Genomic DNA, 53594 nt, shown 5'->3' on the forward strand with positions numbered 1-53594 from the left:
CATCAGGCGATCTGCGACAAGTGCGTTTCGTTCGGTGTCGCGCGCCTGAATGGCGAGCCGGCCCATGACGACATCCCCGGCCGGCTGGCAAAGTGGCGGCGCGCTGCGCCGCCGACCACCACTCTCCATCCGCTCGCGGAGGCCTCAAGTGACGGGCTTGAGAGAGCCGATAAGTTGCTCTGCGTATGCTACGGCAGCAGCTCGGACCCGCTCGATCTGGGCAGCTTGCGCGGGATCTGTCTGGCCGAAAAGGTCCGGCCGGCGCAGTTCCATGATAACCGCATCTTGGATGCGCTGAACGTTGATCCGAGTCTGAGCGTCGTCTGGCGCGGACACGGATCTCTGCAAGAGAATGCGGACCATGTGGCCCAGCGCCACCTGTTGCCCGAATTCTTTGTCGAGCCGCTGTCCAAGTTTACTCGTGGCATCGTCGACCATGTTGGTGACTCCGTGCGCGTGCTCCGCGCGGGGTTGAAGGGGCGCGACCGGGTTGCATCTGGCCGCGCCCACCACTCTAACGCGGACGGGGATACCGGCAATGGGGCGCGGCGCATGAGCGAGTGCGCGCGATGAGCACGGCACTCGCCCCGCTTCGAGAGGTGATGACCCATGTTCTGCCAGACGGCTCTTTGGCTATTGGCGCTTGCAGCCCTTCAACTCGCCGGCATCTTTATGGCCCTGTTGATGGCAATTCGACTGGAGCGGGTTTCGCGCATTCTCTGCTCGACGCTGACGACCATGCGGACCTTGATGGTCGTGCCCGGCGCCGAGGACTCTCGGGGACCAAGCGAGAGCTCCAGATAGGTCACATCGGCCGCTCTTTGCTCTCGGGTGGAGAGGCTGGCAATTCGTGTCGCCCCAAATGGCGCGATGGTGGCATTGAGCTCCACGCGCGCCGGATTTGCCTCGTCCACTCCGCTGCCGCTTGCCTGGAGGGTACATCCACGGGGGCTGGTCAGCCTGGAGGCAGCATGATGCCGGTAGCATTGGCGGGCGTCGAGGCCCAGCCATGAACGCGCGCATCTTCACCTCGGCGGACTATGCCGCGATCAAGAATGCCGTGCGGCGCGCGCTGCGGCAGGCGGGCGGCTGCCTGCGCGAACTGGCCGGCATGACCCGGCTTTCCGCCGCGCAGCTCTCGCGCTTCGGCGACCTGAATTCCGACCAATGGGTGCCGCTGGACGTGGCGCTGGATCTCGACAGCCTGGCGGGCGAGCCGGTGATCACGCGGGCGCTGGCCGGACTGCTGGGCTACGACCTCGTGCCCTCCACCGTCATTGTGGCGCAGGGCCGGCTGGTGGAGCACCTGGCCGGGCTGGCCCGCGAGAGCGGGGATGTGATGGCCGGCATTTCCGAAGCGCTGGCGGACGGGCGGCTGACGCTGAACGAACTCGCAAGGATCGAGAACGATCTCGGCGATCTCGACGCGCATGTGCAGGCCACGAAGGCGACGGTGCGCGCCAAGATCATGGCCTTGCGTGGGGAGGCGTGACCGATGCTCGCGCGCACGCCCCTCATCGTCATTCACCGGCGGCCGTGGCGGCGGGTGGTGCCTGTTGCCCGCCGCATGCACGCGCTTGGCCGGCCGGGCTGGGAGATCGCCCAGCGGCTGCGCATCAGCCGGGGCTATGTGGCGCGGGCCTTGTCGAGCGGCGGCGGCATCTGGTCGCCGGAGGAATGGGCGCGGCTGAGCGCGGCGCTGGCACAGGGGGTGGAGCGATGATGGAGCCGGTCAAGGGGATCGAGCGCTACACGCGCCGGCCCGGCCCAGGCGGCGAGACTGGCGGCTCCTATTACCGCATTCGCTGCCGCCATTGCTCGTCCGTGTTCGAGCGCAAGGCACGCAAATATTCCGGCCCGCCGCCCGACCTTGAGGGCGAGGTGCTGCCGGAGGCGAAAAAGGCCGGTTGGGACGTGCTGCACGGCGCGCGGCGGGCGATGTGCCCCGGCTGCCGGGGAGTTCTGGCGCAGGCCAAGGCGAAGAAAGAGGCCAAGATCATGGTGACGAAGCCGACGCCGACCCCAAAGCCCCGCACCGAGCCGGGCGAGGTGGTGCCCCTCAAGCCTGCCGTGGCGGGCAAGGCGGAGGCGCCGCCTTCGATGGATATCGATGCGGCCTTCCTGATCCGCGACAAGCTGGGCGAGGTGTATCTCGACGCGCAGCGCGGCTATGGCGAGGGCTGGACCGACAAGAAGGTGGCGGAATCGCTGACCGTGCCGCGCGACTGGGTGCGGCAGGTGCGCTGCAAGGTCTATGGCGCCAGCAGCGCCGGCGGGGCGGAGGATTTCGCCCCGGTGCTGAATGAGGCGCGCGCCGTGCTGGCCGCCGCGAAGGACCTGACCGAGCAGGGCCTGAAGGTGCAGCAGGAAGTGGCCGTGTTCGAGCGGGCGCGCGGCGAGGTGCTGGCGCAGGTGGGGCGGCTGGAGCGCCGGCTGGCCGATATCGAGAAGGCGGTCGGGTGATGGGCTGGCCTTTCGAGCCCTTGCGCATGTTTGCCTATGACCTCGTCGAGCTCGACCCGCCGTGGCACTTCGACCTGTATTCGGCGAAGGGCGAGGCGAAGTCGCCGCAGGCGCAATACGCCACCATGTCGCTGGCCGACATCGCCGCGCTGCCGGTGGGCGACCTGCTAGCGCCGGGCGCCGTGTGCGTGATGTGGACGACGTGGCCGCTGGTGGCGACCGGCGCGCATGTCGAGATCATCCGCGGGTGGGGGCTGAAGCCCGTGACCGGCGGCGGCTGGGCCAAGCGCACCGTGAACGGCAAGCTGCAATGGGGGCCGGGCTATGTCGCCCGCTCGCTGCACGAGCCTTACATCATCGCCGGCCTGCCCGGCGGAGACTGGAGCGGGGCGAGCTTTCCCAACCTTGTGGAGACGCTGGAAGCGGATTCGCTGGACGGGTTGGCGCGCGAGCATTCCCGCAAGCCCGATGAATTCTATGCCCGTTGCGAGGCGGCGTGGCCGCAGGCGCGGCGGGCCAGCCTGTTCTCACGCCAGAGCCGGCCGGGTTGGGAAGTTTGGGGCAATGAGGCGGGCAAGTTCGATCAGGTGGGGTTGGTGGGGTGAGGATAAAGCAACAAACGCATACTTGGATGCAATCAGAGTCAGAACTACTGTTCAATCGTGTAGTTCGTAACCTTGAGAATGAGGTGCGAAATATCGATATCGCTACCCTTCGCAATATGGTCTTTGTATTGCTCAACGCGGACCATCTGACGTCGGGACAAATCCGCGATTTCATTTCTTTCATTCAAAAGACGCATCCTACTTCCGATTGCAAACCTAAGTTCGTGTTTCATTTTAGAAACCACTTCATTAAATCGCTTTTCAATATTATCCGCACTTCCATCAATACTTTTCAACGCCGAGGTAATGTAAATTTCAATACCGCTATTCTCACCCCTAAGCAAAACATCGCTCCTGAGCCTAAATACTTCTTCCGAGTCAATGTACGCGACGAGAGGCTCGACAAGTTTACCAGTGTCAACAGTGGGTTTGGATCGCCTTTTATAGGCCCGACTCTGCAGTTCGGCGATCTTCATAACCGTCACTGTATGAGCCATAAGGCGTTCTTCGATCTTATCGCGCTTCTGCTGCTCAGCTACATTCGTGGTCGCTATCCACGCGATCACCGCGCCGGCCAGCGCGATAAGCGCGCCGATAAAACCGCCAAGGTCCTTCAGGATGCCGAACGCCCCAACGCTTCTCGCTGCTTCAGCGACCGTGCCGTCGCCGAAAACGACGCCAACAGCCAAGATGAAGGCAACGATGACCACCCCAATCATCGCCGGATGTTTCATCATATCCTGACGCTGCCTGCGCTCTCTCCAGTTGTCGAGAGGGCTCCGGCATGACTGCACCGTTTTTCCTAGCGCGCCATGCGTTCTTTCGCGGCCTCCGCCAAGTAGGCGGACCGATTCTCGCCGGCCGCGCGCGCCGCCGCGTCGATGCGCGACAGCAGGCGCTCGTCCAGCGTGATGTTTACCCGCACCGAGCGGGCGGGAAGCTCCGCCGGCACCAGCACGGGGAGCGCGCCTTCCAGCGCCTCGGGCGCTTCCTGCCGCAGCTCGGCGAGGGTGCGCAGGCGGGGGAACTCCTCGCCGTCTTCGACCATGCCTTCGACGTGCAAAGCGAGGGCCTGCTCGCCCTTGCGCACCGCCTCGTCCAGCGTGGTGCCGGTGGAGATGGCGCCGGGGAAATCCGGGAAGGAAATGCCGAAGGCGCCGTCTTCCTCGTGAATGATGCCGATTGCGTGTGCCAGGTGACCCTCCTTGGTCGTGCGGCGGATGTCAGGCTTCAAGTCCGCCATGGCGGCGCAATGCGCCACGTGACGCCCTGCCCCGTCCCGTTCGCGGGTTCAAATGCCCTATGCGGCGGCCTGGTGCGGCTGGATTTCCGCCAAATCTGGCGTCGCGGCCTCGGTGGTGGCGAGATCGAAGCCAGCCTGCAGGTTCATCCAGAATTCCGGGCCAGTGCCGAAATAGCGGCCGAGCCGCAGGGCCGTGTCGGCCGTGACTGGGACTTCCTCGCGCGACAAGCGCTCGATGCGGGTGCGCTGCACATGCAGCGCCTTGGCAAGGGAATAGGGCTTGATGCCGAGGGGGAGGAGAAACTCCTCCCGCAGGATTTCGCCGGGATGCACGGCGGGGTGGGGGCCGATCATGGGGCTCTCTCCTCAGTGATAGTCGACGATTTCGACATCGACGGCGTGACCGTCGCGCCAGATGAAGCAGATGCGGAACTGGTCGTTCACGCGGATGGAGTGCTGGCCGGCGCGGTCGCCCTTGAGGGCTTCCAGCCGGTTCGCCGGGGGCACGCGGAGCGCTTCGAGCGAGACGGCGGCGTTGACCATGGCCAGCTTGCGCTGTGCGGGGCGAACCAGATCGGCCGGGAACCCCTTGCCAACCGTGCCATTCCAAACCGCTTCGGCCAGCTTGTTCTTGAAACTAAGGATCATCGCCCCGCCCTTTTCTATGCTGACAACGTAGCGCGTGACGCTACGCGCGTCAAGCGCAACGTAGCGCGTTGCGATACGATTTTTTGTGCGGGGAGTGGGCTGTGATCTCGGAAACCTGCCTGGCAGATAGGGCCCGCCCGGCCTCGCCCCCCGACTTGCTCGCCGCTGCCCTCGCCTATGCGGCGCGGGGCTGGCGCGTATTTCCCTGCGACCCGCGCGCCGAAAAGCCCTGGTCGAAGCGCCCGCTCGTCGCCGCCGACAAGGGCGAGGATGGCAAAGCGATTGAGGGCACCGGCTGGCCCAAGAAGGCGACCACCGACCCGGCGACGATCCGGGAGTGGTGGCGGCGCTGGCCGAATGCCCTGATCGGCATGGCGCCGGGCTGGGCGGGGGCGTTCGTGGTTGACCTCGACCCCAAGGGCGAAAGCGTGGAGAGCGTGGAGGCGCGGCTGGCCGAGGCGTTGGGCCACCCTTTGCCGTCCGGCCCGCGCACAGTGACGCAATCAGGTGGGCGGCATGTGTGGTTCGCCCGTCCGGAGGGGGCGCATTTCGGCAATGACACCACGGGCCTGAAGAACATCGATATACGCTGCGACGCGGGCTATGTGATCCTGCCGCCGTCGCAGCTTGCCAATGGCAACACCTATTCGTGGGAAGCCGCGCCCTATGAGGGCGAAGCCCCGGCGCTACCGGCCGGGCTGCTCGACCTGATCGCGACCCGGCGGCAGCGGGCGAGCGCGGGTGATGCCGCCCCGCCCCTGGTGGTGGGGCCGGCGCCGGCGCTCACCTCCCACACCCCCGGCGAGGAGGCCAAGCGGCGTTACGCGCGGGTGGCGCTTGACCGTATCGTCGCCGATGCGGCCGGCGCGCCGCAGGGCCACCGCGGCACCGAGCTTTTCGCTGCCGCCTGCCAGCTGGGGCGCTTCATCACCGCCGGCGCGATATCGGAACGCGAGGCTTTGGCGGCGTTGCAGGATGCGGCTGACGCGAACGGGCTTACGCGCGAGGATGGCGCTGCGCGGGTGCAGCGCGAGATTCGGCGCGGGCTCGATGCCGGACGGATCGATGCCTCCGATGTGGTCGCGCGGCTTGACGCTATTGCCCGTGAGGCTGGTGAGCGCCGCCGGCGCGACTTCCGGCCCGAACCGGAGGGCTATCCCGAACCGCGCGGCGAAGCGGTCCCCTTCCCCGCACCCCATTCCTCCGACGCCCGGCCTGACCCTTCATCCTCCCATATGGGCGGTTCGTCGGCCGCGAAAGCGGGGGGTGCGGGGGGCGGCGCTGCCGAGGGGCAGGACACGCTGCATGATGAGCTAGCCTTTCTGCCATGCACGGATCTCGGCAATGCGGAGCGGTTCCTGCGCCGTTTCGGCGATGAGTTCCTTTTTGTGCGTGATTGGGGCTGGCTGGCCTGGGATGGCCGCCGCTGGTCGCGCCGGGAGGCGGAGCGGGCGCTGGAAGGCCGCATCAAGGAAGCCATCCGGCTGATTGCCGACGAGGCCGACTGGTTGGCGGCGAGCGGCGCGGACCCGGAGGTGCCGAAGGCCGGCAAGCGCAAGCCGGCGAACCTTTCCGACGAGTTGCGCGAATGGGCGATGACCAGCCAGGCGGCCGGGCATGTGAACTGCCTGCGCGGGCTGGTGCAGAGCGACCGCGAGCGCTCCCCTGACGTATTCGACGCCGACCCGATGGTGATCAATGTGCGGAACGGCACGCTGGAGGTGCGCAAGCGCCCGGGCGATGAGCTCTATGTGCAGATGCGCCCGCACCGGCGGGAAGACTGCATCACCAAGATGGCTGAGGTGGATTATGACCCCGAGGCCGCGTGCCCGCTCTTCGACGCCTTCTTCGGTGAGGTGCAGCCCGATGGCACCGTGCGGCGCTTCCTCGACCAGTGGGGCGGGCTCTCGCTGACCGGCGATATCGGCGAGCAGAAGCTCGTGTTCTTCTATGGCAAGGGCCGCAACGGCAAGGGCGTGTATGTCGAGACGCTGAAATTCATCGCCGGCAGCTATACCGAGACCGTGCCTGTCGAGACCTTCCTCGACAGCGGGCGGGCGCGGCGAGGCGGCGAGGCGAATCCCGATATCGCCATTCTGCCGGGCGTGCGCTACCTCACGACCTCCGAGCCGGAGAAGGGCGCCAAGCTCGCCGAGGGCCTGATCAAGCTCGCCACCGGCGGCGACACGATGAAGGCGCGGCACCTCAACCGCGATTTCTTCAGCTTCGTGCCGCAGTTCAAGCTGACGATGCAGGGCAATTATCGCCCCAAGATCACCGGCACGGATGACGGCATATGGGGGCGGCTGCTGCTGATCCCCTGGCCGGTGTTCATCCCGCCCGAGCGGCGCGACCCTCGCCTGACGCTGAAACTGCGGGCGGAGGCGAGCGGCATTCTCAACCGACTGCTGAACGGACTGTGCGACTGGCTGGACAATGGCCTGATGCTGCCGGGCGTTGTGGTCGAGGCGACGCAGCAATATCGCGAGGATTCCGACCCGCTGGGCCGCTTCCTCGCCGAATGCACGGTGTCGGCGCTGGGGCAGCGCGTGCAGTCTTCTGCGCTTCACCGGGTGTTCTGTGCCTGGGCTGGGCAGGCGGATGAAAAGGCGTGGTCGGCCAAGGGGCTGGCGAACGCGATGAAAGACCGCGGGATGCATCAGACGAAGTCCAGCAACAGCTATTGGCTCGACATCGCCCTGATTAAGACCGAGCACGATTTCGAGCCCGTGGCTTCGCCGCCGGCGGGAGATGACGACAACCCTTATGAACGCTGATCCTCCCATCCTCCCAGAATTGGGAGGATGGGCGCTGATCTAACACATTGATATTGCTTGCATTGGGAGGATCAGGGAGGATTGGGAGCTTTTTGTGCCGCCGCCACGTAAGGCGCACAGGCGCGCAGGCATGAGGGATAGTGTTGAAATATCCTCCCTATCCTCCCTGATCCTCCCAAACTCAATGCAATCAAGCACTTATAGCCGGGAAGATGCCGCGAGAGCCGGGAGGATGGGAAGATGTCCGTGAAAGTGAGCACCGATATCGAGGATTTGCTGATCTGGGCGTACCGGGTGGAACTGCCCAAGGTGCCGCACATGCCGGCGGGCCCGGCGCGGCACGCCAAGGGCTGGGCGCCGATGTCCGCCTTTGGCGACCTGCTGGCGAAGATCGACGACCAGGACGTGCGCAATGTCTATGGCGTCACGCCCGACCGGCTGGCGACGGGCGGGCCGCATGCCGACGCACTCGCCATCGACCGGGCCGTGGCGGAACTGGACGGGCTGCACCTCGATGTGCCGGCGGGCTGGTGGCCCTTCGCCGACATGGCGCCCGCCGATGGCTGGGGCGAGGCCGGGGCGAAGGTGATCTCCGATGCGCTCGACCGGCTGGCGGTGCCGGGCGAGGATGGCGGCCTGCGGTTCAAGACATCGCCCGGCTGGCTGGTGCGCAAGCACGCGATGATGGGCACGGTGCCGGACTGGGAGGCGGAGCCTATCGAGTACCGGCAGGTGCGGGGTGCCAACGGCAAGGCCCGGTGGTTCGTCATGCACAAGGTGGCGCAGCAGGTGAACGGCGAGATCATCGGCTATGTCGAGCACGAGGTCGAAGGCTGGTGCGCCTCGCGCCGGCGGCCCTTCCCTGGCGCCTATCACAAGATGGAACTTGTACCTTCGCCCGTTTACGCCGCGTGCGACCGTGCCGAATATGAGGTGTGGCACGCCGCGCTGTCCGCTCTGGCGGGGATGCTGGGCGAATCGCTCGACGCGCACCGCGTCACCGGCCCCACGCGCGCGGCGCGACCGTGGGAGCCTGATGGGCGGCAAACCCGCATTCTCCCGTCACTGCGTGGATTGGCGATGACGGGGGCTTGACGTGCGCCTGGATTTTGGTGCTCACTGTGCACGGATAAAGAGGCCCGGGCGGAAGCGCTTCGGGCCTTTTCCTTTGGGCCGAGCAGGCATCACCACCCTGACATGGTGATCGAGCCCTGCCATTCGGCCGGTTAGACCACAACACTTGGCAGGCCCCCACCCCCAACGGGTCCTCCCGCCCCTATCCCCGTATGCGGGCGGCGAGAGCGCGGTTCTTTGCCAGTCTGGCCGGTTTGGCGAAGCCTAAAGAGCTAAAGAGCCCTAAAGAGCGGGCCTAAAGAGGTTACGGAATGGACGCGGACGTGGTCAGTAAAGGCCAGTTCGCGCAGCTGGCGAATGTCAGCGCCGGCCGGGTGTCTCAGTGGATTGCCGAGGGCAAGCTGTCGGGCGGCGCGCTGGTGGGCGAAGGCCGAGCGGCGCGCATCAGGGTCAGTGTCGCCCAGTCGCAATTGCGCGCGCGGATCGATGTCGGCCAGCGGTTCGGCAATGGCATCAACACGAAGCTGACAGCTACGGCGGAAACGTCGCCTGCGGTGCCGAGCGCTCCTGCGATCGACCCGATCGAGGAGCGCATCAAGCAGGCCAAGCTGCGCGAGATCGAGTTCAAGAACCGCGAGTCGGCGGAGAAGGAATTCGCCCGCAAGGGGCTGTTCATCCTGGCAAAGGATGCATCGGACCAGATGGCGGCCATCGTCGGCGCCATGCTGAACGTGTTCGAGGGAGCGCTTCCGGATCTGGCAGCGGCCATCGCGAGCCAGTTTCACATACCGCAGCGCGATGTGCTGCATCTGCTGCGTCGCGAAGTGAGAGCCATACGCGAAAGGGCGGCCCTAGCGGCACGCAAGAAAATGGAATCGCTGCCGGGCGACCTGCAGGTGGAAATCCCCGAAACCGAGCATCGCCCCGAGACTGTGGACTGAGCCCCGCATGCACGTTCATCTTGCCCACGCCGAGCATCTTGCCGCGTGGGCGATGGCTGATGTCCTCATGCCGCCGCCTCCCGTCGATTATGTTCGGTGGGCCGAGGAGAACATCGTGTTCTCCGAGAGGGAGAGCCAGTTCGCTGGCCCCTACAACCGAACCTTGTTCGGCTATTTCGATGAGATATTGCGGGCATTCAGCCCCGATGATCCTTGCCGGTTCGTGTCGCTCGCCAAGTCGGCGCAGCTTGGCGGCACGGTGCTCGCCAACGTGTTCGTCGGCGGCTCTTTGTCGATGGACCCCGGCGATATCCTTTATGTCCATCCGACCACAGACAACGCCGCCCGCTGGTCCAAGATGAAGCTGGCCCCGTTCATTCGGGGCACCAAGGCGCTGGCCGTCCTTTTCGACTCGCGGTCCCGCGATGGCGCCGATTCGGTGCTGTACAAGGAGCGCCGCGATGGCCGCGGCGCCATCCTGATATCGGGCGCGAATTCGCCCGCCTCGCTGTCGCAGGTGACCATGCGCCGCCAGGTGCAGGACGACCTGGTGAAGTGGGAGACCAACACGGCGGGCGACCCCGAGGGGCAGGCCGACAGCCGATCGCGAGCCCACGAGTTCGCGAAGATATTCAAGGTGTCGACGCCCAAGATTCTGCCGGGCTGTCGCATCACCCGGAACTTCGACGCCGGCAGTCAGGAGCGGCCTTACGTCCCCTGCCCGCACTGCTCGCACATGCAGGTGCTGGAATGGGAGAACATGCTGGCGAACCTCGACGAGGCGAAGCCGGAGGACGCGCATTTCGTCTGCTCCGACCCCGAATGCGGGGGCGTGATCGAGGAGCATCACCGTCCGAAGATGCTGGCCGGCCTCGAATGGCGGGCCGCAAACCCGGCAGCGAAGCGCGAGCATCGATCATTCTGGATCTGGAGCGCCTACAGCTACCTGCAGAGTTGGGAACGGATTGCCCGCGAATGGCTGAAAGCCAAGGGCGACCCGGCGTCCGAACAGACGTTTATGAACGACACTGTCGGCCTTGCGTATCGCGGCGCCGGCGAGGCGGTGCCGTGGGAGGAAATACGGGACCGGGCGGCCGAATCCCACTACGCGAACGGCACGATCCCCCTGGGCGCGCTCTACCTGACCCTCGGCATCGACTGCCAGGTCGATCGCGTCGAATGGCAGCTGGTGGGCTGGGGACGGGATCGCCGACGCTGGGTGATCTCCTATGGCGTCATTCCCGGCCATGTCTCGGAGGTGGGGTGCCGGGCGGCGCTCGATGCCCTGCTCGGCCAGCAATGGGCGAACACCTTCGGGCGCCGGATCGGCGTCGATCTTGCCGCCATCGACGGCAATGCCTGGACAGAAGACGTCTGGGGATGGGCGAAGCGGCACCCGTCGACAAAGGTCATGATGGTGCGCGGGCGGCACGAGGAACATGTGCCGCTGCTGGAGCGTGTCCGCAAGGAACGGCGGCGCGACGGCACGCTGCTGCGGTACTCGCGGCGGTTCTACAATTTCGGCACATCCATCCTGAAGATGGCCCTGTACCGCAACCTGTCGAAGACCGATCCGCTTGAGCGCGGCTTTATCGGCCTACCTCGGGGGCTTGAAGATGAGTATTTCCGCCAGTTGACGGCCGAGCGTCGCAAGCCGGTACGGCGTCGTGACGGGTTCACAGACTACAAGTGGGAAAAGGACCCCGGGCAGGCCAACGAGGCGCTGGATACGCATCTGCAGGCCGAGGCGGCGGCGATACGCCTGGGCATTCGTGACCTTCCCGACGCGCTTTGGGACAATCTGGAAGCGGAACGCGAGAGCGCGCCGCCCGAAGTGCAGGGCGACCTCGAAGACCTGCTGTTGCAGCCGGGACCAGCGGCCCCCACGCCGGTGACAGCCGAGCCGAGCGTAGCGCTGACCCCGATAGCCACTTTCCTTCAGCGCGAGCCCGAAGCTCGCAGCTGGCATGACAGGGATTAAGCCAATGGCGTTTACGCAGGCCGATGTCGACAAGCTCAAGAAGGCCATGGCCACTGGCGTGAAGAGCCTGACGTATTCCGATGGAAAGAAGGCCGAGTATCACTCGCTTTCCGAGATGACCGCATGGCTTCGCCAGATGGAAGCCGAGGTGGCGAAGGCGAGCGGCGTCCGTGCACCGCGCAGCGTCCTGCTCGAACAGTCCCGGGACTGGTGACCCATGAATCCGATTGACCGGGTGATCGGCTGGATCGCGCCGGCGGCGGGGTTGCGCCGCCTGCAGGCGCGTGCGGCGATCGACATCGTTACCGCCTCGCGCGGCTATGACGGCGCGAAGCGCGGCCGCCGGGGCAATGGCCGGTCGCCCTCGACCTCCGCCAATGCCGAGGTCGGACCCGCGCAGGTGATGCTGCGGAATCGCGCCCGTGACCTTGTGCGCAACAACCCGCACGCGGCACGCATCGTCGACGTGCTGACCGCGAATCTCGTCGGGGCAGGCATCCAGCCGGTCTCGAAGACGGGCAGGAAGTCGGTCGACAAGAAGGTGAACGCGCTCTGGAGCCAGTTTGCCGCGACCGCCGACGCTGACGGACAGCTTGATATCTACGGCCTGCAGGCGCTCGCCGTGCGCGAGATGGTGCAGTCGGGCGAGTCCGTTTCGCGCTTCCGGATGCGGCGTCCCGAGGATGGCCTCGCCGTCCCACTCCAGATTCAGGTGATGGAGCCCGATCATATCGACAGTTCAAAGGATGCGTTCGCCAATGGCGAGCGCACCTTGCTGGGCGTGGCCTTCAACAAGATCGGCGCCCGTCGCGGCTACTGGCTGTTCCGTGAACATCCCGGCGAGCAGCGCCAGTTGCAGCCCCTGGAGAGCGTGTTTGTGCCTGCGGACGAGGTGATGCACCTGTTCCGCAAACAGCGCCCCGGGCAGGTGCGCGGCGTGACGGTTTTCGCGCCCATCATGATGATGACGCGTGATCACGCCGACTTTCACGAGGCTGCGGTCACCAAAGGCCGCATCGAAGCCTGCTTTGCCGGCTTCGTGAAGAATACCGAGGGCGAGCCGATTCAGGTCGGGTCCGACGGCAAGGCCAGTCCCTCGACCGGCCTGCCCGTGCAGACGATCGAGCCGGGCATGCTTCACCGGCTCAACCCCGGCGAGGACGTGGTGTTCTCACAGCCGACGAGCTCGCCGATATTCGACAGCTTCATGGTTCACACCCTGATGGCCATCGCCATTGGCGCCGGCGTTACCTATGACCAGCTGACCGGGGACCTGCGCCAGGCCAATTATTCAAGCCTGCGCGCCGGCAAGATCGAGTTCCGTCGCCTTGTCGAGCAGATCCAGTACCACGTCATCATTCCGATGCTGTGCATGCCGACGTGGCGGAAATTTATTGAGACCGCCATTCTGACCGGCGCGTTGCCGCGGCGGCCGGAGGGTTATCCTGTCGACTGGATCACCCCAGCAAACGAGCCGATCGACCCGGTGAAGGACATGACTGCCGACATTCTGGCGGTGCGTTCCGGCCGGATGACCGTCGCGCAGTTCTTCGCGTCCTGGGGCAATGACCCGATGACGCAGCTCGACGAGATCCAGAAGTACAACAAGCTGCTCGACGACATGAGCATCGTCCTCGACATCGACCCGCGAAAAGTCGCGCGCGCCGGCTCGGCGCAGCCGACCACCCCCGCCCCGGAAGCCGAGCCCGCTGACCAGGCGTAGGACTTCCCCCCTTTGGAGATAACAGAATGAAGCGCTCGGCGACCGTACCGCGGTCGACGCCCGATGGCTTTGAGCCCGGCGCGTCGGTGAACCGGCAGGCTACCGATGACATGCTCGCGCGCCTGGCGCCGGGTTCGTACAACTCGACGGCCCGCTCCGTCGAGGCGATCTTCTCGACCGGGGCGCGGGTCCGGCGCTGGGGCATTTACGAGGAACTGGCAGTCTCACCAGAGTCGGTCGACCTCGGCCGGGTCGCGCAGGGGCAGGTTCGCCTGCTCGACACGCACGACTCGTCGTCCATCGACAAGGTGCTGGGTGTCGTCGTTTCGGCCCGTGCCGCCGATGGACATCTCACCGGCGTGATCCGTTTCGCCGATACCGAGCCGGGGCGTCGCGCCGAGGCGATGGTGCAGTCGGGCGACCTCGTCGGCATCTCGGTGGGGTATCGCGTCACGACGTGGACGCTGACCTCGACCGAGAACGATCAAGAAGTCTGGCGGGCGGATCGTTGGGAGCTTCTGGAAGTCTCCCTCGTCGCTGTTCCTGCCGACCCGGGCGCCATGGTGCGCTCCGAACCTGCCAATCCCACCCTTACCCGGGCCGATGCCCACAATGAGGAGAACGACGAGATGCGTCGTAACCTGTCTCCGGCGGGCGCGGCGCCCGTCGCGCCGCCCCTTGCCGCCCCCACCCCTGTGCCGGACACGCGCGCCGCTCCCCCGACCGGCAATGCCCCGGCCGCTGTGACGTCGCCCGACGACATCCTGCGCAATGAGCGCGCTCGCACTGCCGAGATCATCGAGCTCGGGCGCACCCACGGCATCGACGATGTTGTGGTGCGCTCTGCCATCGACCGCGGCGCTCCGATCGACGAGTTCCGCCGGATCACCCTCGAAGCGCTCGCCGCCCGGTCCGAGCGGGACACGATCAGCAACGCCAGCGTAGGCTATCAGCACGATGCGCCCAATGCGCAGCGTGCGGCCCTGACCGAGGCGCTGACCCTGCGACTTCAGGAATCCAGCGGCGCGCGCGTGACCCCGAGTGAGCATGCGCGTTCGTTCATGGGCCACTCGCTCGCGGAGATGGCGGCGGTTTCCATTGGCGCACGCACCATGCCGCGTACCGCCCGGGAGCGGCTGGAAACCTTCGAGCGGGCGTTCCACACCACGTCCGACTTCCCCATCATCCTGTCGGCGGCCCTCAACACCCGGCTGGAGGCCTCCTACCTCGCGGCCCAGCCGGTCTATCGCCGCATCGCCCGCCAGCAGAACTTTTCGGATTTCCGTCCGCACGACGTGATCCGCCCGGGCGATTTCCCGATGCTGCAGCCGGTAGGGCAGGCTGGCGAGATCAAGTACGGCAGCTTCGGCGAGAAGAAGGAAACCATTGTGGTCGCCCCCTATGCGATCGCCGTGGCTTTCAGCCGCCAGACGATGGTCAACGATCATCTCGGCGCGATCGACCAGGTGCTGGCCAACCAGGGCACCACCATCGCGCTGTTCGAGGAGATTACCTTCTTCAAGATGAAAGGCACGATCGGGCCGGTGCTGAAGGAAGACAACAAGGCTGTCTATCACGCTGATCACGGCAACCTCGGTGCCGCGGCGGCGATCACCGTGGCCTCCCTTGGCCTCGCCCGGGCCGCGTTCCGCAAGCAGAAGCGCCTCGATGGCAATGTGATGGGCCTCGCCCCGCGCATCCTGCTGGTGTCGCCCGACAAGGAGACGGAGGCCGAGATCATCACCACGCAGGTGCAGCCTCACGCGAATGCCGACGTCAACCCGTTCTCCGGTCGGTTGGAGACCGTGGTCGCGCCTCAACTGACCGGCAATGCGTGGGAACTCTACTCCGACATGGCCCTCGGCTCGAACTGGCAGTGGGGCCTGCTCGACGGCTACACCGCGCCGCGCATGCGTACCGACGAGCCGTTCGGCCAGCAGGGTGTCGCGTTCAGCCTGGAGCACGACTTCGGCTGCGGCGCCGTGGACTTCCGCTTCGGCTACCGCAACCCCGGCAGCTGACCGGGCCTGAATGAGGGGGCGCCGGTAACACCGACGCCTCGACGCCTCCCCATTTCCCATCTCATTCCCGAACGGGAGAACTTCGATGAAGAATTTTGTTCAGCCGGGCAAGGTGCTCGACTTCGTGGCGCCGGCGGGTGGCGTGGTCAGCGGCAATGGCTACCTCATCGGCGCGGTGTTCGTGGTGGCAAACGTCAGCGCGGCCGAAGGCGAGATGTTCGCCGGCGAGCGCATGGGCGTCTTCACTCTGCCGAAGACGACCTCGCAGTCCTGGGCGCAGGGTGCGGCGCTCTATTGGGACGACACCACCAAGAAGCTGACAACCACGGTGGGCAGCAACACCAAGGTCGGGGCCGTCGCTGTCGCCGGTCTCGCCGCCGACGCAGTCGGCACCGCTCTTATCGCCGGCATCGTCTGACGCCGCGATGGGCCTATTCGAAGACGGCAACGACCTATTCTTCGATGCCGAGCTTTTCGACGTCGATGCCGTCTTTCGGGTCGGTGGCGTGGGCGCGGCGGTGCCGTGCCGCGTGATCCTGCGCCAGCCGGATGAAATGACCGGCTTCGGCGAGACGCAGATCGTCCGCGGGTCGACCCTCGTCGATGTGCGCATCGCCGAGGTGGCCTCCCCCCGCGAGGGCGACAGCTTCACTATAGGCGCGGCGATCTATGACGTGCTTGGGGCGCCGCGCCGGGACGCGGGTCGGCTGGTATGGACCTGCGGCTGTCGGGAATCGGCGCCCACATGACACGTCTCGGCATCACGATCGAAGGTGACCTGCGCACGATCATGGCGGAGGAAGTCTCCGACATGGAGAAGGCCGCCACGCGCGGGGTCGGCAAGGGCGCGGAGGGCCTGAAAACGGATCTCCGGCAGCAGGTGACCGGCGCGGGAATGGGCCAACGCCTCGCCAATACCTGGCGCGCCGAAGTCTATCCGGGGCGCGCCGGCGTGTTCTCGCTGCGCGCCGCGGGCCTCGTCTTCTCCCGGGCGCCGGATATCGTCGACGCCTTCAGCAAGGGCGTGCCGATCCGCTCGCCGCGTGGCTTCTACCTCGCCATCCCCACGCCAGCGGCCGGGAAGTTCGGCCTTACGCGTGCGACCGGCGAAGGACAGGGCAAGGAGAGGCTCACACCGGGCGGGTGGGAGCGACGCACCGGGATCCGGCTCCGGCATGTATGGCGGCCCGGCAAGAAGGTGTCCTATCTGGTCGCCGATGACGTGAAGGTCAATGCCGCCGGAATTGCCAGAGGGCGGCGGAAACGCAACGGCGAGGTGTCGACGCGCCGTGTGCGCGTCGGCGCCACCACCACGGTCATCTTCCTGCTGGTGCCGCAGGTCCGCGTCGGCAAGCGCTTCGACCTGGCGGGCGCCTCTCAGAAGTGGTCGGCCCGCCTGCCCGATCTCATCGTCCAGTCCTGGCCGGAGCCCCGCCGATGAGCACGCGCGAATCCGCACTTGCGGCGCTGAAGGCCCTGCTCGCGGCCGCCCTGCCCGGCGCCGACGTGAAGCGCAATGTGGACGTGCCGCAGTCCGTCGGCCCGGGCGGGTTGGCGGTGCTGCGCGACGGTGAGCCCGGCGAGCCCGAGGTGAGCCTGTCGCCGCCGCTCTATGCCTTCGACCATCGGGCCGAACTGGAACTCTATATCGAGCGGCGCGATGACACCGAGATGGTGCTCGACGCCCTGCTGGCCGATATCGGCGACGCCCTCGCCGCTGACCGAACGCTGGGCGGGCGGGTCGACCATTGCGAGCCGACGGCCCCGACGCTGGAGCCGCTTTCCGGCGATGGCGGCGACCCGCTGCGGGTCGCGCGGCTTTCGATCCTGCTCATTTACGTGACCGCCTCGCCGCTCGGCTGAGCGGCCCTTGCTTTCAGGAGACACCCATGGGACGCGCCGCGGGCATCAACGCCCTGATGTCGCTCGCCTTCGAGGCGACATATGGCACCGCACCGGCAAGCGGCTATCGCCGCGTGCCTTTCATCTCGACCACGCTCGGCGCCGAGCGGGGCCTGCTGCCGGACGATCTGCTCGGCTATGGCCGCGACCCCCTCGCCCCCTCGCGCGACGTGGTGAACGCGGGCGGCGACGTCGTGGTGCCGGTGGACCTGCGCAATTTCGGGCTCTGGCTGAAGCTGCTGCTCGGTGCCCCGACGACGACGACAGCCTCGACGGTGAGCACGCATGTCTTCACCTCGGCCAAGCTCGCCTTGCCGAGCGCCAGCGTGGAGATCAGCCACCCCGAGGTGCCCAGCCACGCCATGAACAAGGGAGTGATGGCCAATTCGCTCGCCATCCGCATGCAGCGTTCCGGCCAGGCGCAGGCGACAATCGGGCTGATCGGGCAGTCCGAGGTCGTGGCCGGCACCAGCGGCGCCGGCACACCCACGGCTCTGGATGTGTCGCGGTTCAGCCAGTTCCACGGCGCGGTGAAGCGCCTGGGGTCGGCGCTCGGCAATGTCGTATCCGCCGACCTGACGTTCTCGAACAATTACGAGTCGATCGAGGTGCTGCGAAATGACGGGCTGATCGCCGGCGGCGACCCGGGCAAGGCCACGTTCAACGCCAGCCTCACGGTGCGCTTCGACAGCCTCGACCTCTACAACCTCGCCCTCGCCGGCACGCCGAGCGACCTCGAATTCTCCTACACGATCGACGCCAGCAACAAGCTCACCCTGGCGCTGCCGGCGGTCCATCTGCCGGTGCCCAAGCGCCCGGTCACCGGCCCGACCGGTGTGCAGGCCACTTTCACGGTACAGGGCGCGCGCCCGACCCCGGGCACGGCCATGCTGACCGCCACCCTCGTCAATGACGTCGCCAGCTATTGAGGCCCCGATGTTCCGTCTCGAAATGAAAAGCGAACCGTTCTGGCTCAATCTCGGCCTCGGCGTCCGTGTGGAAGTGCTGCCCTTCGGCACTGAAGTGGAAAGCCGCGCCCAGGACATGCCGGAGGATATCCGACAGGGCCTCAGCGGCGACAAGGCGGCCAAGGAAATGGCACTGATCAAGGCGTTCGGCCGGGCCGCCATCATCGGCTGGGCCGGCATCGAGGTGGCGGGCCGCACCGAAAAGGGGCCGTGGCCTGAGGGAGTCGATGCGCTGCTCGCGCTGTCGCCCTTCGGCCGGTCCTTTGCCGACCAATATCTCTATCCCGCGCTGCTGGCGGTAGCGGAAAAAAACGCCTTCGCGCCGCCGCCAAATGGCACTTCGGCGACGGCGGAGACTACTGCGTCCACTGCCCCGGACGCTGTGCCGAATGCCCCGGCCGCGAGCATGCGCCACTGAGCCGGGAAGGGTTCGCCTTCTGGGGTGCCTTCCTGACCGGTCGGCACCAGCTGCGCTTCGCCGCCGCCATGCCCATCGGCTTCGACTTCTGCGCCATCGCCGGCATTGCGGCGGCCCTGGGCTGCCCGCCGCCGGTGACGGCGTATTTCTTCGACGCCGCCGAGCCCGCCGCGCTGGGCGCCATCCATGACAGACTGAGGGACCGCGACAATGGCTGAGCGCAATGTGAATGTGCGCCTGCAAGTGCTCGAAGGCGGCAAGGCCAAGGCCGAGTTCGCCTCGGTGGGCGATGCCGGCGCCGCGGCACTGGATGCGCTGCAGAAGAAATCGCAGCAGGCCGCCGCGGCGATGAACCAGCTGCGCACCCATGAGGTCTCGAACCTCTCCGCGCAGCTGACCGATCTCGGCGTGCAGGTGCTTTCCGGCCAGTCCTTTACGACGGCGATGATCCAGCAGGGGCCGCAGATCGCCGCCGTGCTGGGTGATCGCGGCGTGAAGGCCTCGCTGGTCGGCGTCGGCACGGCGCTCGCCTCGCTCATCACGCCGACCACGGCGGTTCTGGCCGGTATTGCCGCGCTTGGCATTGGTGCGTCCTACGTGTTCGACGCGATGGCCGGCGATGCCGACGACGCGGCGGAAAGTCTGAGCAAGCACGAAGAGATCGTCCGCCGCATCGCCCAACGCTATGGCGAGGCGACGGACAAGGCCGCCGAGTACAACGAGCAGCAGCGGCAGGTCGATATCGCCGAGAGCCGTTCAAACGCCGAGGCGCAGGCAAAAATCTATGCCGAGGAGGTGGAACGGCTTCTTTCCGAGATCAGCAAACGGTCGGTGATTATCGGCTCCGGCGGCGATATCGCGCAGAGCCCTCTCTTCGAGGCTTTCGCGGGAGCGGTTCAACGGCTTTCCGACGGCGCTCGCGCCGGTGCGCCCGATATCGCGACCTTTCGCGGCGAGGTCGCCCGGCTGATCAACGCTTCCGACGACCCTGCCGTCGCCAAGTTCGGCAAGGATCTGCTCGACGCCGCGAGCGCGGCGCAGGTGATGCAGGCGACGATGGATGCGGCGCGTGCCAGCGCCGAGCGCGTCGGTGACACCGTCATCATCACCGCCGAGCAGATCAAGGTCTTCAAGAAGACCGTCGAAGATTGGGCGAAAGACGAAAGGCTCATCTCTGATCTCGGCAGCCGCGCCGACACGGCCAGCGATCCCCGCCAGCGGGCGGTGAACACAGCCGTCGGACGCCTGAGCGAGAGCGCGACGGATAACCAACGCAAGCGTGCCGCCGAGGCCGCTGCCCGGGAATTCGATCAGCAACAGGCGCAGCGGGCGCAGGAACGCCAGTCCCGCGAGGCGCTTTCCGAGGCGCGCCAGAAGCAGAACGCGCTGGAGAATGAGGCCGAACGGCTTTATCGCCGCACGCGCTCCGCCGGCGAGGCCTATGCCGACACCATCGAGAAGCTCAACGAGCATCTGGCGGCCGGACGGATCGACCAGGAAACCTATTCCCGCGCGGTGGCGCAGGCCGACGAGGTGATGCGCCAGGCCGAGCGCGCGGTGCTGGAGCGCGCGATCGACGGCGTCTCAGGCTACAAGCGCGCCGTCGAGGATTATGTCGCCGCCGCGCAGGACATGGCGACCGCGACCGAGGACCTGGTGCTGAATGCGCTCGGGGCGGGCGAGGATGCCTTCGTCGACTTCGTCACCACGGGCAAGGCGAGCTTTGCCGATCTCATAGATTCCATGATCGCCGACCTCGCCCGGCTGGCCTACCGGCAGGCCATGGCGAGCCTGCTGTCGTCCGGCGGCGGCGATTGGCTCGGCTCGCTGGTCAACGGCGCGGTCGGCGCGCTGGCGGGTGGCTTCGGCAATGCCGGCGGCGGCAATGTGGCCGGCTACATGGCGTCGGGCTACACCAACACGAACAGCTTTGGTGGACCGCGCGCCATGGGCGGGGCGGTGCAGGAAGGCATCGACTATTGGGTCGGCGAGCACGGGCCGGAGAAGTTCCGGGCGCCGCGCGACGGCCAGATCATCCCGAGCCATGCGCTCAAGGCGACGAACGCGCCGTCAGTCACCGTCGTCATTCACAACGCCCCGGCCGGGCTTTCGGCGGAGCCGCAGGTTTCGACCGGCGCCGACGGGCAGGCACAGATCGAACTGATGTTCGAGCAGATCGAGGGCCGGCTGGCGGACAACGTCGCCAAGCGTCGAGGCCCTCTCGGGGCGGCCATGGAAAGCAGCTATGCGCTCAACCCGATGAAGGGTCGCGGGCGGTGAGCATGATCGAATGGCCCGCCGGCCTGCCCCACCATACCGAGGCCTCCGCCGGCGACATGCGCCCCTCCCGGCCGCAGCCGGAAACGGAAATGGAAGGCGGCGATGTGCGCCTGCGCGACCGGCCCGGGGACCGGCTGCGCACGGTGCCATGGTCGCGGCGGTTTCTGCCGGAACAGTATGCGCAGTGGTGCGCCTTCCTCGCGGACACGCTCAAGCATGGCACGCAGCGCTTCCTGCTCCCGGTATGGACGGGCACAGCGGAGGGCGACGGCTATGCGCTTCGCCTGGTACAGATCGTCGGTGGTGCCGGTGGGGTGAGCGAGACCCCGACCGGGCGCGGGCTGCACATGCGGGTCAGCTTCTCGCTGCTCGTCTTCCCGGCCGAGATGGTGCCGACTCCCACCTTGACCGTCGTCGACACACTGATCATCGGCCGCGCCGATCTCGATCCCAACGGGACGATCCTTGTCGACATCGACGGGACGGAGCGCAGCGCCGCGGCCGTGGACGGCGTGTTCCTGCTGGATGCGTCCGATCTTGCCGCGGGCACCCACGCCATCCGTGTGCGCTATTCGGGGGGCGCCTACTCCGCCCCGGTCACGCGGGTGGTGGCGTCCGCCTTTGCTGGCCCCTTCGATGGCTTCTCGGCGTCGCTTTATGATCTCTATGCCCTCGTGCGCGGGCTGACCTCCTGGCTTGGCCCGGTCATCCGGGCGCGGCGCTTCGACGGCGCCGAGAGGGATTTCTACGCCATCACGGCCTCGCCCTGGCTGGTCGGCGTGGACGGCATGGGCATTGCCGAATGGAGCGGCATCGGCGCGTCCTATGTGATGGCGTGGTACGGCCAGAAGGGCGCCGCTCGAAACGCCGTGCAGGCCACGACGGCCGCGCAGCCGCGTATCGTCAATGCCGGGGTGCTCGATGTCGGCCCGAACGGCCGGCCCGCCCTCGTGTTCGATGGTTCGAACGACTGCCTCAGGATCCAGGACGCGACGGGCTTCTCGCAGAGCGTGGACCAGACCACGGTGGCGCTGATGGCTGATGTGACCAATCCGGCCGTCTCGCCATGGCCGTTCTGCGATGTATTCGCGGGCACCAGCGTTCGCTCCGGCATCAGCCTCGTCTCCGCCACCGCCCGGGTATCGGGCCGCCGCACGGGGGCATCCCCGCTCACCCATATTGGCGGGAGCTGGACCAGTGGCTGGCGGGGCCTCATCGGCCGGATCGATTACCTCGCCGCGACGGCAGACATCACGGTCGACGGGGTGACGACGCCGGCGGCCTTTCTGCCGCCGGGCGGGCAGAGCTTTGCCGGGGCATCGGTCGATCCGCCGACCATCGGCGCCGCCAACGTCATCGGCTTCATGGCGGGGCAGATGAGCGCGGTCCTGCTGGCGCGTTCCGCGCTCGATCCGTCCGCGCTCGATGCGGCGCTCAATCAGGTGCGGCCATGATGTATCTGCCTTTCCCGACGGAAGCGGGCGCGATGGCGCGCTCGCGCGCCGCACTTCTGGCCGCCTATCCGAACATGAGCCCGGACAGCGCAAACCAGTATCTCTGGTCGTGGCGGGTCCACCCGGGCGACGGGCGCGGCGCGATCGAGATTCCCGCCACGCCGGAGGAAGCGGGGCTCGGCCTCGCGCAGGACGCCTATGACGGGCTCCTGACGGGCGCCGAGCGCACGGCGCTGGTGCCGGAGATTTCCGCCGACTGGACGCCGGAGCTGACCTGATGCCCGCCACCTATACCGATGCCTGGGCCGAGGGCGAGGCGAACTGCGTGACCGATGGCGCCCAGTTCATCACCGTCGAGCTCCAGCATCCCGGCTTTGTCGACGAGGCCGACCAGCCGATCCCGCTGCGCTATGTGCTCGACGTGATGGAACGGGCCTTCGCACTCGAGGAGGATGCGGCCTTCGATACCGGCGAAACGGTGACCTTCGAGCCTGCCGGCTTCGAATGCGAACATCCGACCATGGCCGAGGGACGGCCGCCGGTGGCGCGGCTGCGGCTTGACGATGTGAGCGGGGCGCTTGTCGTCCATCTCGACAAGGCGAAGACCTTTCGCGCCGACCTGAAGGTGATCATTCGCGGCTACCGCGCCGACTATCCCGCCGCGCCGAGCTATGGGCCGATCGAGCTGGTGCTGACCGACATCACCAAGGATTCCACCGGGGTCGAGGGCACCGCGACCATTGTCGATTTCGGCGACCGCAAGGTGCCGTCGAGGGTGTACACGCTGGAAGACTATCCGGGGCTGGTGCCATGAGCGGGCGCACCGCTTTTCTCACCTCGTTGCTCGGCCAGCGCTGGGCGCGCGAGCGCACCTGCTGGCATGTCGCGGCGCTGGTGGAGCTGCGGCTGTTCGGCCGCGTGCTGCCGCATGTCGAGGTGCCGCCTGACCCGTCCTGGGACTGGATGATCTCGACCATCGCCAGCCATCCCGAGCGCGAGAACTGGAACGACGTTCCGCCCCGCCATGCGGGTCTGGTGACGGCGGCCGATGGCGCGCTCGCCTGCCTCGGCAGCCTGAAGCGTGCCGCGCATATCGGCGTCTGGCTCGCGCCAGAGCGCCGGGTGATCCACTGCGACCCGCAGCTCGGCGTGGTGGCGGAGGATGTCGCCACGCTGCGCGCCCGCGGCTGGGCCCGCATGCAGTTCTTCGAGCCGCGAGACTGACGATGACCGCGAACATCATGAACCCGGTGCTGCATGTGATGCTGCCGGGCGGCGAAGTCGCGCGCCTCGCGCCGAAGCCACGCGAGAGCCTCGCCCGCTTCATCGCGCGCGCCGGCTGGCCGATCAACGAATGGGCGACGATCTGCGTGCGTACGCGCGGCAGCGAGACCGGGCCGGTGATGCGGGCGCAGTGGCGCGAGCGCATCCGCAAGGGCGATCGGATCGTGTTCCTCTCCCGCCCGCGTGGCGGCGCCGGCGGGACGCGCAACCTGATCGCCCTGCTGGGCATGGTCGCCATCTCGGCGCTGGCGCCGGGAATTGGAACGGCGGTTGCCGGCAGCGTGTTCGGCCTGACCGCCGGAACGGCCGCCGCCGGTGTCGTCGCCTCCGTTGCCGGCGTCGCGGTCGCGGCGGGCGCCGGCGCGGCGTTGCAGACATTGATGCGCAGCGCGCCTGGCGGGCAGACGGACGGCGCGCAGGACCCGATCTATGCCTGGGGGCGTGGCATCAACAGCGCCCGGCCGCTGCAGACGGTGCCCGCCGCCTATGGGCGCCGCAAGCGCACGCTGGACTATGCGACCGCGCCCTGGAACTCCTTCGAAGGCCAGGCGGAATATCGCCATGTCGTGCTCTCGCTCGGCGAGGGCCGCCACCAGGTCGAGCAGATCCTGATCGACGACACGGTGCTGTGGACGGCCGAGGATGGCGTGAGCCCCGGCTTCACCGGGATCGACATCGCCTTCCATGAGCCGGGCGCCACCATCACGAACTTCCCGCTCAATGTGCAGACCTCCTCGGAGGTGTCCGGGCAGGAATTGCAGTTTGGAACCTGGGCCGGCGGCTTCATCGTCAACTCGGCCGGCAGCACGGCGACACAGATCGCGCTCGATTTCCTCATGCCGAATGGCTGCTACGCCCTCAATGACGAGGGCAAGATGACGATCCGCGCCGCCGGCGTGCAGGCGGAATATCAGCCGGTCGACGATTCCGGGGTGGCAACAGGGCCGTGGGCGCCTTTGCTGACGGCGCCGGTGCTTCTGGCCATCCCCTCGCCCGTGCGGTTCACCCGCATGATCGAGGTGCCGCCGGGCCGGCATGCGGTGCGGGCGCGGCGCACCACGGTGAAGCTGTCCGACCCGAAGATCGTCGACCAGGTGAACTGGTATGGGCTGCGCGCCATCATCACCGGGCCGCAGAGCTTCCCGGCAGCGACGATTACCCTGCGGGCAAAGGCGACCAACCAGCTGAGCAATGAGGCGCTGTCGCAGCTTTCGGTGATCGCGACCCGTATCCTGCCCGTGTGGACCGGCGCGGAATGGGAGGACCAGCCGACCCGCCTGCCGGCCTGGGCCGCGCTCGACATGGCGACGAACGCCACCTATGGCGGCGAGCGGCCGCTGTCCAAGGTGGACCTGCAGGCCTTTGTCGACCTCGCCGCGACCAACGCGGCGCGCGGCGAGACCTTCGACGACGAGTTCAAGGATGGCGCTGCCTGCCTCGACGTGCTCGACACGATCCTCGCCCCGGCCCGCGCCCGTACCCGCTGGCTCGGCGACCTGCTCTCGCTGACGCGGGAAGACTGGTCGCCGATGCCGGACATGCTGCTGACCGACAATGAGATCGTCCGCGACAGCCTGTCGCTCAAATACGACCTGCTGCCGGCGAGCGGCCCGGACGGCGTGGTGCTGGAATATATCGACGAGACGACGTGGAAGGTCGCCACCGTGACGGCGCCGCGCGGCGCCACGCCGGCGCGCCCGGATCGGCGGCGGATGACCGGCGTGGTCAAGCGGACCAATGCCCAGCTGCTGGTCGACCACCTCTGGCGCACGCTCAACAAGCGCCGGGTCAAGGTGCGGTTTTCGACCGAGCATGACGGCCGCCTGCTGGCGATCGGCTCCTCGATCGCGCTCCAATCCTCCCTGCCGCAGGGCTGGGGGCGCGCGGGCGAGGTGGCGTATCGCAGCGGCGACCACCTGATCCTCTCGCCGGCCCCAGCCTGGGGTGAGGGCCAGCATTACATCAAGGTCCGTACCCGCACCGGCCGGCAATGGGGACCGGTGAAATGCGCCCGCGGCGACAGCGACGGCATCGCCGTGCTCGACGCGCCCGACCTTGCGGTGGTGGAGGCCTCGCAGGGGCCGCTGGACGCGGCGCTGGCGCGCGCGGCCGGGGGCGCCGGGGCGAGCTTCGCCGTCGGCTTGGGGACGGACTGGCAGGCGCGCTGCCTGGTCATTGGCGGCGTGCCGCGCGGCGAGCAGGTGGCGCTGGAGACCTGGCTCGATGATCCCGCGATCTATGACGAGGATGCCACCGAGGTGCCACCGCTGCCGACGGCGCCGGTGCTCGCGACGCCGACGGTGCCGTCGCAGGTCAGTGGGCTTTCGGCGCGCATCGTCGGCAACGAGATTCCGCGCCGGCTGGAGGCCAGCTGGAACCCGGCTTCAGGAGCGGCCTCGTACATCTCGGCCGTCTCCTACGACGCCGGTGCGAGCTGGACACCCCTGCCGGAGGTGCGCGAGCCGCGTTTCGACGTGACGATCTTCCCGCAGGATTTGCGGCTGCGGGTGGCCGGGGCCAACACCGCCGGCCGGCCGGGCCTCTATACCCAGATCGAGGTGATCGCGCCGCCATTGTCCGCCGACAATGTTCCGATTGGCCTCGGCAATCTCGTCCCGGGGCTCCGGGAGAAGGTCACGACACAAGCCGACGATGCTGCCGCGGCCACGCGAACCGTCATCGAGCGTCTGGCCGAGGCACAGGCCGAGCGCGACGCGCAAAGCTATCTCGACCGGCAGGACTGGCGATTCCAGATGGTCGCTACCGCCGATCGCGTGACGGCCTCCTACAATGAGGCGATCACGGTCGCGACAGGACCGGGGTCCGGGATCGTGCAATCCATCACGACGCTGGAGGCATCGGTCGATGCGTTGGGCGGTGATCTCGCTTCGCTCGACGCCAGCGTCGACACGCGGATCACCGCGGCGGTGGGGCCGGACTCAGCGATCGCCGACGCGATCACCGCCCTTGAATCGCAACTCGGCGACCTCGGCGCCAACCTTGACGTCAGCTTCACGACGGTGGCCACGCTGCCCGCGGGCGCCCTGGCCGCCTACCAGCTGGTGGCCAAGGTCAGCGATGAGCTTTCGACCAGCCGGGCGGCGATGCTGGTCGCGGCCTATTCGGACGGCGCAGGAGGGGCACGCTCTGTCGTCCAGTTCGATGCCGAGAGCTTCTCGGTGGTCAATTCAGCCAGCGGCGAGACGATCAGCCCGTTCGTGATTTCCGACACGAGTGCGGCCATCTCTGGCGTGTTCATCAAGGACGGTACCGTGACGGCCGAGAAGTTCGATGTGGCCGAACTTGGCGCAATTACCGGCAATCTCGGCAGCATCTACACGGCCTATATCCAGCTTGGCGACCCGGCCGGCCCCGGGATCGTCATGAGTGGCCGGCCCGGCGAGGACGTCTTCATCGACTTTTTCTCGGGGCCGCCATGAGCCGTATCATGCGCCTGGGAGGTCTGGACGGCCTCGTGCGGCTTCGCACCGTGAAGGACGGACAGGACGCCGCGGACCTCGGCCTGGATTCCCGCTATGTGACCTTCGACAGTGCGTGGAACAGCAGTCTGCGGCTGCTGAGCAACGGCGTGGCGCCTGCCGCGTCGCTGTCGACACGCGTGACGACCTATAGCTACTTCCCTGGCATGACGTCGGGGGCGCGGACCTCGCGCGTGCTGAGCTTCGCTGGCAGCAACGCACTGCGTCCGACGCTGGCCTGGCAGCGTCGCGAGACCGGCGCAATCCGATACACCCCGGCGGGTTACCCTCTAGGCGTGCCGAGCCCGGCTCCGACGGCCTACCAGCGCGCTTACGGCGTGTGCGCGGTGACGCTGCGAAATGGAGAGATTCTGCTCTCGCCGTCCAAGAGCGGCGTGGACTATGTCTACTACGTGTTCGGCAACGACGGGTCCGGACCAGAAATCGGCGGTGCGAACTCCGGTCGTTTCGGCACGCACCCGGTTTATGGTCCCGGGCTGTTCATCGCTCGCCCCGGCTATGACCGGTTGACCGCCAGTCTCGACGACATGATGCTGTCGACGCACCGCAACGTCTTCCAGATAGCCGAGACCGGCATCGCCTTCGCCGACCTCTACACCGGCGGGGGCTCGTTCCTGCCGTTCAGTGCGATCGACACCGACCCTTTTCCCGAGTACTTCGGGACTTCTCCGAGCCAATTGCGCAGCGCCAAGATCGTCAACCTGACCGGCTCCTACCCAGACTTCCCGCCGGTTATCGCCTTCTCCACCGACACGGGATTCCAGCACCAGTGCTCGGTGTTCTGGACGTCGCCCTCGCAGTTCATCATCGCCGGCGCGCCCCGCGCCACTGTGGGCATGCGTTGGGCAGTGGTGGCCACCGATCCGGAATATCAGGGAGGCGTAGACACGGCGCGCACGCACCGCATCCGCATGTCCCCGGATCGTGGTCTGGACATCACCAAGCACGACATCAATCTGCTCGATGCGGGCGAGACGGACTATATCTTTCGCTCGCGGCGCTTGACGCCACGCCTGGCGGCCTTCGATGCCATTCTGACAAGCACGCCCAGCGCCGATTATGCCATCCCCTCGCCGCCGCCGGTCGGGGCGGGGCTCCCCTTCGTCTTCTTCCTCCTGGACGATACGTTTGCCCTGTCGGGAGGAGGCCGCTGGTGCGGCTGCGGGATGGTGCAGATGCAGGACATCGCCACGACCGGCGGCCCGTCTCCACCCTATATGCAATCGCAGTTCCGTGCCGCCGTGGTCAGCCGCACCGTTTATCGCTGGTACAGGCAATCGGGCGTGAGCACCAACTCATTCGGCTGGGCCGCCACCATGAACGTCTCCGACTTCTAGGATCCCCCACATGGCTGAATTCTACTATGCGGGCACCGTCTCGGTGTCACCCGCCGGCACAACCGTGACCGGCGCCGGCGTGGTCTGGAGTGACGTTCTCGCCGGCGACACGCTGGAACTGGTGGGACAGCGGGTCACGGTGGCGGCCGCGCCGGCGAGCCCCTACACGAGCCTCACCCTGGCAGCGCCGTGGAGCGGAGCGGCACAGGCCGATGCCGCCTATGTCATCCGCTATGACGCGCCGCAGCGCTTCACGGCGGCCTATATGGCGACGCAGGTCCGGGCGCTGGTCGCCAAGGCCGGCATCATCGAGGCCGCACTGCCCTGCTATCGGGTGCAGGCGGTTGGCAACGCGCCGCCTGGAGCGCCCGTGGCGGGCGACATGTACGCGCTCGGCGCGGCGCCCACCGGCGCCTGGGCCGGCAAGGCCGGCAATCTGGCGCAATGGACCGGCGCCGGGTGGCAGTTCACCATGCCCGGCGTCGGCTGGCTGGCCTATGTCGGCGGCGCGGGCCTCTACGTGTTCGATGCCGGCTGGGCGGCGTTCCCCGGCTGATCGAAGCGCCGCCGTTGGAAACTTACCGGGCGCGCCCGCAATCGCGCCCGGCAGTCCGACCCGGACCCGGGCGGAGCCGGTCGGACGGGCTCCTATAGCCCAGACATGTGAGGGGGAAAATATCTGTCCCGCCTGCGCCGCCGTATTCCCCAGCCGCCTACGGGCGGCTTTTTCATATCCCGACATCGGAGAGAGACCATGAACCGCGTCGACGACGATGTGGCGCTTGAAGTCGCGTCGCATGAGGGGCTGGTGCGCCAGACCTATAAGGACAGCAAGGGCATTGCGACGTGGTCGATCGGCGTCACCAGCGCGAGCGGCCACGATGTCGACCGCTATATCGGCAAGCCGCAGCCGCTGGAGCATTGCCTCGCCGTCTTCGCCTGGTTGCTGGAGAACAAATACGCGCCGGCGGTGCGCAAGGCGTTTGGCTCCCGGACGCTGACGCAGGCGCAGTTCACCGCCGCACTGTCCTTCCACTACAACACCGGCGCCATCGCCCGCGCGAGCTGGGTGAAGAAATGGCTCGCCGGCGACATCGCCGGTGCGCGCAAGGCCTTCATGGACTGGCGCAAGCCGGCGGAGATCGTCCCGCGACGGGAGAAAGAGCGCGACCTCTTCTTCGACGGCAAATGGTCGAATGACGGCAAGATCACCGAATACACCCGCATCACGGCGAGGATGACGCCAGACTGGGGGAGCGCCCGCCGCGTCGATGCCCGTGCCGCCCTTGCGGCTGCGCTGACCTCTGCCGCCCCAGTACCGACGCCCAGGCCCACAAAGGCGCCCCCTGCATCTGCCCCGGCCGCCGGGGCCGCAATGACCGAGTACGAGATCCGCGCGCTGCAGCAGCAGTTGCATGATGCGCTCTATACCGAGGTCGGCTTTGTCGACGGCAAGATGGGCACCCGCACGCGGGCGGGGCTTTTCGCCTTCCAGACCGACAACGGCCTGCCGGCGACGGGCGAGATGAACCCGGAGACGCGCGCCTTCATCCTCGCCCATGGCGTGCCGACCCGGCATCTGGCAGCCGAACGCGAGAGCGCGACCGCATCGAGTCTCGCCGCGGCCGGCCGGCTGCCTCCGGCGGCCCGGGCAGCGCTCAAGGGCGGCTGGTGGGCGAAGGTGCAGGCGGCGCTTGGCGCCATCGCCATGGCGATCTACGGGGCCTGGCAGCAATCCGGCGACGCCCTGTCAGCGCTGTCGCCGATCAAGGAAGACCTTCTGTCCGCCGGCCCGTGGCTGTTCTTCACCGCGGTGATCGTCATCTCGCTGGTGCTCTGGCTGCGCTCGCGCAGCGCCGTCGACCAGACGGTGCGGGCGGTGCGGCTCGGCCGCGACACGGGGGCGTGAACCATGGGGATTTTGCTGAAGCTGGGCGCCTGGCTGCTGTCCTTTGCCTCCAGCGGGATGGTGAGCCGGGTCCTCGACACGCTCGACAAGCGGGCCGATGCGCAAACCGAGCGCGAGCGGTTGCAGACTGAGGTGACAAAGGAGGTCATCCGCGCCGAGGTGGAGGCACGCAAGGGTGCGCGCGATATAGCACTCGCGGAATCGGCCGACCGCTGGTCCGCGACCCGGATCGGCCGCTGGCTGATCGTGACGCCCTGGGGCATCCATTGGGCGCTCATCTACCTGGTGAGCATCATTAACCCGAATCTCGGGACTACCTTCGTCGTGCAGGCCGTACCGACGGCCGTCAATGACATGGCCCTCGTGCTCATCCCGGCAATCATCATCGGCGATGCCGGCGCACTTGCCGTGCGCAAACTCGGGGGGCGCTGATGGCTGACATCCCGCCCGATCCCGCCATCATGGGGCTCAAGCTTGCCCATCTCGCCGCCGGCTTTCTGGGCGGGCTGGCGCGCTCGCTCACCCGACCGGGCGGCTCTCTTGTCCGCCACATCTGCACGGCTCTGGTCGGCACAGTCGTCGCCGGCTACGGCACGCCCATCGGCGCGCATTTCGCGGCGCGCTGGCTTGAGGCACCGGAGGTTCCCGCCGCTTCGATCGAGGGCATGGTCGGCTTCGTGCTGGGGCTCACCGGCATGTCGCTGTGCGAAGCGGCCATCCGCTGGGTGAAGATCTGGCGCGACGGCGCGCCGCCGGGATTCTGGCCGCCGGCAAAGTGAGGGGCCGATGTGTGAGGATCACGAACGCATCGTGTTCGACCGACAGCTCGGCGTCCTGCTGTTGCAGAAGCGGCATAACCGCGTCCATGGCTCGATCGAGCAGATCGAGGCGCTCGCGGCCTTCCTGATCCGCGCCGCCTATGAGGCGCGCAAGGGGCTGCACGAGGCCCCGCCCCTGCCCCGCTCGACGTGGCGGCCGGGTGAAATCGACGACAGCACGAACGTCTGACCATCCATGCCCGGCCCGCCGCCCTTGACGGCGCGGCCTGGTGCTCCTTGCTCCGCCGGGTGATCGGCGGGGCATCGGGGCGCGTCAACGCCCCTCCGCCGCGGGCCCAGTCTTGGCAGAAGACCCGCGCAGCCTCGTTAAGCGAAAAGGCTACCCGCCGAGCGCAGCCGGCGCGCGGGCGGAGTTTGCCCCATCGCGGATTACCAAATCATGGAGACGACCCATCTGCGGCCCGTGCGCCCCGCGCGGCCGATTGCCGCCTATATCGGCGGAAAGAAGCGCCTGGCCCCTCTCATCATCGAGAGGATCGGCGCCATTCCTCACCGCAGCTATGCCGAGCCCTTTGTCGGCATGGGCGGCATATTCCTGCGCCGCGACCGCCGGCCGTCGGCCGAGACCATCAACGACATCTCAGGAGAGGTCGTGAACCTGTTCCGGGTGGTGCAGCGCCATGCCGAGGAACTGGAGCGGGCCTTCCGCTTCCTCGTGACCGCCCGGGCGACCTATGAGGTGCTGCAGGCGACCGACCCGCGAAGCCTGACGGATATCGAACGCGCGGCGCGCTTCCTCTACCTGCAGCGCGCGAGCTATGGCGGCAAGGTGGCGGGGCAGACATTCGGCGTCTCGCCCTGGGAGCCGGGCGCCGTTGACCGGCGGAAGCTGCGCCCGCTGATCGAGGCGCTCAATGAACGGCTCGCCAGCGTGGTGATCGAGAACCTGCCCTATGGCACGTTCATCGAGCGATATGACCGGCCGGGCGTGCTGTTCTATCTCGACCCGCCCTATCACGGCAGCGAGGACGATTATGGGGCTGGCGTGTTCCTGCCCGGCGAGTTCGAGCGCATGGCCGCCCAGCTTGGCGGCCTGAAGGGCCGGTTCCTGCTGTCGATCAACGATACGCCGGAGATCCGACGCATCTTCGCGGCCTTCCCGATGGAAGAGGTGCGGTTGCGCTACACGATCGGGCGCGCTTCCACGACAGATGCGGCCGAACTGCTGATCTGCGACGCGCGCTCGGCCGATTGCCTGCCCCAACGCTCGCTCTTCGACATTCGCGCGTGACGCGCGGATAGCCGCCGGGACTTGTCCCGGCATGTGCGTGGGCCCTTCCCCGGTCCTGCGCAGCGATCTGACTTGCCCCGCCGCCCTCCGGGTGGCGGGGCGCCTTTTGCATGGGTGCCATGAGGGCCGATGGCCGCATCGGTGCGCTGCCGCTGATAATTCCGCATTGCGACGAGGAGGCGCTATCGCAATTGCGTAAATCAAAAACAAAATTACGATTATCAAATAACTCTATAAATTAGAATTGAGAACAGGCTCGCCGCGACGAGAAACAAGAACCAGTTGCTCCACATGAAATCCGGCATCGTTCGATCCATTACCCAACTGCGTTTCGCGTGTTTGAACACAAATGATTTTAAGCTGGCTTGCTCCATCTCCAATATTCGGAATACAATATTATACTAAGGAACGATACCGGCTGCTGCTACTTTTGCGCGCAATTTCGCGCGCTACCGCGAGCCGCCGCCCATCAGGGCATTTCCTCGTAAGCCCTCCATCGCCAGCGAGAGCCGAGGCACTTTGCCTCCAAGCGCCGAACGCCGCAAAACCTTACGGAACATTACATATTTACCGCCTTGCGGTTGTGAGTGATTGGCACAACACTACCGCTTGCGATGGCATCAGGGCGTGGGGGGCGGGCAATGCCGGATTCGAATGAAGGGCAGGTCAACCTGCCATGCGTGCTGCACGAGCGCATCGACGATGTGTGCTATGTCTGTGAAGTCCAGGGCTGGACCGATCTCGTCTATCTACTCGATCTCGTTGCACACGGGCTTCAGTAACGCTTTGCATCGTCGGCGCAAGTGCGTGTCGAGCAGGCGGATGTGATCGCCTAACGCCTCCAGCGCGGCGGGTTCGGCGCCGTCGGCAGCCATGCGCGTGCGGATGGCGCTCATCGCGTCCCGCGCGGCCTGGATGCGCGTGGGGGCGCCTGTCAGGATCTTCTCCGAAGCCGCAACCATCGTTGCGACGGCTTCCGCGGAGGGCGGAGGTGTGCGTACGGGTGTCATAGGCAGGCCACGTAGGGCATGACCGTGGCAAGATCGGGTCAGGGTCGGAGGCAAATCGCGCTCGCCGGACGGGTAAACGCCTGCGTCTGTTGCAGGGCCAAAGGGGGCTTGCGGCGCCTGAAGAGCACTCTCCCCTAGATCTGCCAGACTTTCCGGCGCGACCACGGTTTCATAAACGTTAGGCACCCAAGCCACGAAGAGCGTTCGCTGCTTTTACAAACTTCTCTGCGGGCCGGTCTTTTTTGTCGGCCGGTATCACCAGGATCGGTCGGAGACTCTTTCGGAATGCCTTAAGCCCTCTGATCCGGTCATCGGTCTTTAGGCGTTTTATCATGATCTCATTGATTGTGATGTTAAACTGGTGGTCGAAGGCGACCAGCCCCCGGTCGTAAGCGCGGTGATGGAGCGCGCAGAGAGCCACGCCGTTCGATGTCTGATCGGTGCTGTCGTCGTGCTCGACGGGCAAAATATGCGCTCCGTCGACAAGCCGAAGCTGTGTTCCGCACATTGCACACTGATGGCCATACGCGCAGAGAACTCGCCGGCTGAAATCAAGTGCTCGGAGCTTCCGTTTGGTGGTGATGATGGCCACCTTGCGCTTACCCGGCACCGCTTCCTCAATCTCTTCATCGGGAACCGTGTCCGGATCGCAGGCGAGTTTGGCGAGAACGGCCGCTTCTTTGGGAATCCGGCCGCTGTCGTGCAATGCGTCGAGAAACTCGACGTAGGTCGCCATAAAGTCGGGCCGAATGGCGATGGCTGTTTCGCCTTTCTGGTTCTTGTACGGCGCGAATCCTGTAATCAGGGCTTTCCTGAGCGCCTCTTCGTTAATCTGCATAGAGGGCGAGTTGGCGACGGGCCCGATGTGCTGGCGGATGTCCCAGCCGGCAAATACGTCAATCGCCGGCCACCAACCCAGAATGACAGTATGACATCCCGGCTCAGCCTCAAGTTCGGGGACACCAGTGTTCTGGATGCGATATTCGTTCGGCAAATTGGTTCGGCCACCATGCGAAATCTGCCAGATGAACACACGCACCAACATCGTGTCGGTGCCCCGAACGAGCCGGTAGCGTGCTGGATGCTCGTGTTTGGAAAGAAACAAGACACTCCAGCCGCCCAGTCTGATTGCCTCTTCAAACCGGGAGAGAAGGCCCGCCTTTTGAGATGAGAGAGGCATGGTTAGTCCTCGTGCGATCGAGCAGCAACAGGATAGGTACGATCTCCGTCGCTATCGCAATCGCCCCGCGTCGTGGACTTCTCCTTCGACATGGCAGATGGACGCTTCTTACCACCGTCCTTGGCGAGAAGTACAGGATCAGGCCCATTCCAGAGCAAGCTCGGTCGAGGAATCTTATAGTAGCCATCGTCGTTTTTGGCGACGGCTCGTTCATTAGCAGGATGCTTGAATCTACCCAGTGCTCCAGCCAGATATTCCAACGACATCTCTGCGCAGACCCATTTACGTTTTAGCCGTTCAGCGACTTCGCCAGTGATGCAGCTCCCGCCGAAGGGGTCGAGAACCACGTCGCCCGGATCTGTGAGCATCCGGATGAAGTACTCCGGCAAGTCGGCCGGAAAACGTGCCGGATGTGCCTTGATGCCGTTGTCCTGGCAATAGCGCATATAATTGCTGTTGCTCTCGGTGTTCGGAATCGCCAACAGGTTCGGCGGGATAGCAGCGCCGTTGTTGATCGAGAATTTCGAACTGATGTCATGGCCGGACGGCCGGAGCTTTGCCTTGTAGCCGTTTGCCAAGAGGGCGTGCATGCTCGGGCTGTAGGGCTGCAAAACACGCCGGTTGCTCGCACGAGGCCATTCTGTCTTCGACAGCCACCAGACCGTGTTGATCGAGTCTTTGACGCGGATGCGGCGAATATTCACCCATTCCGCAGGGGTCGGCAGCTTCGACGGATTCCACCAGTAGAATTCCTGCGCCAAATGGAAGCCAAACTCCTCACACAGCATGATCAGCAGCTTGAAGTGATACAAGCTGCGGACAGGTGCGCCGGGCTTCCAGGCCCCGCCCAGATCGATGACGAAGCTACCACTGTCCTTCAGGATGCGGTGAAATTCCTTGGCAAAGGACTTAAACCATTGGAGATACGCATCCTCTTGCTCGTTTCCGTATTCTTTCTTGCGCGTGAGGGCAAACGGTGGGCTGGTAACGATCAGATCGACGCTGGCAGGCGCCATGGCTGCCATGACGTCCAAACTGTCGGCATGAAAGATCGTGCCGAGCTTCGTTCTATGGAATGCTCGGGCTTCTGCGGTTTTTTTCATTCGCCGCTATCCCCCAGATCGATTTTCTTCAATGTCATTGCGTGCTCCGCTTCACGGCGGAACGCGTCGATCAGATATGCCGGATTGGCCGAGATGCCCTCGAGATCGGTTCGGTCGATCATCACAATCGCCAAATTGGAATCCGACATAATGCGGTTGGCATAACGCCTGGCTTCCGAGCCGACTTCGCCGGTCGTTACGATGACGATAACGGTGCTCTTCAGGAAATGCGTCAGGCCCACCTCCTTGGCCACGTCGTCCAGGGCGACGCGGGCAGTGTTTTTGCACTGCACCTGCCACCGCGAATAGACGAGGCGGGACGATTGGAAGATGAGGTCGATCTCGGCACCGCCAGTCGAGCTGGCACGCAGCCGGGTTGCCACATAGTCCATGGCCAGACTGCGCATCAACTTGAAAGCCAAGGCCTCGAGCGCCATGCCAGCGGTGTATCGGTGCGGAGATTTGATCTCCTCGACAATGTCGACGAGTGGTTTTGTCAGCAGATCGACCAGCTTCGGATCCACCTGGCCCTTCAACTGTTCAAGCAGAGGCCCCAGGATTTCAGCCTTCAGTTTCGGCGTCGGGGCAACCAGGAATGGCTTGGCGCCCCGGCCTGTGGTGGTTTTAGTCGCCTCTATATAGCCCGCGTTCTTCAGTGCGTTCAGCACCTGCTGCGGCAGGCTCTTGTCAGGGAAACGCACCCCATAGGTAGCGGCTGCCAGCCGGGCTATTTCGTTCGCAGGCTGGGGGGTAGTGATGCTGGTGTTGGCCAAGGCTAGCAAAAAAGAACGCTGCTGCGGAGTAAACTGGGCCAAGGCCGGAAAATCAGCAGGGTCTACGCCCAGGACAGCTCGGAGCCGGATCGGATTGACCTGCCATCTTGAGCCTACGATGATCCCTGACTTCGCAAGCCAGAGGCGCATCATGCTCGGGTGCTTGCCACCACGCGGGAAGTGGACACCACGTTCAGCCAGGGCCTCGCGAAGCGAGTCGAGCGTGATTTCTTCGCCAGCCGCCACCATATCCTGAAGGCATTGAACGAGTGTCATGCCGCGGAGGTTCAAGAGGATATGACGTCCAAGCTCCTCATAGAGGGCGACCTCATCACCACGGAGACCATAGAGCTTGTCGCCGACCTCTGTGAAGGCGCCTTCCCGGTCGATGATACCGTACGCGATTAGGCCTAGTTTGCAGTTATTGGCCAGCTTGGCGCGATTATACGACCCGCCTTCGCCTTCGCCCCCGCCAGGGCGAGCGGAGTGGCCGGAAAAATACTTCGCCAGGATCGCAGCCTCAAGGGAACGCCAGTTGCCATTATTCTGCTGAACGAGCTCCAACAGATGCGGAAGCTCAATCTGAGAAGGCGAAAATTCGCTCCCGAACGGTAAATCGCTACGCTGTACAGCCATGTTTAGCTTTGGCCTCGGGTGTGCTTTTGCGGCGCAGACATTTCGGCCTGAGATGTGGCGGGATGGAGATACTGCTGAACGGCGCGCCGGATAACCCAGGCAGCGGAGACGTCGTTCTGAGCAGCCAAGGTGCAGACTGCGCTGTAATCCTGCTCGTCCAGGGTGACCGTCAGTCTCGCTGGCTGCTTCTCTGTTCTGGGTCGCCCCATGTGATTCGCTCCGGTGTTTTCTTCACCACGCTATCACAAGGGCCATGTCGTCATGCCGCTCGCTTTCAACAAGCAGGCCGGCCATCTTGTTCTCATTTTGTTCTCATGGAATCAATGCCCTCAGATAAATGGAGGGAGTCATGGAGATTACAGCCAGGATCGTGCAGGCAGATAAATTCGAGGTGACCGAAGCGCCTGTTGATGAGGCAGTAGCCGCGTGCCACGGCGATCTGCGGGCGACTATCAGGGCGCTCCTGGTGGGCCAAGCCATCACGGACCATCGGCTGTGGTCCTCCGCAGGAACGTGTCAACGGGCTACGTCCGGCTGCCTATGGCGACCATGAGCGCGCGGACGGGTGCTTACGATGGAAGATCGACTGGCTAATTGTCCCCATGTCGTGGTGCACTTCTCATGTTCTTACTGTCGCCGACACGGGTGATTGTGCCCTGGCTCGCCTGGCCGAGAAGTCCGGCTCCGACATTTCGAGCGAGGAATGTCGCCTGGAGTCGCCCGCTGCCTCGGCCGGCCAGCGGGCATCGCAAGCCGCAGAAATACGCGGCCAGGTGCGGAATCTATTTTCCTGACCTGGCAACGGGATCGCACCCACCGCCGAATCTGCCACCAGTGGGTCTGCGGCTGGTGAAAGCAGATGCTGCGGAGTGCGGCGTGTGCACCCGGGCGTACTGCCGAAAATAGTCGCGCGGATGTTGCATTCGGAGAGACCTCGGGTGGCCTCATCCAACGGCACTGTCGGCGAGTGCATCGCCCAAGGCTATGGCATCCGAGCGACGTGTCTGGCGTGCTGGCACAATCGCACGCTTGATATGGCGATTCTCGCTACCCGACTCGGCGTCGATCATGGCGCCCTGCATCGTGACCTGGTCCCGAAGCTGCGGTGCTCCGCCTGCGGGTCGAAGCGAATCGCGCTCACCGTATTGGCCCCGAACGTTCCGACGATCGAACGGCGATGATCATCGAGAATTCTGCTCGGGATTAGCTCGGGACTTTCCGTCACGAACTACCGAATTTTGAGCTTTTCGTGCTCGTTCTGTTCCAGAGGCACGGCCACTCGTAAGTCGACTTTTGCAAGCTACTACAGTCAGTTAGGTGGCGACCGCGGCTGGGCTCGAACCAGCGACCTGCCGCTTAGAAGGCGGCTGCTCTATCCAGCTGAGCTACGCGGCCCGCCCGTCACACCGCACCCGGACAGGTCAGTGAGTCCACTGCCCGATGCGGCGGAAGCTGAAATTGTCGGCATAGGCCATGCGGCGCCGGCTCGGCTCGTTCGGCTCCTGCACCTGATAGGCGATGCCGTGCCGCTCGGCATAGGCGACCGCCTCTTCCTTCGTATCGAAATGCAGGCGGAGCTGGCTCTTCATATCGCCGGAACTGGTATAGCCCATCAGCGGCTCGACCTGGCGAGGCTGCTCGGGCTCATAGTCCAGCACCCAGAGCCTGGTCGTCGCGTTGCCGGACTGCATGGCGGTCCGGGTCGGCTTGTATATGCGTGCCACCATTTCCCTTCGCTCCCTTGCCTCAAAGCCTCCACGTCGCGCCGTGGGGCCGCGTCCGGGCGTGTCGCGCGCCTCGCCCGCCCTGATTAAGGCGGCCGGTACGTTCTGGCAATGGCCGCGATGGTGCTTGCCGATGCGATATCGCGGTCGCGCCTCCCGCGCCCTCTGCGTGGAGTTTTTCGACCGCTGCGCATTCATCCGCGCCGCGTCAGAATTCGCCGGAAGAGGGAAGGCATCGCAGGGGTCCACTCCGAGCATTCCGAGGGTTGGCGCAGCGACCTTGCGGTGCCGGCGGAAAGCAAAATCAGCCGGGTACGGAGGGGGGTCCTGACTTTTCCTGTCCGACGCACTATATGAGGGAGGCGCCGTCGTTTGCATCGGCGCTCATTACCATTGGAATGAAACGACAGGATTGGACAGGATTTGCACGTTCTCGTACGCGACAATAATGTTGACCAGGCTTTGAAGGTTCTGAAGCGGAAGATGCAGCGCGAAGGCATCTTCCGGGAGATGCGGTCGCGCCGCGCCTATGAGAAGCCCTCCGAGCGCCGCAACCGCGAGGAAGGCGAGGCCATTCGCCGCGCCCGCAAGCTGGCGCGCAAGCAGGCGGTGCGCGAGGGGCTGATCGCCGCCCCGAAGAAGAAGCCGTCCACACGGCCCGCCTTCGCCCGGCCCGCCGCGCCGGCGCCGGCACCGTCGTCCGAATAATTACACGCTCCCTTCGCCAGGGCGCCGAGCACATTCGAGAGGAATCGCCACCATGAGCCGATCGCTGTCCACTTCCGCCGTCATGCCTTCGCCGACCCGTTCGGAAAGCAAGGCCGAGGCGATCTCGCGTGCCGCCATGGAAACGATTCAGCTGGAAGTCGCCCGGCGCGAGGCGAAGACCGCCCAGCTTCGGGCGGCGCGTCTGGCGAAGGAGGCCGCCGACCGCGCGGCGGCGGCCCGCACGGCGCCGGCGGCCAAGCGAAAAGCGGCGGCCGTCCGCTGAGGGGCATCCATCCGGGCACCGACCGTCTCGCGGGGCCCGTGTAGCCGAGGGAGTGCGGGCCTGGCCTCGCGCCACGCACCGCCTCACGATATCGGCGGCATCTTGCCGATCAGGACATTTCTGTGCCATCTCACAGCGGCCCGGCACTGACCGGGCGTTCCGCAGGCCCCGATGGGCGCCTGCGTATCCTGGTGTCGGGGCATAGCGCAGCCCGGTAGCGCGGAAGTTTTGGGTACTTCAGGTCGCAGGTTCGAATCCTGCTGCCCCGACCAGCCTCACCCCACTCACGGCGAGAAGCCCGCCCGGCGGGATCGACGTCTCTAGCGGCGGATCAGCGCCAGGCCGCTGGCCGGATCGACCCGCTTGTGCAGATGCGCCGGCGCTTCGGTCGCGATCAGTTCGAGCGTCGGGCGCACGAAGCCCTTGGCGAGGTGGCCGGCGAGCGCGCTGCCGTCGCGCCGGCCCAGCACCACATGTACATGCACCGCCGACACGCCCTCGGGGTCCAGCGCCACGTCGCCCGACAGCGCGGCGACCTCGACCTGCTCGTTGACCGGTATGTCGCGATATTCCTTCGCCTCCCAGTCGAAAAAGCTGATCGTGCCATGGCTGAAAGCGCCGATGGCGGACAGATGCGCGGCGCTCAGCCCCTCGCGGCGGGCGAAATCCTGCAGCGACTGCATCACCTCCTCGCCGGTTTCCAGAATCACGGCATAGGTCCGTAATCCGCCGGCATCCGCGAGTTTCTTGATGATGGCCAAGGGCGCCTCCTGCGTTGGTACCAACACCAACGGCGTGGCGCGCCTCGCGTTCCCCTACCCGCCGCCGAACAGCCGGTGCTCGACGCGGTCGCCGACGGCGATGCCCCGGGCGCGCACGGTACCGGCCGGCAGTTCCAGCACTGCCTTCACCGGCACGCCCGACGAGATGGTCGCGGTCGACAGCGGCACCGTGTCGGTGGCGATGCTGGCGACCCGGCCGTCGGCGCGGATGAACAGCATGTCCAGCGGAATGTAGGTGTTCTTCATCCACATGGTGACCGGCTGCTCGAAGCCGAAATCGAACAGCATCCCGGTGTTCGGCGCCAGTTCGGCCCGGTACATCAGCCCCTTGGAGCGCTCGGCCGGGGTCACCGCCATCTCGATGTCGATGCCAAGCGGGCCGGCCTTGGTGACGACGGTCAGCTTCTCGAAGCTTGCCGCGCGGGCGGCCGCCGGGAGCAGCACCAAGGCGGCGCACGCGAGAACCAACCACAGCGCGGCAACACGCCGGCTGGCTGTACGGATGGCGAGTGTCATGCTGAAACGGCGCCTTGACGCCTTCCCTGGTGAGACGAGGGGGGGGCTAGTGAGACGACGGGGTGGCCGCACCATCGGGCCGCACTTCGGCGGCCATAAGGCCTTTCGGGCCCGGACCGAAGCGCACCAGCACCAACTGGCCCGGACGCAGCTCGGCAAGGCCATGGCGCCGCAGCGTTTCCATGTGGACGAAAATGTCCTCGGTGCCCTCGCCGCGCGAGAGGAAGCCGAAGCCGCGTAGCCGGTTGAACCACTTCACCCACGCGCGCTCGAAACCGCCCACCGGCTGCACGCTCACATGGGTGCGCGCCTGCGGCAGCTGCGAGTGGTGCAGCGCCGTCGTCTCGTCCATCGAGATCACCCGCAGCGCCTGGAATCCCCGGTCGCGCGCCACCACCTCGCACACGACTCGCGCGCCTTCCTGGGCGGTGTTGAAGCCGCCGCGCCGCAGGCAGGTGACGTGGAGCAGGACGTCGCCGCTGCCGTCATCCGGGACGACGAAGCCATAGCCCTTGGAGACGTCGAACCATTTGATGGTGCCGGCGATCTGGACCACGCCGCCGTCCATCCGCCCGTCCGCATCAGCACCCTGATCCGGCTCGTTGCGAGAGACACCCCCCGGCCGTGGCAGAGACTCGTCCGACACCATCGGCTGCCTACCTCCAGGAACGCCCTTCCGCCGGAAACAGCGGAAATCCATGATTCTGAGCACCGAGCATAGCACCCGCTGCGGCCACGAAAACACCCAAATTGATTCGCCCGCGCGATTACCGCCCTCGACGGCCACCCGGCTCAGCGCTCGAGGGCGGCCGAAAACACGTCGCCAATATCGGCGTGAATGACGAGATCGGCCAGCGCATCGAGTTCGGTCGGCTCGCGGTTGACGATGACGAGGGTGGCGCCGGCGCGCTTGGCCTGCACCGGAAAGCCGGCCGCCGGCCACACCACCAGCGACGAGCCGATGGCGAGGAAAACGTCGCAATCGCCGCTGAGCGCGCCAGCCCGCGCCATCGCCGCCGACGGCATGGGCTGGCCGAAGGAAATGGTCGCCGTCTTGATCGGTCCGGCGCAATCGGTGCAGTCGGGCGCCCTCTCCCGCGCTTCCTCGAAACGGGCGCGGACCCAGCCCAGTTCGTAGCGCGCACCGCATTCCAGGCAGGTGGCGTAGGTGCTGTTGCCGTGCAGTTCGACCAGCCGCGCCTCGGCGACGCCGGAGGCCTGGTGCAGGCCGTCGATGTTCTGGGTGATGATGGCCTGAAGCTGGCCCGCCGCCAGCAGATCCGCCAGCGCCCGGTGGCCGCGCCCGGGCCGCGCCCCGCCAAAGGCCGCTTCCATGGCGAAGCGCCGCCGCCACGCCTCGGCGCGCATCTCGCCGCTGGCGAGGAACGACGGGTAGTCGATCGGCCGGTTGCGCGTCCACAGCCCGCCGGGCGAGCGAAAATCGGGAATGCCGCATTCGGTGGAGATTCCCGCGCCGGTGAAGGCGACGCCGGCGCGCATGCGCTTCAGGATGGCGGCAAGCGGGGCCGCCGCAGCCTTGATGTCATCGTCAGCCGTCATATCTTCCGCTCACCCGACCCGCGGACCCTCTGCGGCAGCCTTCGAGAGGACCTCATGAAGTACCTTCACACCATGGTGCGCGTCACCGACGTCGACGCGTCGCTGGACTTCTACTGTAACAAGCTGGGGCTCGCCGAGGTGCGCCGCAAGGATTCGCCACAGGGCCGCTACACGCTGATCTTCCTCGCCGCTCCCGGACAGGAGGGCGTGGCCGAGGTCGAGCTGACCTATAACTGGGATGCCGAGACCTATGGCGAAGGCCGCAATTTCGGCCATCTCGCCTTCGAGGTCGACGATATCTACGCCGCCTGCGCCAGGCTCCAGGACGGTGGCGTGACCATCAACCGCCCGCCGCGCGATGGCCGCATGGCGTTCGTGCGCTCGCCCGACAACGTCTCGATCGAATTGCTGCAGAAGGGCGAGGCGCTGCCGCCGGCGGAGCCCTGGGCCTCGATGCCCAATACCGGCAAGTGGTGAGGCGGCAGCAGCCGCCCCGTGTCGCCCGGCGGTGATCCGCCAGTGACGAAGACCCGCTCGCGACGCGTCGTCCGCCGCCCGGCCAATGGCGAGGGATAGCGGCGGGCCATCACCGGGGGCCGGCGGCATCTGCGCCGCCCCCGGGTAATGCGCCCCCGTTCATGGCGCCCGGGCCCGATCCGTTCAGGCTCCGGTCCCGGCCGCGGCCGCTGGCGACGGGACCGCGCGCAACCGGTTTGCCGCTGGCGCCGCCGGGGATGCGCGGCGGAAGGCGGGCGGGATAATGCCTGTGGACGGCGCAGGTGGCGCCATCTTGCGCCGCGCCGCGCGCCACCCTATAAGGCCCCGGCCTGCGCGCCCTTCGTCTATCGGTTAGGACGCCACCCTTTCACGGTGGAGAGAGGGGTTCGACTCCCCTAGGGCGCGCCACTTCCGTACAGAACCGCGAACACCCGGATGGGTGGTGCGGTCGGCGAGTACGGCTCTTTCCAGCACCGTCCTCGATCCGTGGATCCGCACGAGGCGTCGACCGCGTCGATCGGCGAACGCAGATAGGCTCTGCGCGACGGCACCTCGCCCTCGGTGCTATTCGAGTGCATGGGCTGCCCGAAGCGAACGCGCTCGCATTCGGATCAAGCCGCTCGAGCCAGGCGGGCCGGCATTCACACAGCTCCACGAAGATGTGAAACCTGATCCTTCGTGCCCCGGCCCGCCCGTCGATCTCCCCCCTCGATCAGGGCAGAGGCCCTACGATCTCCTGATCATTGCGGGCGGCGATTTCGGGCAGCATGTCCATATGCTGCTCGCGCGGCTGGGGGATCTGGTGGAGTGCGCGGAAAAACTCCTCATGCCGCCTCGGAGTGGAAATGAGGATATGCCGCGCGTCGGCGTCGCCGACATTGGTGAAGCCATGGATGACGCCTTTGGGGACTTGAATGCGCGCACCGGGCTCGGCCACATGGAGGTCTTCGCCGACCAGATATTTCACCCGGCCGGTGATCACGATGAAGAGCTTGTCTTCCGTGGGCGAGATATGCGCCGGTGCGCCGAAGCCCGGTTTGATCGTCATGTCGAGCACCGTGAACGGGCTCTCGCCGGAATTGACGATCCGGGTGTCCAGTCCGGCGAACTCGGTGGTCTCGAACTCAGTCGTAATGCCAGCTTGCATCGGAAGCTCCTGCTGTTTGTCCCGATGATAGCTGGTACGGCCGGCAGGGGTGGTGTAGCCCGCGATGGCGAGACAGACTGGCTGCTATTCTAGCCAATTGGGCGCGCCGACGGCTTGGCGATATGCCGCTCGATCAGGCGTGCGAACGCCAGAACCTTCGGACTCAGATCGGCACGTGACGGGTAAGTGAGATGCAGCCGGATCGATCCTGAAAAGTGATCTGCCAGAACCGGCGCCACGGTGCCGCTGGCAAGATCCTCCCTGCACAGAGACTTCGGCAACAGCCCCACCCCATGGCCCATCCTGACAAGCTCGCGCACGAACGTGAAACTGTCCGCCGCGATATGAAACGTGGGCAGGCTGCTTCCCTGTGCCAGCGCGCCCTGGAGGAGCCGCCGGAATTCGGGCCGCTGGGGGCCGGCAAGGGTCTCGATCGCTTCGATACTCGATGGCTGGCCGTGCCTGCGAAGGTAGTCGGTGCTCGCATAAAGCCCGAACTCCATATCGATCGCGCCGCGAATCAGGGCGTCCTGAGGGTTGGACGCTCCAATCCTGATAGCGAGGTCGATATTGGCATGGACCAGGTCGAGCACTTCATTGGTGGGGATGATCTGAAAACGGACGGCCGGGTGCGCGGTCCGGTATTCGGAGATGGCGGCGGCGAGGATGCCGGGCGGAAAATCCGCAGGCAGGGTGACTCGGATCTCGCCTGCATACGAGGTGCCCTGCCGAGCAACGCTGTTCAACGCTTCAAGCAGCGACGAGAGCGGGTTGATGGACCGTTCATAGAGCTCTCGCCCCTCGGCCGTTAAGGAAAAGGCCCGGGTGGATCGTTTGAACAACCGCACCCCGAGCGATTTCTCCAGATTGCGGATGCGTAGGCTGACAGATGATCTCGGTGTGTTGCTGTCGCGGGCCGCTGCGGCAAAACTGCCGGCTCGGACGACGGTGACGAAGGTCTCAAGCGCGTTCAGATCCATGTGCGGCCTTCCGGTGCGGCCTTCAGCATGTCTATGAAGGCCCATAACGCGGCGGGTACCTGGCGATGGCCGGGATAACAGAGATAGAGGCCCGGATAGTTCGGGCACCAGGAATCCAGCAATGACACCAGTTGGCCTGCCGCGAGATACGGCCGGGCCAGACGTTCCGGCACGAAGGCGATCCCCATGTCCTGCAATGCGGCCTGCAGCATCAATTCGGTGCGATTGAGCATCAGCCCGCCGGGAACGTCCACGGTCAATTCATGCCCGTGCCGTTCGAATTCCCATTTGTAGGGCCGGCCGGCGGGTGACCGCGACCGGATGCAGCGATGTTGAGAGAGGTCGTCGGGGCTCTGCGGCACCTGTCGATCCCGCATATAGGCCCGGGAGGCGACGACCCGCATGCGCGAGGCCTCGCCGAAGCGCACGGCCACCATGTCGCGCGGGACGGCGTCTCCAAGTCGGAAGCCTGCGTCGAAACCCTCCGAGACGATATCGATCATCGCGGGCTCCGCGACCAGATCGAGGCTCACCTCGGGATATTGCGCGAGGAACACCGGTACGACGTCCGCTTAGCCAGCCTGTCCCGAACCGCGAAGCAGGCCAAGGCGGATCAGGCTTTCGGCGGTCGCGACGATGGCTTCCTCCCGCGTACGCGGCGCCCAGTCGAGCAGGCGCATGGCCTTCTCGCTGGTCGCGTTCAGGTTCAGGCCCAACAGCGGCACGGCCCCTCGCAACGCCGGATCCTTGAGTGCGCCCAGGCGCACCAGCACGTTGGGCAACACCCGCGTCGACACCCTGGCGGCGGCAGGCCCCATGCGTTCTTTCAGCACCTTGGCCACATCGGCCAGCCACATGCTTTCGCCGGCAATCGCCAGGAAGCGCTCGCCCCTGGCGGCCTCGTGGGTCATGGCGCGCAAATGCAGGTCGGCCACGTCGCGCACGTCGACAAAGCCCGAATTGATCTTGGGGTTTCCCGGCTGGCCGTCCATGATGTTCCTGATCAGGCGAATGGAGTGCGAATAGTCAGCCCCGAGCACCGGTCCCAGCACCGCGACCGGATTGATAGCCGACAGTTCCAGCCCCTGTCCTTCCCGGGCAATAAAGTCCCAGGCCGCCCGCTCCGACAATGTCTTGGACCTCTGATAGGGCCAGACATTCTTGGCTGTCAGGTCGCTCCAGTCGGTCTCGTTGAAGGGGCGCTTCATCGGCCTGTGCCCGGCGCAGACGGCCCCGAAGGCCGAAGTGAGCACCACGCGCCGCACCCCGGCATCGCGCGCGGCGCGCAGCACCCGCAAATTGCCATCGACCGCGGGCCTGATCCATTCCTCTTCACTCGTTTGATCGCCCGTCGGCGTCGGTGAAGCGCCGTGCATCACATAGGCGCAGCCGGCTGCGGCCTCGGCCCAACCTTGGTCCGAACCCAGATCGGCGGTGACGAACGACAGGCGATCACCAGGTTCGGCCCCGCCTGTCCTGAGATTTTCGCGCACTTCTGCTTCTCGCAGGAGCGAGCGCACAGTGGTCCGCACCTGATAGCCGTGGTTCAGCAGCGCCAGAATGCAGTGCTGCGCAATGAATCCGGTTCCTCCGGTGACGAGAACCTGTCTGTTTTTTCCGTTCATTCGGCTATTCCGTTCCATCATCGGAGAAAAGTCCCTGGATACGTTCGGGTCCGGGACACGCCCCCCGCCACGGCCCCACTCAAGCTAGGATCCGGTTACCGGATTTTGAATGCTTGAGAGTGCGGATTATTTGCGCGACAATACGGGAATGAGCGCTGACCCCTTTTCCGACATCCTCAAATTCACCAATGCCGAGACGCTCGTCACGGGGGGCTTCACAGCGGGAGGCGCCTGGGCGATCCGCTTTCCGGCGCCGGACAAGATCAAGTTCTTTGCTGTCGTGAAGGGCCATTGCTGGGTCAGCGTCGACGGTGAGGCGAAGCCGATTTATTTCGAAGCCGGAGACGTGGGTCTTCTCGCGGCGCAGCGGTCCTTCGTTCTGGCGAGCGACCCGGGTGTCGTTCCTATCGATGCCATGGATGTGTTTTCCGGCGCCGGCAGGACGACGGCGCAACTGGGTGACGGCAGCGCGTTCGCTCATATCGGCGGCCATGTTCTGCTTGATCCGGCAAGCGGCCGGTTGCTGGCGGATGTTCTGCCACCCTGGATTCACGTGCCGGCGGCATCGCCGCAAGCGGCGACTTTCCGATGGCTTCTCGACCAGCTTGTCGAGGAGCGGGCCGCCGAACTCCCGGGTGCGCAGCTCGCCTCGGTGCAGCTTGCCCAGCTTCTCTTCATCCAGATTCTGCGTGCCCACTTGAAGACATGCGGCGCCATGCCCGCGGGGTGGCTGCGGGCGCTGGCCGATCCACGCATCGCTCCCGCGCTGCGCTTGATGCATGGCGATTCCGGTCGTTCCTGGCATCTGGCGGAACTTGCCCAGGCGTGCGCCATGTCCCGAACGACATTCGCCTTCCACTTCCGGACGGTCGCGGGCGTGGCGCCGCTGACCTACCTCACCGAATGGCGCATGCGTCTTGCCGGACGTGCCTTGCGGGAGGAGACCACCCCTGTGGCGGCCATCGCCCGTTCGCTTGGCTATACCTCCGAGAGCGCCTTCAGCAACGCCTTCAAACGCGTGACCGGCACTTCACCCAGGGTATACCGGAACGCCTTGCGGACTTCCGGTCCGCATTCCGCTGGAAACGAGATCGACGGCGTCGAGCCGGGAGCCGTGCCGATCAACGCGTAGATTTGGGAGCCCCCCGGCGCCGTTATTGGAAGAGGCGGGCGACGGCCGGCCCCTGCGGCGCCCTGGTCATGTCAGCGGCCCATCACGGCGGTTCCGGAAAGGCCGTCGTCGCGCGTCCACGCGATCTTGCCCGACCCGAGCGAGGTGATGGCGAAGCAATGGGTGCGGCCATCGTACCAGGTCGGCCATTTCTGGCAGAGAAGATCGTCCTTCACCCACCACCGCCCTTCCTCGCGCGGGGCGAGCAGGGCACCGACCGAGAAGCCGGAGAGATCGCCGGAGACGACACCGTCGTCGCGATAGAAGAGCGGCAGCGTCACGCCATAGGGGGTGCTCAGCCGCACCAGTTCGCCGCCGATCCTGTCCTTGATCTCGTGACCACTCAGCGGTTCGGCGGCAGCCGGCGCCACGCAAAGAGAGAGAAGCAGTCCGATCGACGCGGATGTCATATGGGAGCGCATGGTTTTTCTCCGGCATTACTGGGGAGAAGCGGCTGGCGGCGTGTCCCCGGGACGGCGGCGAAGGAGCCTTCCGCGACCGTTCGGCCGGCGACGAACTCTTCGAGTACCAGGTCCTTGGCCTGAACCGAGGGGGCACCGAGCCCGACAAGGGCGAACAGCCCGGCAAAAAGCAGCGCTCTGGTCATCGACTCCTCCGCGGCGTTGCTCCGACTACGCAGCCTCGGCGGTCGTGGATCAGATGCCACCAGCCTCCGGATCTCGTTCGGTGCCTCCGTTCCAGCGGCCATCATGCCGGGTGCGGCGCCCCTGGAGCCCATCCGGTGAAGGCCGGGTTGCCGGACGGGATCTAGATGTTTGTTTCTACGCATTTTCTTCACGCGAACCGGAACCCACTTCGCTCGAAAATGCTCTAGGCGGTGGGCACCGTTCCGCCGTCGATGACGTATTCGGTGCCGGTGATCGCGGCCGCGCGGTCCGACGCCAGAAAGGCGATGAGGCTGGCGACTTCGTCCGGCTTGGCCGGGCGGCCGAGCGGAATGCCGCCCAGACCGTCCATGATGATCTTCCTGCCGCCCTCGTAGTCCGTGCCGGCCTGCTCGGCCAGACGCTGGGCATAGCGCACCGCGGCCTCGGTCTCGATCCAGCCCGGCGCAACCCGGACCACGCGCACCCCCTTGGGCGACACCTCTTTCGACAAGGCCTTGCTGTAGGTCGAGAGCGCGGCCTTGGCGGCGGCGTAGGCCGTCGTCGATTGCGGCAGCGGCAGCAGCCGCTGGATCGACGAGACATGGATGACGACGCCGCTTCCGCGCCCGACCATGCCGGGGACGATCCGCCGATCCAGCCGAACGGCCGGCAGCAGGTTGAGAGCGAGTTCCTGCTGCCAGTCGGCGTCGGTCAGTGCCGCAAAGCCGCCTCCCGGCGCCGAAGACCCTCCCAGCATGTGAACGACGATGTCGAGGCCGCCCAGACGCCGGTGGGCGGCCTCGGCGACGCTCGCGCACCCCTCCTCCGTGGTCAGGTTCGCGGCAATGAAGAGTTCCTCCGGCAGATCGTCGGGGCGCGAGCGGGCCGTCGTCAGCACCGTGGCCCCAAGCGCGCGGAACAGTGCGAGGGTCGCCGCGCCGGCGCCCTTCGTTCCGGCCGTGATCAGCGCCCGCTTGCCATCCAGTGTGAGGAAACCGCTCATCACCCGATCTCCAGTCCGACGATCCTGCCCTGCTCGATGGTGAACGCGAAATCGAGCGTCGCCGGGCTGTTGGAAAAATCACCGGACACGAGCGCGCGGACGGACACCTTGTCGCCGCTCCCCGTCAGCTCGACCGGGGTGGTGACGTGGTGGGCCTTTTCCTTCGCGGCCAACCACCAGTCGCGGATCGCGCGGCGCCCCTGATGCAGCGCACCTTCGTCTTTCACCACGCCCTCGGCGGCGAACGTCGCGACCAGCGCATCGGCGTCGTTGCGAATGTCGGCGTCGAAATAGGCCTTCACGATCTCCGGCATGTTCATCGTCGTGTTCCTTCTTGGGGCGTTCTGATTTTCAGGATAAGGCTCGACCGTTGTTCCAATAAGTGGGACAAATCTGGATGCCGTATCGGGTTTTTCGGGACAATGGATCGCGCCGCGTTGAATGAACTGGGAGCCGTCATCGCGATCGCCCGGCGGGGGACCTTTCGCGCCGCCGCGATCGATCTCGGCATGTCCACCACGGCGCTCAGCCACGCCATCGGCAAATTGGAGGCGAGTCTCGGCGTCCGCCTGTTCAACCGCACGACGCGCAGCGTGGCCTTGACCGAAGCCGGCAAGCTGTTCGTGGAACAGGTGGGGCCGGCGCTGCAGGACATTCACGGTGCGCTGGATGCGGTGCGCTCACAGCGCGAGACGCCGTCCGGAACCATACGGATCAACGCCGCGCCCTTTGCCGCCCGCGCCATCCTCTCGCCGCTGGTGATCGAATTCGTTCGCCGCTATCCCGACATGAACGTGGACCTGGTCACCGAGGGGCGCCTGGTCGATGTCGTCGCCGAGGGGTTCGACCTCGGCGTCCGCGTCGCCGGGCTGGTTCCCACCGACATGATCGCGGTGCCGCTCGGGCGCCCGCAGCGCCACGCCATCGTCGGGTCGGCCGACTATTTCGCCCGCCATGAGAAGCCGCGCGTTCCACCCGATCTTTTCGAACACCGATGCATCCGCGTGCGCCTGCCGGACGGCGCGCTTTTCCGCTGGCGCCTGGAGAAGGACGGCGAAACCGTCCAGATCGACGTGCAAGGTCCCCTCATCCTCGACGAGGCCAGCCTCGCCCGAACCGCCGTCCTGGAGAATATCGGCATCGGCTACTTCATGGAGCAGAGCGTTCTCGCCGACATAGAGGCCGGCCGTCTGATCCGGGTGCTGGAGGACTGGACTCCCCCCTATCCCGGGCTTTGCCTCTACTACCCCGGCCGCCGGAATCTCTCCGCGGGCGTCAAGGCGTTCCTAGCGCTGGCGCGTGAGATGGCACAGAGCCACCGAAGCCCACGCCTTGCCGAATGACGATGACGGCGGCGTCCCTGGCCGAAAGGGACGTTTCCGGTGGACGCGCCTGCGTGAGGGCGCCATCGATTCAAAGAGAAACATCGGCGCGCACGGCGGCGCGCCTCACCCGCCCCCGTGGGCGACCTCCCCATGGAGGCGCCCATTTCCTCGCCCGCAACGACCCGAGACTTCAAGCCAAGTCGTTGAGTTTAAGCGGAAAATGGGAATGGCGGAGACGGAGGGATTCGAACCCTCGAGACCCTTTTGGGGGTCTGCTCATTTAGCAAACGAGTGCCTTCAGCCTCTCGGCCACGTCTCCAGCCGGCGGCGCGGTGCCTTGCGGCGGCCACGCTCCGAGCCGGCGACCTGTCTAGGTTTCCGCCGCCCGCCGGTCAAGGCCGAATACGCAGATGGTCCACCGCCGTGCCGCTCAGGAACGCGGGCCCTGGCCGAACAGAATGTTCTGCGCCTGCTTGTCGGTGGCGAAATCCACCTTGCCGCGATCCTCGGCATTCAGCGCCAGACCCCGTTTCACTGCCGGCCGCGCCAGCATCCGTTCCAGCCAGCCGGTGAAATGGGGAAATTCCTTGATGTCCTGCCCCTGCCGCTCCCACAGCTTGGCCCAGCCGATGCAGGCGATGTCGGCGATGGAATAGTCGCCGGCGAGGAAGGGCCGGTCGGCGAGGCGCCGGTCCATCACACTATAGAGCCGGTGCACCTCGTTGGTGTAGCGCTCGATGGCGTAGGGAATCTTCTCCGGCGCGTAGATGCGGAAATGATGCGCCTGCCCGGCCATCGGGCCCAGCCCGGCCATCTGCCAGAACAGCCACTGGTCGACCTCCACCCGCCCGCGCTCGTCGGCGGGGTAGAACAGGCCGGTCTTGCGGCCGAGATACTGCAGGATCGCGCCCGATTCGAACACCGAGAGCGGCGCGCCGTCCGGCCCCTCCGGGTCGAGAATTGCCGGAATCTTGTTGTTGGGCGACAGCGCCAGGAAGTCCGGCTTGAACTGGTCGCCGCGGCCGATATTGACCGGGATCACCTCATAGGGGAGTTCGCACTCCTCCAGCATGATCGAAATCTTCCAGCCATTCGGCGTTGGCCAGTAATAGAGCTGGATCGGCCGTGTCTGAAGCTGGGCCATGATGCATGCACCTCCCCCTCGCCCGCCCCGGGGCGCGCCGCATCAGAACTAGAGCCGCCTCGCGAAGCTGGCAAGCGCAAGGCATGCGACGGCGCGACCGCCGGCATGCCGCCGCCCGCTCGCCTCGCCCCGCCGAAGCGGCTAGATTTGCCGCGCCCGGCGCCCCGCGCCATCAATCAGCGAGACCGCGCGTGAACCCTGTCGCCCTCCTCTTCCTGCTCGCCGGGCTGTCCGCGCCCGGCGTGGCGCTGGCCCAGTCGGGCGGAACGCCCTCGCCGGCGAAGATCTGTGCCGATCGCTGGAACGAGATGAAGGCGAAGAACCAGACCGGCGACCAGACCTATCGCGACTTCGCCGCCAGATGCCTCTCTGAGACCGGTGCGGCACCGGCGACGGAGGGCAAGCCCGCCGACGGCGCGCCGGCGGCGGCCCCCAGACGCCACACCACGCCGACCGGCGCCTCCGCTGCGGCCGCGCAGCCCTCGATGAAGCAATGCGCCGACCTGTGGAGCGAGATGAAGGCGAAGAACCAGACCGGCGACCGGACCTATCGTGACTTCGCCCAGGAATGCCTTGCCGGCACCGGCGTGCTCGACGACAAACCGGCGCCGAGCCCGGTGGAGGAAAAGTCTGCCGCGCCGAAGCCCCGCACCTCGATGCCCTCGGTCGCCCCGCGCCCGGCGCCGGACCCCGCGCCCGAGCTGTCGCGCCAGCCCGATGCCAGCGACCGCGAGGCGCTGAACCGCTGCAATGGCGAATGGCAGGCCTACAAGACCCGGCACAACCTCACCGGCGCCAAGGCCTGGCACGTGTTCATGGCGCGCTGCCTGCCGTGAGACGCGGCGGCCTCAGTGGCCGGCGAGATCGATCTTGAAGCCGTCGAGCCGCTTCTCGAAGCCGGCGCGCTCATAGAACCGGTGCGCGTCGTGGCGCTGCTTGTTGGAGGCGAGCTGCAGCGAGCCCGCGCCGGCGCGGCGCGCCTCGGCGATGGCGAAATCCATCATCGCCCGGCCCACGCCCCTGCCCCGTATCTCCGGGTCCACCTGCACCGCCTCGGCATGGGCGAGCAACGCGCCTTGGCGCAGCAGCGCGCGGAAGAAGACGAGCTGGAACGTGCCGACCACCCGGCCGCCGATCCGCGCGACATAGAGCGTGGCGCGCGGGTCGGCGGCGATGTCGTCGAAGGCCCGCTCGTAAGCGGGAAGTGCGGCCGGGTCGGC

At 66.2% G+C, this 53594-nt stretch carries 64 protein-coding genes and 4 tRNA genes (2 of these 68 running past the window's edge); 41 read left to right on the forward strand and 27 right to left on the reverse strand.

The genetic code is table 11. From position 1 onward, the window contains the following. On the forward strand, window positions 1–573 hold the 3' portion of the coding sequence (locus KHC23_RS12945; RefSeq protein WP_213373028.1) for a ClpX C4-type zinc finger protein. Its footprint begins 81 nt before the window's first position; 573 of the gene's 654 nt are visible here — the last part of the coding sequence; its start codon lies beyond the left edge, outside the window; the stop codon is at window positions 571–573. A gap of 80 nt (window positions 574–653) precedes the next feature. On the opposite strand, the gene KHC23_RS12950 is transcribed toward KHC23_RS12945, so the two are convergent. Next, window positions 654–914: a hypothetical protein gene (locus KHC23_RS12950; protein WP_213373029.1), complete on the reverse strand. Its 261-nt coding sequence runs from the start codon at window positions 912–914 to the stop codon at window positions 654–656. Window positions 915–1009: 95 nt separating this feature from the next. On the opposite strand from KHC23_RS12950, the gene KHC23_RS12955 reads away from it, so the two are divergent. The 4 genes from KHC23_RS12955 to KHC23_RS12970 are packed head-to-tail and all read left to right on the forward strand — an operon-like array spanning window position 1010 to window position 3068. Then, window positions 1010–1492, forward strand: coding sequence for a phage regulatory CII family protein (locus KHC23_RS12955; RefSeq protein WP_213373030.1), 483 nt, complete (start codon window positions 1010–1012; stop codon window positions 1490–1492). A gap of 3 nt (window positions 1493–1495) precedes the next feature. Further along, the gene (locus tag KHC23_RS12960; RefSeq protein ID WP_213373031.1) at window positions 1496–1723 is read left to right on the forward strand and encodes a hypothetical protein; all 228 of its coding nucleotides are present in this window, start codon (window positions 1496–1498) and stop codon (window positions 1721–1723) included. Beyond that, a complete protein-coding gene (locus tag KHC23_RS12965) occupies window positions 1720–2463 on the forward strand; it encodes a hypothetical protein (RefSeq protein ID WP_213373032.1) in 744 nt (247 codons plus the stop codon). The genes KHC23_RS12960 and KHC23_RS12965 overlap by 4 nt, the downstream gene beginning before the upstream one ends. A gap of 26 nt (window positions 2464–2489) precedes the next feature. Beyond that, window positions 2490–3068 carry an MT-A70 family methyltransferase gene (locus KHC23_RS12970; protein WP_246544532.1) on the forward strand — a complete coding sequence of 193 codons (579 nt, stop codon included), beginning with the start codon at window positions 2490–2492 and terminating at the stop codon, window positions 3066–3068. A gap of 44 nt (window positions 3069–3112) precedes the next feature. On the opposite strand, the gene KHC23_RS12975 is transcribed toward KHC23_RS12970, so the two are convergent. The 4 genes from KHC23_RS12975 to KHC23_RS12990 form a co-directional block, all read right to left on the reverse strand. Continuing rightward, window positions 3113–3805 (reverse strand): hypothetical protein, encoded by a 693-nt coding sequence (locus KHC23_RS12975; protein WP_213373033.1) that lies wholly within the window; start codon window positions 3803–3805, stop codon window positions 3113–3115. A 65-nt stretch (window positions 3806–3870) separates the two neighbouring features. Next, window positions 3871–4311, reverse strand: coding sequence for a type II toxin-antitoxin system HicB family antitoxin (locus tag KHC23_RS12980; protein WP_246544533.1), 441 nt, complete (start codon window positions 4309–4311; stop codon window positions 3871–3873). Window positions 4312–4368: 57 nt separating this feature from the next. After that, window positions 4369–4665, reverse strand: coding sequence for a HigA family addiction module antitoxin (locus KHC23_RS12985; protein WP_213373034.1), 297 nt, complete (start codon window positions 4663–4665; stop codon window positions 4369–4371). Window positions 4666–4677: 12 nt separating this feature from the next. Then, window positions 4678–4959 carry a type II toxin-antitoxin system RelE/ParE family toxin gene (locus tag KHC23_RS12990; RefSeq protein WP_213373035.1) on the reverse strand — a complete coding sequence of 94 codons (282 nt, stop codon included), beginning with the start codon at window positions 4957–4959 and terminating at the stop codon, window positions 4678–4680. Window positions 4960–5060: 101 nt separating this feature from the next. On the opposite strand from KHC23_RS12990, the gene KHC23_RS12995 reads away from it, so the two are divergent. The 28 genes from KHC23_RS12995 (at window position 5061) to KHC23_RS13130 (ending at window position 33380) form a co-directional block, all read left to right on the forward strand. After that, on the forward strand, window positions 5061–7736 hold the full coding sequence (locus tag KHC23_RS12995) for a phage/plasmid primase, P4 family (RefSeq protein WP_213373036.1): 2676 nt from the start codon (window positions 5061–5063) through the stop codon (window positions 7734–7736). A gap of 240 nt (window positions 7737–7976) precedes the next feature. After that, window positions 7977–8831: a hypothetical protein gene (locus KHC23_RS13000; protein WP_213373037.1), complete on the forward strand. Its 855-nt coding sequence runs from the start codon at window positions 7977–7979 to the stop codon at window positions 8829–8831. 290 nt (window positions 8832–9121) lie between these two features. Then, on the forward strand, window positions 9122–9751 hold the full coding sequence (locus KHC23_RS13005) for a hypothetical protein (RefSeq protein WP_213373038.1): 630 nt from the start codon (window positions 9122–9124) through the stop codon (window positions 9749–9751). A gap of 7 nt (window positions 9752–9758) precedes the next feature. Beyond that, the gene (locus tag KHC23_RS13010; protein ID WP_213373039.1) at window positions 9759–11732 is read left to right on the forward strand and encodes a phage terminase large subunit family protein; all 1974 of its coding nucleotides are present in this window, start codon (window positions 9759–9761) and stop codon (window positions 11730–11732) included. A gap of 4 nt (window positions 11733–11736) precedes the next feature. Beyond that, window positions 11737–11946, forward strand: a complete 210-nt coding sequence (locus KHC23_RS13015; RefSeq protein ID WP_213373040.1) for a phage head-tail joining protein — start codon at window positions 11737–11739, stop codon at window positions 11944–11946. A 21-nt stretch (window positions 11947–11967) separates the two neighbouring features. After that, window positions 11968–13455, forward strand: a complete 1488-nt coding sequence (locus KHC23_RS13020) for a phage portal protein (protein WP_213373041.1) — start codon at window positions 11968–11970, stop codon at window positions 13453–13455. A gap of 26 nt (window positions 13456–13481) precedes the next feature. Further along, window positions 13482–15476, forward strand: a complete 1995-nt coding sequence (locus tag KHC23_RS13025; protein ID WP_213373042.1) for a prohead protease/major capsid protein fusion protein — start codon at window positions 13482–13484, stop codon at window positions 15474–15476. 85 nt (window positions 15477–15561) lie between these two features. Continuing rightward, entirely contained in the window at window positions 15562–15894 is a 333-nt protein-coding gene (locus KHC23_RS13030; protein WP_213373043.1) for a DUF2190 family protein, read from the forward strand. Between the two features lie 7 nt (window positions 15895–15901). Then, the gene (locus KHC23_RS13035; protein ID WP_213373044.1) at window positions 15902–16225 is read left to right on the forward strand and encodes a head-tail joining protein; all 324 of its coding nucleotides are present in this window, start codon (window positions 15902–15904) and stop codon (window positions 16223–16225) included. Then, window positions 16189–16917, forward strand: coding sequence for a DUF6441 family protein (locus tag KHC23_RS13040; protein ID WP_246544534.1), 729 nt, complete (start codon window positions 16189–16191; stop codon window positions 16915–16917). Before KHC23_RS13035 ends, KHC23_RS13040 begins: the two co-directional genes overlap by 37 nt. Beyond that, window positions 16914–17339 carry a hypothetical protein gene (locus tag KHC23_RS13045; protein WP_213373045.1) on the forward strand — a complete coding sequence of 142 codons (426 nt, stop codon included), beginning with the start codon at window positions 16914–16916 and terminating at the stop codon, window positions 17337–17339. The genes KHC23_RS13040 and KHC23_RS13045 overlap by 4 nt, the downstream gene beginning before the upstream one ends. A gap of 26 nt (window positions 17340–17365) precedes the next feature. Then, the gene (locus tag KHC23_RS13050) at window positions 17366–18307 is read left to right on the forward strand and encodes a phage tail tube protein (RefSeq protein ID WP_213373046.1); all 942 of its coding nucleotides are present in this window, start codon (window positions 17366–17368) and stop codon (window positions 18305–18307) included. Window positions 18308–18314: 7 nt separating this feature from the next. Next, window positions 18315–18764: a hypothetical protein gene (locus tag KHC23_RS13055; protein ID WP_213373047.1), complete on the forward strand. Its 450-nt coding sequence runs from the start codon at window positions 18315–18317 to the stop codon at window positions 18762–18764. 68 nt (window positions 18765–18832) lie between these two features. Continuing rightward, entirely contained in the window at window positions 18833–18982 is a 150-nt protein-coding gene (locus tag KHC23_RS13060) for a hypothetical protein (RefSeq protein ID WP_213373048.1), read from the forward strand. Next, entirely contained in the window at window positions 18975–21044 is a 2070-nt protein-coding gene (locus KHC23_RS13065) for a phage tail tape measure C-terminal domain-containing protein (protein WP_213373049.1), read from the forward strand. The genes KHC23_RS13060 and KHC23_RS13065 overlap by 8 nt, the downstream gene beginning before the upstream one ends. 2 nt (window positions 21045–21046) lie before the next feature. Further along, window positions 21047–22498, forward strand: a complete 1452-nt coding sequence (locus KHC23_RS13070) for an Ig-like domain-containing protein (protein ID WP_213373050.1) — start codon at window positions 21047–21049, stop codon at window positions 22496–22498. After that, the gene (locus KHC23_RS13075; protein ID WP_213373051.1) at window positions 22495–22776 is read left to right on the forward strand and encodes a hypothetical protein; all 282 of its coding nucleotides are present in this window, start codon (window positions 22495–22497) and stop codon (window positions 22774–22776) included. The genes KHC23_RS13070 and KHC23_RS13075 overlap by 4 nt, the downstream gene beginning before the upstream one ends. Then, the gene (locus KHC23_RS13080; protein ID WP_213373052.1) at window positions 22776–23312 is read left to right on the forward strand and encodes a DUF1833 family protein; all 537 of its coding nucleotides are present in this window, start codon (window positions 22776–22778) and stop codon (window positions 23310–23312) included. Before KHC23_RS13075 ends, KHC23_RS13080 begins: the two co-directional genes overlap by 1 nt. After that, window positions 23309–23722 carry a hypothetical protein gene (locus KHC23_RS13085; RefSeq protein WP_213373053.1) on the forward strand — a complete coding sequence of 138 codons (414 nt, stop codon included), beginning with the start codon at window positions 23309–23311 and terminating at the stop codon, window positions 23720–23722. Before KHC23_RS13080 ends, KHC23_RS13085 begins: the two co-directional genes overlap by 4 nt. Before the next feature lie 2 nt (window positions 23723–23724). Beyond that, a complete protein-coding gene (locus KHC23_RS13090) occupies window positions 23725–27222 on the forward strand; it encodes a host specificity factor TipJ family phage tail protein (RefSeq protein WP_213373054.1) in 3498 nt (1165 codons plus the stop codon). Next, window positions 27219–28619 (forward strand): hypothetical protein, encoded by a 1401-nt coding sequence (locus tag KHC23_RS13095; protein ID WP_213373055.1) that lies wholly within the window; start codon window positions 27219–27221, stop codon window positions 28617–28619. The genes KHC23_RS13090 and KHC23_RS13095 overlap by 4 nt, the downstream gene beginning before the upstream one ends. 10 nt (window positions 28620–28629) lie before the next feature. After that, window positions 28630–29175, forward strand: a complete 546-nt coding sequence (locus KHC23_RS13100) for a DUF2793 domain-containing protein (protein ID WP_213373056.1) — start codon at window positions 28630–28632, stop codon at window positions 29173–29175. Window positions 29176–29373: 198 nt separating this feature from the next. After that, on the forward strand, window positions 29374–30528 hold the full coding sequence (locus KHC23_RS13105; protein WP_213373057.1) for a peptidoglycan-binding protein: 1155 nt from the start codon (window positions 29374–29376) through the stop codon (window positions 30526–30528). A 3-nt stretch (window positions 30529–30531) separates the two neighbouring features. Further along, window positions 30532–30960 carry a hypothetical protein gene (locus KHC23_RS13110; RefSeq protein ID WP_213373058.1) on the forward strand — a complete coding sequence of 143 codons (429 nt, stop codon included), beginning with the start codon at window positions 30532–30534 and terminating at the stop codon, window positions 30958–30960. Beyond that, window positions 30960–31307: a hypothetical protein gene (locus KHC23_RS13115; protein ID WP_213373059.1), complete on the forward strand. Its 348-nt coding sequence runs from the start codon at window positions 30960–30962 to the stop codon at window positions 31305–31307. The genes KHC23_RS13110 and KHC23_RS13115 overlap by 1 nt, the downstream gene beginning before the upstream one ends. A gap of 7 nt (window positions 31308–31314) precedes the next feature. Beyond that, window positions 31315–31536: a hypothetical protein gene (locus KHC23_RS13120; protein ID WP_213373060.1), complete on the forward strand. Its 222-nt coding sequence runs from the start codon at window positions 31315–31317 to the stop codon at window positions 31534–31536. Between the two features lie 210 nt (window positions 31537–31746). Beyond that, window positions 31747–32598, forward strand: a complete 852-nt coding sequence (locus KHC23_RS13125; RefSeq protein ID WP_213373061.1) for a DNA adenine methylase — start codon at window positions 31747–31749, stop codon at window positions 32596–32598. A gap of 641 nt (window positions 32599–33239) precedes the next feature. Further along, window positions 33240–33380, forward strand: coding sequence for a hypothetical protein (locus tag KHC23_RS13130; protein WP_213373062.1), 141 nt, complete (start codon window positions 33240–33242; stop codon window positions 33378–33380). Here KHC23_RS13130 and KHC23_RS13135 read toward each other — a convergent pair. The 7 genes from KHC23_RS13135 to KHC23_RS13165 all read right to left on the reverse strand — a co-directional run bounded on the left by KHC23_RS13135 (window position 33348) and on the right by KHC23_RS13165 (window position 39027). Then, a complete protein-coding gene (locus KHC23_RS13135) occupies window positions 33348–33560 on the reverse strand; it encodes a hypothetical protein (RefSeq protein ID WP_213373063.1) in 213 nt (70 codons plus the stop codon). The two genes, KHC23_RS13130 and KHC23_RS13135, sit on opposite strands and share 33 nt — an antisense overlap. A 226-nt stretch (window positions 33561–33786) precedes the next feature. After that, window positions 33787–34788, reverse strand: a complete 1002-nt coding sequence (locus tag KHC23_RS13140) for an HNH endonuclease (RefSeq protein ID WP_213373064.1) — start codon at window positions 34786–34788, stop codon at window positions 33787–33789. Window positions 34789–34790: 2 nt separating this feature from the next. Continuing rightward, a complete protein-coding gene (locus KHC23_RS13145) occupies window positions 34791–35891 on the reverse strand; it encodes a DNA-methyltransferase (protein ID WP_213373065.1) in 1101 nt (366 codons plus the stop codon). Further along, a complete protein-coding gene (locus tag KHC23_RS13150; protein ID WP_213373066.1) occupies window positions 35888–37300 on the reverse strand; it encodes a restriction endonuclease in 1413 nt (470 codons plus the stop codon). Before KHC23_RS13150 ends, KHC23_RS13145 begins: the two co-directional genes overlap by 4 nt. Window positions 37301–37302: 2 nt before the next feature. After that, window positions 37303–37509 carry a ribbon-helix-helix domain-containing protein gene (locus KHC23_RS24875; protein ID WP_213373067.1) on the reverse strand — a complete coding sequence of 69 codons (207 nt, stop codon included), beginning with the start codon at window positions 37507–37509 and terminating at the stop codon, window positions 37303–37305. A gap of 1109 nt (window positions 37510–38618) precedes the next feature. Next, window positions 38619–38695 (reverse strand) — tRNA-Arg (locus KHC23_RS13160). Window positions 38696–38721: 26 nt separating this feature from the next. Further along, a complete protein-coding gene (locus tag KHC23_RS13165) occupies window positions 38722–39027 on the reverse strand; it encodes an ETC complex I subunit (protein ID WP_213373068.1) in 306 nt (101 codons plus the stop codon). 420 nt (window positions 39028–39447) lie between these two features. Here KHC23_RS13165 and rpsU point away from each other — a divergent pair, with 420 nt between their 5' ends. The 3 genes from rpsU to KHC23_RS13180 all read left to right on the forward strand — a co-directional run bounded on the left by rpsU (window position 39448) and on the right by KHC23_RS13180 (window position 40287). Further along, the gene (gene rpsU, locus KHC23_RS13170) at window positions 39448–39732 is read left to right on the forward strand and encodes a 30S ribosomal protein S21 (protein ID WP_213373069.1); all 285 of its coding nucleotides are present in this window, start codon (window positions 39448–39450) and stop codon (window positions 39730–39732) included. 52 nt (window positions 39733–39784) lie between these two features. Further along, window positions 39785–40015 carry a hypothetical protein gene (locus KHC23_RS13175; RefSeq protein WP_213373070.1) on the forward strand — a complete coding sequence of 77 codons (231 nt, stop codon included), beginning with the start codon at window positions 39785–39787 and terminating at the stop codon, window positions 40013–40015. A gap of 195 nt (window positions 40016–40210) precedes the next feature. Continuing rightward, window positions 40211–40287 (forward strand) — tRNA-Pro (locus KHC23_RS13180). Between the two features lie 48 nt (window positions 40288–40335). On the opposite strand, the gene KHC23_RS13185 is transcribed toward KHC23_RS13180, so the two are convergent. The 4 genes from KHC23_RS13185 to KHC23_RS13200 form a co-directional block, all read right to left on the reverse strand. Continuing rightward, complete coding sequence (locus KHC23_RS13185; RefSeq protein ID WP_213373071.1) at window positions 40336–40776, reverse strand: PPC domain-containing DNA-binding protein; 441 nt, start codon at window positions 40774–40776, stop codon at window positions 40336–40338. A 54-nt stretch (window positions 40777–40830) separates the two neighbouring features. Then, complete coding sequence (locus tag KHC23_RS13190) at window positions 40831–41313, reverse strand: DUF192 domain-containing protein (protein ID WP_213373072.1); 483 nt, start codon at window positions 41311–41313, stop codon at window positions 40831–40833. Between the two features lie 46 nt (window positions 41314–41359). Continuing rightward, window positions 41360–41962 carry a cold-shock protein gene (locus KHC23_RS13195; protein ID WP_213373073.1) on the reverse strand — a complete coding sequence of 201 codons (603 nt, stop codon included), beginning with the start codon at window positions 41960–41962 and terminating at the stop codon, window positions 41360–41362. A 143-nt stretch (window positions 41963–42105) separates the two neighbouring features. Beyond that, window positions 42106–42873, reverse strand: coding sequence for an SIR2 family NAD-dependent protein deacylase (locus KHC23_RS13200; protein WP_213373074.1), 768 nt, complete (start codon window positions 42871–42873; stop codon window positions 42106–42108). A gap of 54 nt (window positions 42874–42927) precedes the next feature. Here KHC23_RS13200 and KHC23_RS13205 point away from each other — a divergent pair, with 54 nt between their 5' ends. Further along, the gene (locus tag KHC23_RS13205) at window positions 42928–43350 is read left to right on the forward strand and encodes a VOC family protein (RefSeq protein WP_213373075.1); all 423 of its coding nucleotides are present in this window, start codon (window positions 42928–42930) and stop codon (window positions 43348–43350) included. A 354-nt stretch (window positions 43351–43704) separates the two neighbouring features. Beyond that, a tRNA-Glu gene (locus KHC23_RS13210) sits at window positions 43705–43779 on the forward strand. A gap of 304 nt (window positions 43780–44083) precedes the next feature. Here KHC23_RS13210 and KHC23_RS13215 read toward each other — a convergent pair. From KHC23_RS13215 to KHC23_RS13230, 4 genes are all read right to left on the reverse strand, one after another. After that, a complete protein-coding gene (locus tag KHC23_RS13215; RefSeq protein WP_213373076.1) occupies window positions 44084–44518 on the reverse strand; it encodes a cupin domain-containing protein in 435 nt (144 codons plus the stop codon). An 89-nt stretch (window positions 44519–44607) separates the two neighbouring features. Continuing rightward, window positions 44608–45498 carry a LysR family transcriptional regulator gene (locus tag KHC23_RS13220; protein WP_213373077.1) on the reverse strand — a complete coding sequence of 297 codons (891 nt, stop codon included), beginning with the start codon at window positions 45496–45498 and terminating at the stop codon, window positions 44608–44610. Beyond that, a complete protein-coding gene (locus KHC23_RS13225; RefSeq protein WP_213373078.1) occupies window positions 45489–46055 on the reverse strand; it encodes a LysR substrate-binding domain-containing protein in 567 nt (188 codons plus the stop codon). Before KHC23_RS13225 ends, KHC23_RS13220 begins: the two co-directional genes overlap by 10 nt. Window positions 46056–46070: 15 nt before the next feature. Further along, window positions 46071–47123, reverse strand: coding sequence for an SDR family oxidoreductase (locus KHC23_RS13230; protein ID WP_213373079.1), 1053 nt, complete (start codon window positions 47121–47123; stop codon window positions 46071–46073). A 109-nt stretch (window positions 47124–47232) separates the two neighbouring features. On the opposite strand from KHC23_RS13230, the gene KHC23_RS13235 reads away from it, so the two are divergent. Further along, window positions 47233–48255 (forward strand): AraC family transcriptional regulator, encoded by a 1023-nt coding sequence (locus tag KHC23_RS13235; RefSeq protein WP_373878505.1) that lies wholly within the window; start codon window positions 47233–47235, stop codon window positions 48253–48255. Window positions 48256–48326: 71 nt separating this feature from the next. Here the strand turns inward: KHC23_RS13235 and KHC23_RS13240 are convergent, their stop codons facing one another. From KHC23_RS13240 to KHC23_RS13255, 4 genes are all read right to left on the reverse strand, one after another. Continuing rightward, window positions 48327–48716 carry a hypothetical protein gene (locus KHC23_RS13240; protein WP_213373080.1) on the reverse strand — a complete coding sequence of 130 codons (390 nt, stop codon included), beginning with the start codon at window positions 48714–48716 and terminating at the stop codon, window positions 48327–48329. Continuing rightward, entirely contained in the window at window positions 48701–48901 is a 201-nt protein-coding gene (locus KHC23_RS13245) for a hypothetical protein (protein ID WP_213373081.1), read from the reverse strand. Before KHC23_RS13245 ends, KHC23_RS13240 begins: the two co-directional genes overlap by 16 nt. Window positions 48902–49125: 224 nt before the next feature. Continuing rightward, entirely contained in the window at window positions 49126–49905 is a 780-nt protein-coding gene (locus KHC23_RS13250; RefSeq protein WP_213373082.1) for an SDR family oxidoreductase, read from the reverse strand. After that, window positions 49905–50225 (reverse strand): nuclear transport factor 2 family protein, encoded by a 321-nt coding sequence (locus tag KHC23_RS13255; RefSeq protein ID WP_213373083.1) that lies wholly within the window; start codon window positions 50223–50225, stop codon window positions 49905–49907. Before KHC23_RS13255 ends, KHC23_RS13250 begins: the two co-directional genes overlap by 1 nt. Before the next feature lie 102 nt (window positions 50226–50327). Between KHC23_RS13255 and KHC23_RS13260 the strand changes: the two genes are divergently transcribed. Continuing rightward, window positions 50328–51248 carry a LysR family transcriptional regulator gene (locus KHC23_RS13260; RefSeq protein WP_213373084.1) on the forward strand — a complete coding sequence of 307 codons (921 nt, stop codon included), beginning with the start codon at window positions 50328–50330 and terminating at the stop codon, window positions 51246–51248. A gap of 209 nt (window positions 51249–51457) precedes the next feature. On the opposite strand, the gene KHC23_RS13265 is transcribed toward KHC23_RS13260, so the two are convergent. Both KHC23_RS13265 and KHC23_RS13270 read right to left on the reverse strand, forming a co-directional pair. Next, window positions 51458–51549, reverse strand: a tRNA-Ser gene (locus KHC23_RS13265). Window positions 51550–51660: 111 nt separating this feature from the next. Next, on the reverse strand, window positions 51661–52374 hold the full coding sequence (locus tag KHC23_RS13270) for a glutathione S-transferase N-terminal domain-containing protein (RefSeq protein WP_213373085.1): 714 nt from the start codon (window positions 52372–52374) through the stop codon (window positions 51661–51663). 191 nt (window positions 52375–52565) lie between these two features. On the opposite strand from KHC23_RS13270, the gene KHC23_RS13275 reads away from it, so the two are divergent. Further along, window positions 52566–53210 carry a hypothetical protein gene (locus tag KHC23_RS13275; protein ID WP_213373086.1) on the forward strand — a complete coding sequence of 215 codons (645 nt, stop codon included), beginning with the start codon at window positions 52566–52568 and terminating at the stop codon, window positions 53208–53210. A 12-nt stretch (window positions 53211–53222) separates the two neighbouring features. Here the strand turns inward: KHC23_RS13275 and KHC23_RS13280 are convergent, their stop codons facing one another. Continuing rightward, window positions 53223–53594: the 3' portion of a GNAT family N-acetyltransferase gene (locus KHC23_RS13280; RefSeq protein ID WP_213373087.1), read on the reverse strand. Its footprint extends 126 nt past the window's final position; only the last 372 of its 498 coding nucleotides appear in the window; its start codon lies beyond the right edge, outside the window — the gene reads right to left on this strand; it ends in the stop codon at window positions 53223–53225.

The sequence above is a fragment of the Ancylobacter dichloromethanicus genome, assembly GCF_018390645.1.
GTDB lineage: Bacteria > Pseudomonadota > Alphaproteobacteria > Rhizobiales > Xanthobacteraceae > Ancylobacter > Ancylobacter dichloromethanicus.

Coding starts and splice junctions, on each gene's coding strand:
- KHC23_RS12955 (WP_213373030.1), top strand. CDS start 1,010: ATGAACGCGCGCATCTTCACCTCGGCGGACTATGCCGCGATCAAGAAT.
- KHC23_RS12960 (WP_213373031.1), top strand. CDS start 1,496: ATGCTCGCGCGCACGCCCCTCATCGTCATTCACCGGCGGCCGTGGCGG.
- KHC23_RS12965 (WP_213373032.1), top strand. CDS start 1,720: ATGATGGAGCCGGTCAAGGGGATCGAGCGCTACACGCGCCGGCCCGGC.
- KHC23_RS12970 (WP_246544532.1), top strand. CDS start 2,490: ATGTTTGCCTATGACCTCGTCGAGCTCGACCCGCCGTGGCACTTCGAC.
- KHC23_RS12975 (WP_213373033.1), bottom strand. CDS start 3,805: ATGATGAAACATCCGGCGATGATTGGGGTGGTCATCGTTGCCTTCATC.
- KHC23_RS12980 (WP_246544533.1), bottom strand. CDS start 4,311: ATGGCGGACTTGAAGCCTGACATCCGCCGCACGACCAAGGAGGGTCAC.
- KHC23_RS12985 (WP_213373034.1), bottom strand. CDS start 4,665: ATGATCGGCCCCCACCCCGCCGTGCATCCCGGCGAAATCCTGCGGGAG.
- KHC23_RS12990 (WP_213373035.1), bottom strand. CDS start 4,959: ATGATCCTTAGTTTCAAGAACAAGCTGGCCGAAGCGGTTTGGAATGGC.
- KHC23_RS13000 (WP_213373037.1), top strand. CDS start 7,977: ATGTCCGTGAAAGTGAGCACCGATATCGAGGATTTGCTGATCTGGGCG.
- KHC23_RS13005 (WP_213373038.1), top strand. CDS start 9,122: ATGGACGCGGACGTGGTCAGTAAAGGCCAGTTCGCGCAGCTGGCGAAT.
- KHC23_RS13010 (WP_213373039.1), top strand. CDS start 9,759: ATGCACGTTCATCTTGCCCACGCCGAGCATCTTGCCGCGTGGGCGATG.
- KHC23_RS13015 (WP_213373040.1), top strand. CDS start 11,737: ATGGCGTTTACGCAGGCCGATGTCGACAAGCTCAAGAAGGCCATGGCC.
- KHC23_RS13025 (WP_213373042.1), top strand. CDS start 13,482: ATGAAGCGCTCGGCGACCGTACCGCGGTCGACGCCCGATGGCTTTGAG.
- KHC23_RS13030 (WP_213373043.1), top strand. CDS start 15,562: ATGAAGAATTTTGTTCAGCCGGGCAAGGTGCTCGACTTCGTGGCGCCG.
- KHC23_RS13035 (WP_213373044.1), top strand. CDS start 15,902: ATGGGCCTATTCGAAGACGGCAACGACCTATTCTTCGATGCCGAGCTT.
- KHC23_RS13040 (WP_246544534.1), top strand. CDS start 16,189: ATGGACCTGCGGCTGTCGGGAATCGGCGCCCACATGACACGTCTCGGC.
- KHC23_RS13045 (WP_213373045.1), top strand. CDS start 16,914: ATGAGCACGCGCGAATCCGCACTTGCGGCGCTGAAGGCCCTGCTCGCG.
- KHC23_RS13050 (WP_213373046.1), top strand. CDS start 17,366: ATGGGACGCGCCGCGGGCATCAACGCCCTGATGTCGCTCGCCTTCGAG.
- KHC23_RS13055 (WP_213373047.1), top strand. CDS start 18,315: ATGTTCCGTCTCGAAATGAAAAGCGAACCGTTCTGGCTCAATCTCGGC.
- KHC23_RS13060 (WP_213373048.1), top strand. CDS start 18,833: ATGCCCATCGGCTTCGACTTCTGCGCCATCGCCGGCATTGCGGCGGCC.
- KHC23_RS13065 (WP_213373049.1), top strand. CDS start 18,975: ATGGCTGAGCGCAATGTGAATGTGCGCCTGCAAGTGCTCGAAGGCGGC.
- KHC23_RS13070 (WP_213373050.1), top strand. CDS start 21,047: ATGATCGAATGGCCCGCCGGCCTGCCCCACCATACCGAGGCCTCCGCC.
- KHC23_RS13075 (WP_213373051.1), top strand. CDS start 22,495: ATGATGTATCTGCCTTTCCCGACGGAAGCGGGCGCGATGGCGCGCTCG.
- KHC23_RS13080 (WP_213373052.1), top strand. CDS start 22,776: ATGCCCGCCACCTATACCGATGCCTGGGCCGAGGGCGAGGCGAACTGC.
- KHC23_RS13085 (WP_213373053.1), top strand. CDS start 23,309: ATGAGCGGGCGCACCGCTTTTCTCACCTCGTTGCTCGGCCAGCGCTGG.
- KHC23_RS13090 (WP_213373054.1), top strand. CDS start 23,725: ATGACCGCGAACATCATGAACCCGGTGCTGCATGTGATGCTGCCGGGC.
- KHC23_RS13095 (WP_213373055.1), top strand. CDS start 27,219: ATGAGCCGTATCATGCGCCTGGGAGGTCTGGACGGCCTCGTGCGGCTT.
- KHC23_RS13100 (WP_213373056.1), top strand. CDS start 28,630: ATGGCTGAATTCTACTATGCGGGCACCGTCTCGGTGTCACCCGCCGGC.
- KHC23_RS13105 (WP_213373057.1), top strand. CDS start 29,374: ATGAACCGCGTCGACGACGATGTGGCGCTTGAAGTCGCGTCGCATGAG.
- KHC23_RS13110 (WP_213373058.1), top strand. CDS start 30,532: ATGGGGATTTTGCTGAAGCTGGGCGCCTGGCTGCTGTCCTTTGCCTCC.
- KHC23_RS13115 (WP_213373059.1), top strand. CDS start 30,960: ATGGCTGACATCCCGCCCGATCCCGCCATCATGGGGCTCAAGCTTGCC.
- KHC23_RS13120 (WP_213373060.1), top strand. CDS start 31,315: ATGTGTGAGGATCACGAACGCATCGTGTTCGACCGACAGCTCGGCGTC.
- KHC23_RS13125 (WP_213373061.1), top strand. CDS start 31,747: ATGGAGACGACCCATCTGCGGCCCGTGCGCCCCGCGCGGCCGATTGCC.
- KHC23_RS13130 (WP_213373062.1), top strand. CDS start 33,240: ATGCCGGATTCGAATGAAGGGCAGGTCAACCTGCCATGCGTGCTGCAC.
- KHC23_RS13135 (WP_213373063.1), bottom strand. CDS start 33,560: ATGGTTGCGGCTTCGGAGAAGATCCTGACAGGCGCCCCCACGCGCATC.
- KHC23_RS13140 (WP_213373064.1), bottom strand. CDS start 34,788: ATGCCTCTCTCATCTCAAAAGGCGGGCCTTCTCTCCCGGTTTGAAGAG.
- KHC23_RS13145 (WP_213373065.1), bottom strand. CDS start 35,891: ATGAAAAAAACCGCAGAAGCCCGAGCATTCCATAGAACGAAGCTCGGC.
- KHC23_RS13150 (WP_213373066.1), bottom strand. CDS start 37,300: ATGGCTGTACAGCGTAGCGATTTACCGTTCGGGAGCGAATTTTCGCCT.
- KHC23_RS24875 (WP_213373067.1), bottom strand. CDS start 37,509: ATGGGGCGACCCAGAACAGAGAAGCAGCCAGCGAGACTGACGGTCACC.
- KHC23_RS13165 (WP_213373068.1), bottom strand. CDS start 39,027: ATGGTGGCACGCATATACAAGCCGACCCGGACCGCCATGCAGTCCGGC.
- KHC23_RS13175 (WP_213373070.1), top strand. CDS start 39,785: ATGAGCCGATCGCTGTCCACTTCCGCCGTCATGCCTTCGCCGACCCGT.
- KHC23_RS13190 (WP_213373072.1), bottom strand. CDS start 41,313: ATGACACTCGCCATCCGTACAGCCAGCCGGCGTGTTGCCGCGCTGTGG.
- KHC23_RS13195 (WP_213373073.1), bottom strand. CDS start 41,962: ATGGTGTCGGACGAGTCTCTGCCACGGCCGGGGGGTGTCTCTCGCAAC.
- KHC23_RS13200 (WP_213373074.1), bottom strand. CDS start 42,873: ATGACGGCTGACGATGACATCAAGGCTGCGGCGGCCCCGCTTGCCGCC.
- KHC23_RS13205 (WP_213373075.1), top strand. CDS start 42,928: ATGAAGTACCTTCACACCATGGTGCGCGTCACCGACGTCGACGCGTCG.
- KHC23_RS13215 (WP_213373076.1), bottom strand. CDS start 44,518: ATGCAAGCTGGCATTACGACTGAGTTCGAGACCACCGAGTTCGCCGGA.
- KHC23_RS13220 (WP_213373077.1), bottom strand. CDS start 45,498: ATGGATCTGAACGCGCTTGAGACCTTCGTCACCGTCGTCCGAGCCGGC.
- KHC23_RS13230 (WP_213373079.1), bottom strand. CDS start 47,123: ATGAACGGAAAAAACAGACAGGTTCTCGTCACCGGAGGAACCGGATTC.
- KHC23_RS13235 (WP_373878505.1), top strand. CDS start 47,233: ATGCTTGAGAGTGCGGATTATTTGCGCGACAATACGGGAATGAGCGCT.
- KHC23_RS13240 (WP_213373080.1), bottom strand. CDS start 48,716: ATGCGCTCCCATATGACATCCGCGTCGATCGGACTGCTTCTCTCTCTT.
- KHC23_RS13245 (WP_213373081.1), bottom strand. CDS start 48,901: ATGACCAGAGCGCTGCTTTTTGCCGGGCTGTTCGCCCTTGTCGGGCTC.
- KHC23_RS13250 (WP_213373082.1), bottom strand. CDS start 49,905: ATGAGCGGTTTCCTCACACTGGATGGCAAGCGGGCGCTGATCACGGCC.
- KHC23_RS13255 (WP_213373083.1), bottom strand. CDS start 50,225: ATGAACATGCCGGAGATCGTGAAGGCCTATTTCGACGCCGACATTCGC.
- KHC23_RS13260 (WP_213373084.1), top strand. CDS start 50,328: ATGGATCGCGCCGCGTTGAATGAACTGGGAGCCGTCATCGCGATCGCC.
- KHC23_RS13270 (WP_213373085.1), bottom strand. CDS start 52,374: ATGGCCCAGCTTCAGACACGGCCGATCCAGCTCTATTACTGGCCAACG.